Genomic DNA, 57,671 nt, shown 5'->3' with positions numbered 1-57,671 from the left:
AGTTTCAAGTCCAGTTTGTTACCGAGCCATAAGGCGTTTTCCGTGTGATCCTCAAGATCATTTCCTGTTTCAGGGTGTACTAGAATATCCAATCCTTGTCGGTTAATCATAAGCCAAGGAACAATCTTGTTAAATTCCTGTGGTAAGAATGCGACTTGGTACATGGAAGCTTTGTGAGGACCAACTTCTTTATCGTGCCAGCGCCCCAGCTTCACGGCAAACTTCTGAGCAATTTGGTCTCTCAGCCATGTTGCTTTGTCTTTGGATTCCTTGTGATAATAAACATGCGCGTGGTAGCCTTTAATGACAGATATAGGTCTGTTCATGGATTTTTACTCCAAAATATGCGCGCCCTGAGTATCTGTATTATTCAGGTTCACGATTGTTGTGTCTAACTGTTTGTTCAGTCCGCTTAGGATCAGATTTGATTCGACGGGGCAAGAAACCCGAAAGCGGGCCACCTGATTACATAAAATAGTATTATTCAACCTTTTAGATAAGTTTGAAATCCGCAAGTCGGCTTATGCGTGAGATGTTTCTGAAATTATCGGAAAATTTGAACCTTCTTTTGACTAAATTAAAACAATGGTTATGGTTTTAATAATTAGTTGTGGGAGTATTGTATTGATCAATTTTTGATGAACGGGAAATTAGATAAATGGCAAAAATATTTTCAGTCGGGGCGTCAGTTTTAGGGGGGCTGTTTATGCTCCTCATAATGTCTATTCCGGCGCGTGCTGCGATTACAAATGTGTACGGCGGCTCCATTGAATATGGCGACGGTGCGCCATCAGTCCAAACAGGACAGATCATCGGCAACCCGCTTAATGTCTTGGATGATGGAACGAAAAATGATCGTCAGCAGGGGTTTAATGAGGCTCAAGGTGTTTTGCTGACAGAAGACCTGTTGGTTGATGGCGGGGTGATCGCAAAAGGGATGCGGGTTGATAGTCACATGATCTTCCTAAACAGTAGAGGCTTAGAAAAAATATATCATTACGGTGTGCAATGGGAGTTCAGCGGTACCATTCTAGGTGTCATGTCAGATATTGATGGCGATTTAGAAGCGGCTTCGTCCGAATTACTAGGTGCCGAGGATACCACATACGATAATGGCAACACTAATCAATCTGCGCCCTTTCGCAAAAGAGGTATGGAAGCAGATTATGATGGATACAATATCCTAGGACTAGGCAATGTGCTTGAGGTGGATATGTTCGTAACAGAACCGGGTGATTGGATCCGTGTTGTAACTGTGAGTGCTGTTCCTCTGCCTGCGGCTCTGCCCCTCTATGGAGCTGGCATTGCTGTGCTCAGTTTCCTGGGATGGCGTAAACGTAGAGGTTCTGCCTGATATCAAATAATACGTTCAATCGAGGGTGGCCATTGGCCGCCCTTTTTTGATTCTTGCAAAGTCTGTTCAATACCGGCAAGCTTTCAGAAGCCTAGAAAAGGAAAAGGAAGAAAAATGGCTTATGAACAAATACTATATGAAAAATCTGGAAATATTCTAACGATTACGCTGAACCGTCCTGATCGAATGAATGCATTTACGCAGGTTATGCGTGACGAACTGATTGACGCGTTCGATGCTGCGGATGCGGATGATGAGGTTCGGGCAATTATCGTCACTGGAGCGGGAAAAGCCTTTTGTGCAGGAGCTGATTTAGGGGAGGGTAAAAATACTTTCAACTATGAAGCGCGTGGCCTGAAGACAGAAGGTGTCGTGCATCGGGATGGCGGGGGCCAAGTAACGCTTCGAATGTTTCAGTCCAAAAAACCAATTATCGGGGCGATTAATGGGGCTGCGGTTGGTATCGGAATTACGATGACACTGCCGATGGATGTTAGACTTGTGTCTGATCAGGCGAAAATTGGTTTTGTTTTCTCAAAACGGGGAATTGTTCCAGAAGCTTGTAGTAGTTGGTTTTTGCCGCGTCTTGTTGGTATTTCACAAGCAACGGAGTGGGTGTATTCAGGTCGGGTTTTCTCTCCTGAAGAAGCCAAAGAAGGAGGACTTGTCAAAGAGGTGTGCGCCGCTGATGAGTTGTTGGCGCGCGCGCAGGAATTAGCGCAATCATTTGCGGATCAAACGTCTGCTGTTTCAGTTGCGTTGAGCCGACAAATGCTTTGGCGAATGTTAGGGGCGTCTCACCCAATGGAAGCTCATAAGGTTGATAGCCGCGGAATATTTTATATGGGGCAAAGTCCTGACGTTGCTGAGGGTGTTCAATCCTTCTTAGAAAAAAGACCCGCCGAGTTCACGATGCGCCCGTCACAAGACATGCCTCCTTATTATCCGTGGTGGGAAGAACCAAAGTTTGAATAGAATAGCTAAGGGGGCGATGAGCCCCCTTTTTGTTGTCCGATTACATATGTGAAGTGCCTAAACATTTGTTGGACAAGTTGCTCAGCTGCCCTACTTAATTCTTAATTCTGTAAGATATTGTAACAGGTTTGTTTCGGGGAAAGTTCTCGTAAAGTTTTAAAAAATCTTATCAACTAGATTAGCAACAGTTAAGTCTAATTTTCATGCAATTTGCAATATATTGAGAATCAGAAATTACTTTTTCAAAGTAATGGTGAAACAACTTTTTATATTTTTATAGAAATATTTTTTTTAAATATCTAAATTTTTTAAAAATATGTTGTGAAAGTATGACCAATATTTATTTTTACGGTAAATAGTATTTTATTTCTGATTTTATGTTTTGGAAAGATGTATTTTCATAAAATTTTCTATTACAATTTAACTTTATAGTAATTCAAATTTACTGATTTTAATCTTTGTTGGTAACGATTTAAAAAGAATTTTCTCCTAAATTTTTCTCACGATATCGGCGAACAGTGAGTCGTCTTTCATAAGTTCATCATGTACTCAGGAGTAATCCAAAAATGAGCAGTCTAACTACTCAGCAAGAACTCGATCTTCTTAACGCCGCAGCAGCTGACTTTGGATCAGGTGTTGTTAATCTAGGTCGAGACGCCTCAATGTTTGGCATGGACAGCTTCACCCTGAGTGTGACGTTTGACTTGAATAGTCTGGATGGTGGAGAACAACGACTGCTATGGAACCATATGCAGTATGGAATAGTTGTGAAAGACGATACTATATCCGTCGCGTTGCGGGGAACTGATGGCAAACTAAATTATTACTCTGTTCCATCAGCTCTAACAGAAGCTGGTTGGCACGATATTCAAGTTACTTATGACGCTGTTACTAGCGAATTCAATGTATTTCTAGATGGCCATAATATTTACTCGGAAATAACATCCGATGTTGAACTTTCTGATCCGACTTACTGGGATGTAACCGCTGGTGGAACTGTTTGGGGTGGCGGGCTGGATGGTCTGATCGCTGATGTTTCCTTTCATGACGAAGTGTTAGATGTCGATGCTTCATCCTCGACCTATGACCGAATGTATGCATTGGATGATGGAAACTTGTCACCTAAGTTTGATTCAAATGATAATACTAACCAAGATAATGAAGCAGCAACGTATCTAGAATTTTCTGAAAGTGATGCGCTGAACTCCATTTCGGAGAGTTTTGGCTCCGGAGTTGTTTCGCTCGGTCGCGATGCAAATTACTTTAATCTTGAAAACTTTACTTTGAGTATAACGTTTGAACTAAATGATTTGGAAACTAGTAATCAAAGAATTCTATGGAACCATACTCAGTATGGAATTATTGTTGATGGAGACGATTTATCAATCGCATTGCGGCAACAGAATGGCAAACTGAAGTACTTCTCAGTAAGAGATGCAGTAGATGAAGCCGGATGGCATGATGTACAGGTCACCTATTCAGCGGCCACTGGTGATTTGGGAGTTTGGCTTGACGGCAATTTGTTGAGATCATTCAACGATAATTCTATTGAAATATCCGATGCTAAGTATTGGGATTTACTTGCCGGAGGTACTCCCTGGGGAGGGGATCTAAACGGTCAAGTCGCTGACGTTTCTGTTCATAGTGAGGTGCTCGAAGTCGATGGTACCTTGACTGTGTATGACCGTATGTATGAGCTTGATGATGGAACATTGCCAGAAAATGTTAAATTGAATCTTCCTGCAGAGAATACTGCGTCCATTATTTCCGGAGAAGATGCTGCTTCGGTCGTTGAGGATCTGGTGCACGTTGCATCGGGCAAGCTAACGTCAAGCGATATAGATTTTGGTGAAAGTGGGTTCGTGTCAGGTACGGTAGTGGGGGTTTATGGAGCACTCACAATTGATGCGGATGGTAATTGGATCTACAAAATACAAGATGCTCATAAAATACAGTCTCTGGGCCCGGAAGATGTTGTCGTAGAGAAGCTTGTTGTTACCACACCGGATGGTACTACGCATACAGTTTCAATCTCAATCGAAGGTACCAATGATGACGCTGTGATTACGGGTGTCGATACCGGGTTTGTGGCAGAGGAGGGGCCTTTACAAGCATCTGGAAAGCTTGACGTGGACGATGTTGATTTTGGTGACAGTGCTTTTTTTCCGACTGTTGTGCAAGGCACATATGGAGTGTTGAGCATTGACGCTGCGGGGAATTGGGCTTATAACGCATCAGGAAACTCGGTTATTCAAGAACTGGGTGACGGTGATAAAGCCATTGATACACTAGTCGTAATGTCTGTTGATGGCACTAAGCATCAAGTAACCATCACAGTTTTGGGCGCAGATAACAAAGCTTTGGTAAGTGGAGTTGATACGGGCCTCATCGTAGAGGATGGCTTAGTTTTAACTTCTGGCGTTTTGGATGTGGAAGATGCAGATGTTGGGGAGAGTGGATTTGTTGCAGAAACTGTCCAGGGCGACTTCGGCTCCATTTCAATAAATACAAATGGAGACTGGACTTACCATGCAACCAATGATGTCGCACTTCAAAGTTTGCGCGAAGGCGAGACTGTCCACGATACAATAGTTGTCACCACTTTGGGGGGGACGCCTCACAATATTACGATTACACTTGTAGGTACTCAAGATGTTCCGAGAATTGCAGGTGTTGACAGTGGTAGCATCATTGAAGACGTTGACATGATAGCTTCTGGTCAGTTGATTATTGATGACGCGGACTTCAAAGAGAGTGGTTTTACGGCCGGTGTCGTAACAGGTGTTTATGGCTCTTTGGTTTTAGAGGCTGATGGGCGCTGGGCATATCAACCTAAGGCTGATTCGACTGTTCAGGGATTGCGCGGCGGTGAAACCGTCGTAGATACAATCATTGTATATTCAGTTGACGGAACTCCTCATAATATTTCCATTTCTTTAATTGGAACAGATGATGCGCCTAAGATCTCAGGTGTAGATGTTGGGTTTATAGAGGAAGATGGAGACTTGATCGCTTCGGGACGTTTGCTCGCAGAAGATGCAGATGATGGTGAAAGTGGCTTTTTAGAGCAATCTATAACTGGCGATTTTGGAGTGTTGAATATTGATGGGGAAGGTAACTGGAGATATCAGGCGTTTGATAACTCTTCCCTCCAATCTCTTAATGATGGGGACCAGGTTGTCGACACAATATTTGTTCAAACTATTGGTGGACAAACACATACCATTTCTGTGTCGATTTCTGGTAAGGACGAACTAGTTTCTAATAGTGATGGTACACAAGTGGAGCTGCTTGAGGAAGCGGCTGCTGCTTTTGGTGGGGGTGTCAAAAATCTCGGTAAATCGGCTGACTTGTTTGGTATGTCGAGTTTTACCCTCAGCGCTACTTTTGAATTGAATAGTCTTGCGGGCGGTAAACAGTCTGTGATCTGGAACCACATGCAATACGGTGTGAACATCGTAGATGATGACCTCCAAGTAGCTCTTCGGGCTTCAGATGGTGGAATCACATTCTATAAATTTGAAAACGTTTTTGATGAAACTGGTTGGCATGATTTCCAAGTAGTATTTGATCATTCTGAAAGTAGTCTAACTGTGTTGGTTGATGGTGCCGTTGCAGGTGAAGTGAACCAAGCTGATGTGCTTCTTACAGAACCAAGTTATTGGGATGTCACCCTTGGAGGAAATCCTTGGGGTGGGGAACTTGATGGTCAACTTGCTGATGTTTCTATTTTGGATGCTGCGATTATTCCTTCGGGTGAAGGAATTTATAGCAGAATGTATGAAATGGATGAACATGATTCAGCGGTGACAATTAGTATTCCTCAACAAGATGTTGACCCTATAGTCATTCCACCAGCTCAAGAGACAGATGGGGCCACTAGTGGTTCTCAAGAAGATACCAACGTTGAAGGTGTTATTATAGTAAGTTCTGTTGAAGAACTAAATAACTTGCTTAAAGGTGATTTGTCAGGAGTTGTTTTGAAGCTTATGCCTGGCGATTATGTTGGGGTAAAGATTCAAGATTTGATTTCCACGGACGGTGTGCAGATAGAATCTTTCGATCCGAACAATATGGCTCGCTTGTCAGACGTATTTGTTAATCGATCTGAAAATATTAGTTTCTCAAATATTAATTTCCAGACAAATGGAGCGCAAGAGCTGGTAAATAATTGGGGAAGCCATACTATTGGTATCCAAAATTCTTCAAACATCAGTATTTCAGACAGTATTGTTTGCGGTGAACCTGGTATGCGTGATTTGGGCGTGTTTGGTTTGTGGGCAGATAAATCTGACGGATTATTGATTGAAAATACGGAGTTCACTGAGTCAACGCGAGCTGCAGTATTCGATAGTTGCACAGACCTCGATTTGTTCAATAATTATGTTCACAACATTAGGACAGATGGCTTTGATTTTGTTGCTTCAAAAGACATAGAAATTGCCGGAAACACTTTTACTGATTTTCATGCAGATGTTGAGGCTGGAGATCATGCTGATTTTCTTCAATTTTGGACTTCAGAAGGTAAGCCAGGTGTACAGGATGTGAAGATTTATAATAACTTCATGTATCAAGGTGAAGGTGACAGTAACCAAGCAATTTTTATACGAGACATAGGTGCTGCTCGGCATAGTAATTTTGATATTCAAAACAATGTTATTTATCAGTCAGGGTATCATGGAATTACAGCTCTGGGTGTGACGGGGATTAATATTAGTAATAACACGGTACTTACTACTGTTGGGCCCTATCCAGATACTTGGATTTACGTGATGAACTCACCAGGAGCTACGGTTACCAATAACGTAGCGAGTAAATTCTTGTTGGAAGATTCTGATACCAATAGCTTTGGAAACTATGAAGCGCCACAGGCTAGTGAGTTAGGTGAAAATTATGAATATCTATTTGGAGAGCAACTAGGGGCTGACGCTGATCTACTTGAAGCTTTTAGGCTTGCTGATAGTTTTGGAGCCGGTGCCGACGTTGAGGCAATTCTCGCATTCTGGGAGAGAAGTGAAGTAACGATATTTGATGACAATATTGTTGGTTCTGAAGCGGGGGAAATTCTGGTTGGTTTTGCAGGAAACGACACCATATATGGTGGCGGTGGAGATGATACTATTGAAGGTGGTGTTGGTGCAGATGTTTTGTCTGGCGGTGACGGAGCTGATATATTTGTCTTTTCGTCGTTGAGCGATAGTGCTGTAGATGGCCAGGGTAGTGATCAAATTGCTGATTTCTCTTCAGGTGATAGAATTGATATCTCCGCTTTAGTCGGCGATGGATTCCAGTTTATTGGAAGTGAAGATTTCTTTCTCAAGAATTATAGCTCTGCAGAGCAGGTTCTGGAGCTTGAAGAGGCAGCCGGTAAATTTGGGGCGGGAGTTACTAATTTAGGAAGGGGAAGTGAATTGTTTCCGGTTGGAGATGCTACTATCAGTGTGACTTTTGATTTGGAAACTCTTACTGGCGGAAAACAGACCCTGCTTTGGAACCACACACAATATGGAATCAGTGTAGTGGATGATGGATTAGAGGTTTCATTGCGAGATAGCGAAGGGTACCTCAGAAAAATATTAGTTGAAAATGTTTTTGATTCAGCTGGATGGCAGGATATTCAAGTTGTAATTAATGAGTCTTCGAGTTCTGTTGCTTTTTGGGCTAACGGGACGCAAGTATATGAAAATAATGCCGCCGATGTTTCTCTCGGTGAGGCATCTTCTTGGGATGTTTATGCTGGTGGAACTGGTTGGGGATCTCAATTGCATGGAAAAATTGCAGATGTGACAGTGATAAATGAAGTGGTCGACCTCAACGTTGAAGGCAGCATTTATGAGAGAACGGTCTCATTAGATTATTTTGATGAATACTTGGAGATGGACCTTTCAACAGGAATAACTCAGGTTAGATTTGACGTTGATACGCAAACTTTGCTTGCTGATATCAATGGTGATCAGCTCGCTGATATGGAAGTTAAGCTTGTTGGCGTCGATCCTGAAGATCTAAATTCTGATTCATTTATAATTTAGTCCAAAATTCGGCAATTGAATTTTCATTTTATCTTAAACTATATCGTGTCATTTTGTTTAAAATGACACGTACGGCGTATGGTGTGAAATATGAAAATTCTTATAGCGGGTGCTGCGCCCGACACTAGTAATTTGGGCGTGAATGCTTTGCTATTTTCAACGCTTTCTGCTTTAGGAGAGAGAATGCCTTCTGCAGAATTTTTTGTTGCCGATAGTGGGACTGGTATAAGGACATCTGTGTACAGATTGGGCTCCGCGGGTAGAGTACATGTCACCCATGTTGGGTTGCGTTCCGGGCTAAGAATCTTTCATTCAGGTAATTTTCATCTTCTGGAAATTCTGTTGAAGCTTCCGAATATTATTCAAAATAGAAACGAAATATTTCGCTTAATTAAATCGGTAGATGTCGTACTTGATATTTCAGGAGGGGATAGTTTTAGTGATATTTATGGTCAAAAAAGGTTTTATGAAATATCTGTTATTAAGTCCATCGCGCTTAAATTAAAAAAGAAATTGATTTTGCTGCCTCAAACTTTCGGGCCTTATCAACAAGAAAAGAACAGAGATGTTGCAGAACAAATTGTTAAAAATGCCTCAATGTGTTTCGCACGAGATAAACATAGTTTTGATAACCTTGTAGATTTACTCGGCCCGGTGTTTGATAGCAGTTTGCATAAAGAAGGGGTGGATGTGGCGTTTGCATTGCCTGCAAGAGAGCCAGGCGGATTGGAGAAAATTAAAGAAGAAATATGTGAAGGGTCTGCTTCAGGTATTCCAAAAATAGGTATAAATATCAGTGGTTTAGTTTATCAAGATCCACAAGGTGCTACAAAGAAATTTGGGTTCAAGGCTCGTTACAATGAAGTTTTGAAAAATTTTGTAGAATGGGTCTTGAAAGAAACAAACGCACACGTATTCTTAGTTTCTCATGTCTTAGCCCCTGAAGGGCATTATGAATCTGATTGGGGGGCTGCCCGCCAGTTTCTTAAAGACAACAATTTAACTGAATGCTCTAGGATAACAGTATTTCCAAATAATATTACTTGTGAAGAAGTAAAGTGGCTGATAGCTAAAATGAATTGGTTTTGTGGAATGAGAATGCATTCTACTATAGCTAGTTTGTCTATGGGTGTGCCCACTTGTTCAATTGCATACAGTGATAAAACAAAAGGTGTTTTTGCAACTTGTTCTCAGCAAGATTACGTGTTTGACCCTAGATATCAAAACGAAGTTGAGATTTTTGAGGCACTTAAGAGTGCATATTTGGATAGAGAGCAAATTCGCCAGCATCTTGAAAAAAGTATTGTTGAGGTAATAAATAAATCGCGAATGCAATTTGATGAAATTGTAACTGCCTTATCCAGATAAATAATAAACATGGGAAGCTAAGTTTTGGTAGGGGTAACTTCATTACTTGCGGCGTTGTTTTCGCTCTATTCAATATTTGTTCGTCCGGGTTTTGCGCTGGGTGTTGTAATCATTTCAATGCTTGTTTGGCCAGAATATCTTAGGATGCCTGTTGGTGTTGTCCAGATGTCAATACCCCGGGTGATTGCTTTTATTTTAATTGTAAAGCTTCTTTTCAATGGTAGAGGGAAAAAAATCACTCTTAATCGAGTTGATCTCTCAATTTTTATTTGTTGGGTATGGGTGATTGCGGCTAGTTTTATAGGTGGGGCTGATAGTGGAGAAATAAGTCGTCAAATCGGACGTGGATTAGATACAGTACTTATCTACATGGCGACTAGGTTAGCTATTAAAGACACGCGTGATATTGCGGGACTTTTTATTCCTTGTGCATTCCTTGCCTTGTTCATGGGAGTTATGGGAGTTGTCGAAGCGGTGACGTTTTACTCTCCATATCAAAAATTAGAAGTTTACCGGGCATGGGTTTGGTTTGACAAACCGCCGGAGTATCGTTTGGGGTTGTTGCGCGCAAAGGCAAGTACAGAAGTTCATATTTACTTTGGTCTGAGTATGGCTATGTTGACGGGTATCTTATGGTCTGTACGAGGCTATGCAAAATCAAAAAGCTTGTTAATTGTGTCTGTGATATCAGGCGCGTTGGGAACTTTCTCCTCAATGTCCAGTGGACCTTGGATCGCATTTCTTGCTTTCCTGGGATTTAATGCGTTTGCGTTCAAAACGTCACTGATAAAACCACTAATTTGGTTCATAATCTTTGTGTGTATTGGGGTGGAGTTAGCCTCGAATAGACATTTTTATAGTTTGGTCGGGTATATCGCATTGAGTGCTGGAACTGCTTGGTATCGAGTGCGCTTGATGGAAATTGCATTTGATAACTTGGATGAGTTTTGGCTGTATGGTGTCGCTGGAAATTGGCCGCATCATTGGGGAGCACTCTTGGATGGTAGAGGCCACATAGATGTTGTAAATCACTTTCTAATCATGGGGCTCTATGGTGGGATTTTAGCAATGTTTTTATACATATACTCTCACTATGCAGCCATAAAAATGTCCGTCAAATTTTGGAAGCGCTCAAATGTTATATCTGACAGAAAAGCAATTTTCACTCTGGTTTCATTACTGTTGGGTATCGATGTTGCCTCTATGTCTGTTGGATTGTTTGGCCCTCCGTTAATGCTCTCATTTGTTGTTCTGGGCTTAATTGTTAGTGTTTCAACATTTCCATCGCAAGACCTGAAAGCGAAGAGCAAAAAAAATAGAGCCTCTAATCGCCCTTTGAGCTCTTAAAACTATTATGGAAAGTCGGAAATTTATAAAAAGTGGACTTATTCTCTCCGCGGGAAGTCTTATTGGCGCATGCTCTGCGTTTGGTCGAAATGTTTTAATTGCTCGATATTTATCAGTAGAAAATTATGGAATCGCCACAACATTTGCAATAGTAATGACGCTGGTCGAAGCAACTAGTAACATTGCTATTGATAGATTTATTGTTCAATCCAAGTACGGGAACAATTTAGAGACACAAAAGGTATGCCACTTTATTGAATTTATTCGCGGGCTACTGGGTGCCGTCTTCTTATTTCTATCCTCTGGATGGATCGCCGCATTGTTTAATCTTCAAGATTTGGTGTGGGCTTATCAGATGATATCCGTTGTTCCTTTTATTAGAGGTTTGCTTCATCTAGATGTTATTCGATTTCAGAGAGAACAAAATTTTGTTCCAACGGTATTCTTGGAGAATTTGCCACAAGTAATATCCCTGGTAGCTGTGCCAGTTTTTGCATTGTTTCTGGATGACTATATGCTGATGATTGGCGTTATTCTTTCGCAAGTCTTTTCAACGGTAATTATTTCACATCTGTTTGCCATGAGAAATTATCGTTTGGGATGGGGTTACACGGATTTCAGGGCAGCAATGAGGTTTGGATGGCCGCTAATTCTGAATGGAATGCTGCTTTTTGGAGTCCTTCAGGCAGACAGAACTATCGTTGGCTCATTTTATTCAATAGAAGAGCTGGGATGGTTTGGAGCTGCGTTTGCCTTAAGCTTGTTTCCGGCAAGTATTTTGAGCCGAGTAGCGCAAACTTTTTTACTGCCTAAGCTCGCAGCTGTACAAGAAAATGATGGCAGTTTCTCATTCCTATCCGAAGTTTGTATTAGTGCTTGCATTCTTTTGGGGTCGTCTTTGTCAATGGGGCTAATCGTTGGGGGAGGGGCTGTTTTGACACTTTTTTATGGTCCCGAATACGCATTGGCAAATCAAGTGATTGCTTGGCTGGCTTTGATGCAAGGCATTAGGGTGGCAAAGGCTGGAACTGTAATTGTTGCTATTGGTAAAGGAAAAACTAAGATTCCAATGTATGGTAATATGTTGAGAATTCTTATGATTCCATTTGGGGTCTATTTTGCTTGGGTAGGGGCAGACATCGTTGATGTGGTTTTATGTGGTGTTTTAGGTGAATATCTTGCGTTTGCGGGAATGCTGATTTTGATGCGGAGGCATACACCGAGCTTTGGAAAATTATTCTTCCGGTTTAATTTTGTTTTTGGAGCGAACCTAGCACTGACTTTTATGGGGTTGAATGGCTTCTTCCCGGGTGCTGAGCTTCAGCAGATAATTTGGGCATTTCTAGTTACCTTCGCGGTTAATTTAATTTTTTTATTATGTATGCCTGATTTTTTTCGCTGGCTAAAAGAATCGCTTAAGACTTAAGGAAAATGGGGGGAGATATTGAAAAACAATTTAGTGAATAGGGCTGCTTGTCTAGAGAAAAGGTCTAAAAGTCGTTGGTCAGGATTACTTGTCAAGTTATACCGTATCCCTCGGCTTCGGAGTATGATCGTTTCTGCATGTTGTCGTTTAGAAGGCGGGACTATTTTCTCAAAGACACTCAGACAAATATTATCCAAATATCATGGTGTGGTGGTTGGTTTCTATAGCTATGGACCATGTATGAAACCAGGAGAATTGCCAAAAGGTACTGAAGTTGGAGCGTACACTTCAATTGGCGATGGATTGAAAGTGTTCAGAAGAAATCACCCTACAGATACTTTATCGCAGCATCCACTGTTTTATAATGCAGAGCTAGGAATACTTGATGAAGACTCTATAGAAATCAATGAAATGAATCCGCTGAGTATTGGAAATGATGTGTGGATAGGTAGTAGCGTAATCATACTTGCGACGTGTAAGTCAATTGGAGATGGGGCAATAGTCGCTGCCGGATCTATCGTAACAAAAGATGTTGCTCCATATTCTATTGTGGCTGGAATTCCTGCAAAATGTGTTCGCAAAAGATATTCGGAAGATTTAATCCATAAAATTAAACAAAGTTCCTGGTGGGATTCAAGTGTCGTGGAAATCTATCAAAGTGGTGTGAATCCATTTAAACCCCTATCAATAGATGACCTATCCTATTTCATAAATAATAGAAAATTATCGAATTCAAATGGTAAATAAGTTAAATAGGAAACTAAGTGTTTCCGGAATTAGATCTATTGAAGATGTGGTTGAAAAGCATTTGTGCACTGGGTGTGGAGCCTGCGAATATGCGGAGCCTAAACGCTATGAAATGCGGGAGACCCTTGAGCATTGTAATAGACCATTTCTGCGAGATAAACCCGCAGTAGAGACTGGTAGAGGGCTTGCGGCTTGCCCAGGCTTTTTTCTAGAACATGAAGAAACACATAGTAATGAAAACTTGTTGAAAGAGTTATTTCCGGCCTGGGGTCCTGTTATAGCTGTTTACGAAGGGTATTCGCTGGATGAAGAGATCAGATTCAAGAGTTCCAGTGGAGGAGCAGCAACGGCTTTGTCCTTGTTTGCACTTCAAAATAATGAAGTTGAGGGTGTTCTACATGTCGGCCCTGTTGAAAACGCTCCTTATTTAAATGAAACCAAATATAGTACGGATAGAGCCGGCCTCATAAAAAACTCTGGTTCTAGATATGCTCCATCTAGCCCTTGTGATGGGCTTGGTGAATTGGTTGCCAGGCAGAAAAAATCAGTTTTTGTTGGGAAGCCGTGTGATGTTGCTGCTGTTCATAAGCTAAAAAGAACAGATACTAGTTTGGATAGTAAGCTTGAAGTTACAATCAGCTTCTTTTGCGCAGGGACTCCGTCAACAAAGGGTGTTACCAAGTTATTGAATAGGGAAAAGGTTAATCCTCTTAGTTCTTTAAGCTCGTTGAAATATCGCGGATTTGGTTGGCCTGGTTTGTGGGTAGCAGACTTTCGAGATAAAAAGGGTGCTTTAAACTCTGCATCATTGACCTATAAAGAATCATGGGGCTTTCTACAAAAATATAGGCAATGGCGTTGCTATATTTGCCCTGATCATACAGGTGAATTTGCAGATATCTCAGTTGGTGACCCTTGGTATCGTGAGCCAACAGAAGGAGAAATAGGTAAATCCCTTATTGTTGTTAGGACTGAGAAAGGTAAACGGTTCTTGGAAGCGGCTGTAGCAGAGGGTTTTATATATTTAGAAAACTCAGATGCTAGCTTGCTCCCGAGATCTCAGCCTAACTTAATTAAGGCGCGGGGCATGCTGTGGGGCAGATTATTGGCCTTGAGGCTTGCGGGGGCTAGTGTGCCAAAGTATAAAGGCTTCGGAATGGCAAGGTATTGGCTTAGAGAATTGACTTTTAGAGAGAGGTTGAGCTCTATTCTTGGAACCATTAAGCGAGTCTATGCTAAGGGGTTACGGAAACGTTTGCGGATTGAGCAATTGTGAATTTTGTACCCATCGAATCTTATCCAATGTCACAATCTGTCATTTGAAAAACGGAAGTTAATTCTTCAAGTTGTATTTCATTTTTGTAATTTTCGCTAAATAAATAGCAAATTGGCAGATTACGATGAGTAATATACCCAAATTTAAGAAAAGAGAAAAAACGATTATTTTCTGACGCTACTGATTTTATATAAATTCCGTCAAAGTTTTCATAGAATTTTTTAGCGATGAATTTTAAATATTTAAAACAATGTCCCGAATGATCAATTTTGCCGTTGTAGAAATACTCAGAGACCAAGATCAGGTTGAGGTATTGCAGGGGATAGTTGACTAATGCAAAATGGTAAGTTCCTTTTTCGCCATTGTGCTTAAAAAAGCGACGTGATTTGCTCTCTAAAGAAGATTTTGAGGTGCTCAATCGGTTCAACAAGTAGTGTTCGGAAGAACAATTCAGCCTAGTAAAATCTTTCGTTTCATTTACGTATTCAGTTAAGGATATTTCTTGGGTTGAAAGTCTGTTTTCATTATCTCGCTTCTTTTTAAGAAAAATGATTTCGCTAGGTTTCCGATCAGTTAGTTTTCTGATTATCAGTCTTAAGAGCTTCGGAAATATTAAAAGTTTGCTATTCGGAAAATCTGTGAAAGCGAATCCTAATTTTCGGTATCCCGGACCGGATCTATCGTTAGGCGTACCATATATCAACGCAATGTCTCTGTTTTCAAAGGCGATTTCAACTGCCTTTTTAACTAGTTTTGTAAATAAGCCTTTCCTTTGATGGTTAGGCGAAGTGTTTGTTCCGCCAATTTCGTATGCTAAAATCTCTTTGTTTCCTGAGCAGACTGATCTGCCGGTGAGAAAGCAAGTTGCAGCAATTTCATTGTCAGTATGAGCAAATATTGCATACCCTCCAGAAGTGTTATTAGGAAACCAGAAATCTTCTCCCACTGGCTCCTTAAAAAAGGCAGGTGATTGGCTATTTGTCATTCGGGTTAAGAAGTCATTGTACTCTTGTACTTCTTTGTAAGTAAAATATGAAATATCATACATTGTCTTAAGCCATTTATTGATGTGCAGGATGGTTTTTCTAGTGTAACAGAATTATATTACCAGAACATTTAGTAGTTATTAATTCTAATGTTTGAGGCGATGGGAGTGCTAAGTTAAGCTGGCACTAGAGCGTGGTTCTATTCAATAGTAAGGTATCAAATGATTTGGATACTCACATTAGTTGGTTTGACGGGGTTTACTTTATTATTGTGGATTGGGGTTCCTCAAGTTGCTAAGTTAATTGCGATTAAACGGTTGGGGAACATTTGTCGTGAACATGGATTTTTGTGTTTAACCTATGATGATGGGCCTTCAGAGGCGCTAACAATCAAGTTATTAAAAGTTTTAGAAGAAAAAAATGCCAAAGCGACTTTCTATCTGCTGGGTGAAAAAATTGAACGTGATAATATAATACTTGGGATGATAGCAAGTTCCGGGCACGAGGTCGGAACCCATTCATTTCAACATTTGAATGCTTGGACTAACTTGCCTCAAAAAGTTTTTAATGATTTAAGGCGTGGAATAGATACTATTTTGGGTGAGGGGTTAGAGTTGAGGTTGATACGCCCACCGTATGGCAAAATTAACTTGCTTACCCTTATTTATATTTGGAGCAAGAAATTAAAAATTGGATGGTGGACACATGACTCTACGGACACTTGGGAAAATCCAGTTCCAGTGGAAGCGATCGTTACTAGTCTAGCTTCTAATAATGGAGGGGTTGTATTAATGCATGATTTTGACCGAGTTCATAATAATGAGATGAATGAATATGTGATATCTTTGACAAAAAAGTTGATTGAGCTATCTGAGCGGAACAATCTTAAAATTGTTACTCAAAGTGAAATACTCGGTAAAATGGAATGGTAAAAATTTTCGCTGTATCTTCAGCTGGAGGGCATTGGATTCAATTGCGGAGAATGCGGCCTGCTTGGGATGAAAATTGTGATGTTAGTTACATTACTACAAAGCGTGAGTATGAAGAAGAGACGAAGATGGAAGGCAATAATGCACAATTTTATTGCCTAATATCTGCTAATCGTTGGCAAAAGTTCCGCTTAATTCTTCAGCTAGTTAGTATTACATATTTAATTATTCTAAAGAGGCCTGATGTTATAATCTCTACGGGGGCTGCGTTGGGATATTTTGCTATACGAATAGGTAAATTGTTAGGTGCAAGAACAATCTGGGTCGATAGCATTGCTAATGCAGATGAGCTCTCCTTATCAGGTCAGAAAGTTGCCAAATATGCTGATTTATGGTTAACGCAATGGGAGCATTTGGCTGGGGACAAGGGCCAAGGCCCAGTCTTTAAGGGAGCGGTAATTTGATATTTGTAACAGTAGGTCATGAAATGGGATTTAATCGATTGATCCAAGCTGTGGATGAATTTGCTGCGAAGAACAGCCATGAAGATATTTTTGCTCAAATTGGTCAAATCACAAGCTCTACTTATGTCCCTAAGAACATAAAATATGAAGAGTTTATTAGTCCATCTACTTACAACGAATTGTTCCATTCCTCAAAACTGATCGTTTCTCATGCTGGGATGGGATCCATCATTACTGCGTTGCAGCTTCAGAAGCCTATAGTTGTAATGCCAAGATATGGACGACTGAAGGAGACAAGGAATGATCATCAGATAGCTACTGCCAACAGGTTTCAGGGGAGGCGTGGCCTCTATGTGGCGACAGATGAGACTGACTTGGCTATTATTATAAACAAAGCTCTTGGGCAACTAGGTAGTGTAAAACAGGATCCTGCACTACAGTATGCGAATAAAGAACTAATAAGGGCGCTGAAGAATTTCATATTTGAAAGTTATAGATAATTAGTTGTCTAAGAAATTTTGTGCCCATAGTTCAATAGTGAGCATTTGATATATCTTAGCAGAGTTATCTTCCCAACCCGCATTGTGTGACTTGATAATTTTATCAACCTCGTTTGAATTGAACCAGCCGCGGGAATTGATTCTATCTTTAGAGAGTAGATCATTCACCATTTCCGATAATTCGTTTGATAGCCATCTGCGAGTAGGTAAGGCAAAATTTGACTTAGGACGGTAAATTATTTCTTTTGGTAAATAGCGTTCGGCCATCTTCTTCAAAATAGATTTAGACGAATTATTCTGAAACTTATAGCTGCTATTAATTTGCATCGCCGCTTCTACAAAGTTCTTGTCAATAAACGGCACACGGACTTCCATTGAATTGGCCATTGAGCTTCTATCAGTATATGTCAAATTCAAGCCAGACATGAAAAGCTTTATATCGGTTTGGCACAAGTTGTTAATGAAATCTGCTTGGTAAAGAGAGTCCATAACCTCATTATGAAATATTGAGAGGGATTCCAACTGTTCTTTTTTGAAATTGGGCATAAGAACCGCCAACTCAGATGCAGTGTATTGACTATAACTTCTTAAGTATGCGTCGTTGTTTGGTAATTCGGCAAATGTTAAGAATTTTTTAGCCCATCGACTTGATCTGATTCCGTGTGAACCCAATTTCACAGGAGCGGCACTGACGATTGGTTTAATGATTGCTCTTAAGGCTTTTGGAAGATCCTTGTATTTTTGAGCATAAGCTAGAGCTTTTTGTCTTCTGTACCCGAAAAAAATTTCATCTGAACCCATTCCAGACAGCAGAACTTTTAGTCCTTCATCATGTGCGGTTTTACAAATAAGATGTGAGTTTAGAGCTGCAGGGTCACCGATTGGCTCATCGAGATTATATACCACCTGAGGCAATAATGAAACAATATCAGGGTCTGCGACAATGGATTCGTGATTGAAGCCCATTTTTTCTGCTAACAACTCGGCATAGTACTGGTCGTCAGCCATCTTTTCTATTTTTTTGTCTTTTTCAGACATCCCAATAGTGAAAGTTCTTAGATACCCTGTTTTTTGCGCTGCGGCGACACTGATGAGGGAGGAATCCAATCCACCGCTCAAAAAACTCCCGACTTCAACATCTGCTACTAGATGTCTCTCAATGCTTTTCTCAAATTCAGTAGCTAAATATTCAATGGCATCTGGCTCGTTAAGCTCTTTAATGTTGTGGTTCGTTTTGTCTTCTAGCTGCCAATATGCAGTAATATTAACCATTCCAGTTTGATTAATGGTTGCATAGTGACCAGGCATTAATCTGTGAACTTCCTCAAAAATACAATAAGCATCTGGTAGCCACAAAAGCTGCATTGAAGCTGCTAGAGCTTGATTGCTGAGATTGAAATTTTGACCAACGAGTTTCTTTAGTGTCTTTAATTCTGAGGAAAACGCGAACCTCTCGTTATTTCTAGTAAAATAAAGAGGTTTTATTCCAAAGTGATCTCGTGCAAGAAAAAGGGTTTTGCTGTCACTATCGTAAATCGCTACCGCAAACATACCAATTAGGAATGAAAGACAATTTATCCCGTAAATGGCGAATAGTTCTAGTATTACTTCAGTATCTGAGTTGGTTTTAAAAGATGTTCCGTGATCTTTCTGAAGTTGTGATTTTAATTCTTTATAGTTATATATTTCCCCGTTGAATGCAATTACTAAATTTCGTTTCAACATGGGTTGGTTTGAGCGGTCGTCCAGATCGATTATTGAAAGCCTTTGGTGTGAAATGCTAAGAAAGTCGTTTGACCAAATCCCGTTGGCGTCAGGGCCTCGTGATTTTTGGATTTCATTTGCAGCTGTCGCTAACTCTCTATGATTGTCGTAGTTTAAAAAACCAGAGATGCCACACATATTTATTTCCAATACTCAATAGGGTTGATAAAAGTTTTGCCACTTATTAGAAACTTTAGCATCAGCTTTGCTCTATAAAAGCGACACCATACTAAAGTTGGTATGGCTTTGAGACGATTAATTTTTTTGGGTATTCTGTTGCTGAGTAGAGCTTTTGGGATATGTAGAAAGCCGGATGCTGCTGTTGCTATAGTCAATATTGTCCACTTAAAGTAAAAGTATTGTTTAGTTCTGACTTGATTGTAATTCATGGCTGTTTGCCGGCCCCATTTTTCTTTCAACTCTTGAAGAGTTGTTCTGGCTGGATGATGAACAATACAATATGCATTAAAATGAAAACTTGCTCCATGAGACAGTGCTCTCTTGCACCAATCAGTGTCTTCCGCAATTCCTGATCGGAAGGGGCCAATAGTTTCAAACAGGCTACGACTAGTCCAAAGATTGCCCGTGGCTCCATCTCCGTTTCGAGCACATTTCTCTTGATCCATTAAAAATATTTGCTCAAAAGCCTCAATACTGGATGGAGAGTTATTATTTCTAGCATCAATAATAACTTCACCAAGAACTACAGCCGTATCTCCAAGCCTTTTAATAAATTCTAAGCCGATTGATACAAAATTTTTGTCTAACCAGCAGTCACAATCAGTAAAGGCTAGGTACTTTCCAATAGCAATTGATACGCCTTTATTTCTGGCGGGCCCTGCACCTCGTTCTGTTTCTTTTACAATTTTTATGTCAAATTTGAATGGGGTCGTATCCAATTTGAAATGCGGGGAGTTGTTATCACAAACAATAACTTCAAAATCCTCAAAATACGAATCAGACAAGTGGCCAATCGATTCTAAACAATTTAATAGGCCCTCCAGATCATTATAGTGGGGAATAATTATGCTTAGTAACTTTTTCATATCGTCTTGTAGTTGTTATTTCTTTAGATTCATAATTCAAGCGCCAATGTACCTTCTCTTGACTGGCCGATTTGTTACTTTTAAGTTCCTATATTTATTAGAATAAGTATTATCTTTTACTATTTCATTAAGATTTATTTGAAAGTTTCGATGCATAAAATATGAATAAGGTCTAGTATTTTTGAATTTTCACTCTAGTCCACATTAATTTACTCGGCAATAATACTTTATTTCGGCGTTGTATTAATAATTTTGTATCTGAACTAATTATAAAAAACTTTAAAAAGTTTAAAAAAATAAGAATGAAGAAGTTTAGTTGAATTTGTAAATCTTAATAGTGTGTTTAGAACTTTTATTATAGGAATGCGGTTGGTAGGGGTCGATGATAACTTATATCCATGTTAAACTCATAGGTTGAGTTGCGCGCATTTTTAAGTCGAAAATATTGAGGCGGGGAATTAATGAAAATAGTAAAACTCAGACGGGCATTGTCCAGATTCTTTGTTACCGTAACATTCAGTGGGATTTTACTAGGGTTTGCAGCATGCGACTCTCCTGAGGAAAAGGCACAAGCCTATTATCAAAATGCGATACAACTTTTCGAAGAAGAGAACTTTGAAAAAGCAGATCTTGAGTTCCGTAATGCTTTGCAATTAGACCCGAACATTGCCGATGCTTGGTATTATCTGGCTCTTTTAGAAGAAAAGAGCGGTAAAATTCGCCAATATGCTGGTGATTTGATGAAGGCAGTGGAAATTGATCCCAATCATGTTGGGGCTCAAATTCGGCTCGGGAAGATTATGTTGTTCTCTGGCCGTCCAGAAGAAGCTCGCGAAAAATCAGAGCTGGTTCTTCGCTTGGCTCCAGAAAATGCCGACGTTTGGGCGTTAAAAGCTTCTGTGCACTTACAGGCGCAACAACCCACAGAGGCACTGGAGGCTGCTAAGAAAGCATTGCAGCTGGAAGCTGGGCATGTAGAGGGTAGCTTGGTTGTCGCAGTTCAGCAGATTGGCGATAAAGAATTTGCGAGTGCATTAGCAACAATCGAAGATAGTCAGAAGGTTCATCCTGAAAGTGTTCCACTTCTTCTAACGAAGATGCGGGTTTATCAGTTGCAAAAAAACAGTGATGGTATTGAAAAGACTTTTCGGGAGTTGATAAGGGTTGACCCTGACAATCGGCAGTTCAGAACAAACCTAACACGCTTTTATCTTGCGCAAGGAAACAAAGACAAAGCTGAGGCCGAAATACGGTCAATTGCTGAAGCTAACCCTGAAGACACAAATGCTAAGCTAGATGTGGTTCGGTATCTTCAGTCTGTTTCAGGTATTGAAGTTGCAAAAGCTGAATTGAGAAAGATTATTCAGGAAGAGCCAAATGAGTATATCTATCAACTTGCTCTCTCAGAAATGCAACTTGTCGAAGGTGAAATAGAAGCTGCGAAAGCGACGTTGCAGGGTGTGATAAGCGCTGCTGGAACTGAAGAACAGGGCCTTACTGCCCGCATGAAAATGGCTGAGCTTCTCCTTCGCGAAGGAAATGGTGACGAAGTTGCCCGTCTGATTGAGGAGACATTGACAGCTGATAGCCTGAACTTGCAGGCTTTGACTATGCGCGCTGCGATGTCATTGGATCAAGGAAAAGTTGAAGAAGCGATTACGGATCTTCGTTCCGCGTTGAAAGACCAACCTGAAGATGCGCGTGCAACATTGCTTTTGGCCCGGGCGCATGAAATGAATGGTGCTGTGGAATTGGCTGATGATCGCTTTAATGCGGCCCTCAAAATGGCTAAAGGAGGCTCTCAAGCGACATTGCAATATGCGCAATTCCAGGTTCGTCGGGAAAATTACGAACGTGCTACTGAAATTCTGCAGAATGGTTTAAGCAGGGCGCCAAAGGATCGAAATCTCCTTACAACACTGGCGCAGGTTTATTTGCTGCAAAAGAATTGGGAGGGTGCTCGTAGCGTTGCTAAGCAAATTGAAGCTATTGATAAAGACAGTGTGGTTTCATCACAAATTCTTGGGCGTTCTTATGCAGGGCAAAATGATCTGGAGAAAAGTCTTGAGGCCTTCCAGCAAGCTCATGAGAGTGTGCCGCAAGGTGTAAATACTATGGTCGCTATGACGCGACTTTATATGGCTCAAGGCAAGCCCGACGAGGCGATTGAGTTCTTACAGGGTGTTGTGAAAGGTACCCCTGACAACTATGCAGCAAGGTTGCTGCTAGCGCAGGTATATCTTACGCAGGATCGTGAAGAAGATGCTTTGAAGATTTACGCTAATGTGATCAAGGAGAAACCAGACTATCCATCTGCGTACTACACACTGTTTACCTATAATATGCGTAAAAAAGACTTTGAAGGTGCTCAGGCAGCTTTGGATCAAGGGTTAGGCGCCTTACCAAACAGTTATATGCTGCAGATGGCCCAGGCAGGGTTATATGAAACGCAGCAAAAGTTTAAAGATGCGATCGGGGTCTATCAGAAAATTTTGGAACGGAATCCAAACGTTGATATCGTCGCCAATAATCTGGCGAGTTTGATGTCAACTGTGTATGACGATGAAGCAAATTTGAGAAAAGCTTATACATACGCAAAACGGTTCCGGAGCTCCACGGTTCCTCACTTTCAGGATACGCTCGGTTGGATTCATTATAAATTGGGTGAGTATGAAATTGCTGTGGATTTGTTAGAAAAAGCAGTTGAAAAAATGCCTCAGTTTGGAACTCTAAGATATCATCTTGGAATGGCTTATCTGGCTCAGAAGAACACCACAGACGCTAAAACTGAGTTTGAAGCAGCAGTAGAGGCCGGCTCTAAACAGTCTTATGCTGAACTGGAAGACGCTAAAAAGCAACTTGAGACCCTTAAAAAACCTTAATTAGGGCTTGAGTAGTCGTTATTTGTTAAGGGATCACCTATATTGTATCAGGTGGTCCCTTCTTTATGGGCATAAGCAAATGGTTGGTTCAAATGTATGAAGAGTTTTACGGGCTGCATCACAAGCCTTTTTCTATACAACCGGATCCAGATTTTATCTACTGGGGCCGGACCCATTCTCTTGCTTATGCAATGCTTGAATATGGTGTCATGAACCATGCCGGTTTTACAGTCATTACGGGCGAAATTGGTTGCGGGAAGACGACCTTAATTCGGCATCTCCTGAACAGGCTCGAAGAAGATTATACGGTTGGTCTTGTCTCCAATATTCAAGGAGGAAATCTTCTGGAATGGGTTTTGTCGGCCTTTGATCAACCCTACGATAATCCGTCCCAAGTGGCTTTGCATGATCAGCTGCAAGCGTTTTTGATAGATCAATATTCCCAAGGTCGCCGGACAATTTTGATTGTTGATGAAGCTCAAAATTTGGGACCCAAATTACTTGAGCAGCTCAGACTGTTGTCGAACATCAATGCAGATAATGATCAGCTCTTGCAATTAATTTTGGTGGGGCAGCCACAGCTCAAGGATTTGCTTCAGTCGCCTGAATTGACGCAATTTGCGCAGCGCGTAGCTTCTGATTTTCATCTGGTTTCTTTGTCTAAAGATGATGTGAAGGAGTATATCCGCCACCGATTAGAAATCGCCGGCCGGCACGAAGATTTGTTTACAGATCTGGCCTGCGAGCGTGTCTTTGAAGCGAGTCGGGGTGTCCCTCGTATCATCAATATTCTATGTGATACCTGTTTGGTGTATGGGTTTGCTCAAATGGCGGATCGAATTGATAGCGCTATTGTTGATGAGGTTATTCAGGATAAGAAAGACCACGGTGTCTTCAAATTGGGTGAAGAGAATGACTTAACACCTATGCCTCAAACCCAAAGTACCAAAGCCAGCGTCGAGAAGCTTGATGAGGACGATGAACCAGCCTTGATTATTCGAGATAAAGAGTTGGCTCGTTTGCTTTTGGAGAAACTGCAAAGCTAGCCATTTGGAGATTTTATGTTTCGAATTTTACTCGTACTTACTAGCTGTTTTTCTTTGTATCAATTGCATCCTGAGGCGTTCGCGAAAGAATATTTTATAAATCCAGAACCGGGCCTTGAGAATAATAGTCAAGTAAGCAATAAGCATACCTTTCAAACGATTAGGGCATTACTGAGGTCGGGCAAGTTGTCTGCAGGAGATACAGTAATTCTTTACCCAGGTTACTACGGAAGTTTGGAATTGAAAAATCTCAATATGTCTTCTGAAACAGTATTCAAATCACTAATAAAACATAAGGCGATTTTTTCTCAAGTATACATAAATCGATCATCGCACATTACACTAAGTGGAATTATGATTAATTCTGATGGCATTGATTATTTTAAAAATATGAATTTGCTCATGATTGAAAAAAAATCTTCTAATATCTCAATCGAAAACTCTCTAATTCAGTCAGCTGAAGATACAACGGGCTGGAGTAAGAACCAGTGGAATCAAAATCTTAAGTCGGGAATTTTTTCGTTTGCAGAGAATGTGAACTTTGAACTAAATCATATTAGGAATGTTAACTTTGGAATTTCTACGTTAGGCAAATACTCACGAGTGTATGGAAACACCATTGAAGACTTCGCTGGTGATGGTATGCGTGGATTGGGGGATAATTCTGTCTTTGAGAAAAATATCGTAAAGAACTGTCACTCAGTGAATGACAATCATGATGATGGCTTCCAATCATGGAGTACTAATGAAAAAGGGCGACCTGGCGCGGGGGCTGTTAGGAATGTGAAGCTCTTTAAAAATTTAATAATTGCTAATACTTCTGATGAAAACAGGCCTTATTGTACTATGCAGGGAATCGGGCTTTTTGGTAAGACATTTATAGACTGGGAAATCAAAAATAATGTTATTGTTGTAGACCATTGGCATGGCATTACTGTTCAGGGAGGTAAAAATGTTAGGATTTTGAATAATACCGTTTTTGATCCAAATGGCCTCAAGCCTGGCCCCGCTTGGATCAGGTTAACAAACTCCGTTGAGCTATCACCTCCATACGGTAATCTAGTGGCAAATAATTTGTCGACAGCATATAACATCCCTGAGAAGACTATTTTGAGAACGTCAAACCAGTTATTGAGAAATCCAAACATCTTATTCATGGACCCTAAAAATAATGATTTTCGTTTGAAGTCTGGAAGTCGCGCAATCGACGCGGGGATGGATGGTTTAGGTGTGACGGAAGATTTTGATGGAAATCCGCGACCGTCTGGTATGAAAACGGATGTTGGTGCGTTCGAATTTCAAGAATAGTTTTAGAAGGTCTTGCGGATAGATATAGTGAAGGCATTTTCCACTATATCGCCAGTGGTATCATTATCCTTGGAGAGAAGATCATAAGACGCGGTTCCGGTTAAGCCATTTCCAAACTCATAAGAGTAGCTTGTACCAAAATTATAGCTTGTCTCTTCAGAGGCTACCGTTTCACCGTCGATTATATCAGAAACCCTGGCGTTGAGGTTCAAGCGAGCGCGTTTAGTCAACTGACGAGAAAAGCGACCATTCACACCCAAAATAGCCTCACTGCCATCCGTTGCTAATATTTCTCGTTCTATAAAATTACCTGCTAGGCGGTAGGCACTTTTCCCGCGAGAGCCATTCCAAGCAAATTGGAATGTTTTTGATTTTGTTACATCATCAATGTATCGCGTGCTGTTGAAATTTGGGCGAATAAGATCTCCTTGTTCGTCCAGAATGTCGGTGCTGGCTAGGCTATTGTCCGCAGAATTCACAGAAACCGTATAGGTCGCTGTAAAACTATCCTGACTTGTTGGTCGGTATTCGACATTCATGTCATAGACAACATCGTCAAACCGATGACCAACCTGAAAGCTTGCATCGGTTCTTGAATTTGGATGAAAGCGGACGCCAGCCCCGCCAAAAACACCTTCTAAATCGTCTTCGTCACTGATCGAGTTGATATCAAAGGCGTCGTAGCCGATAGTACCGAGAATGGAGAACATCCGGTTGATTGGTATTTCGCCGTTCACCGTTACAGAACCGTGTTCGAATTCATCGCCCACATCAGATTCGGAGAATTGGTATCGGTTGTTCACGCTCCAACGGAAAGTGTCAAAACGAACTCCACTCGCGAGATTAAGTTGAAATTCGTTGGTTTTTTGGTTTGAGGGGTCCGTCGAACTCTCTCCTACGTTCGGCTTGAAAAACCGAGTTTCGGTGTAGCCGTATTTCGCAGTTGTAATGACCCAATCTTGATAGTTGTAAATATAGTAGGGGCTTATACTGGCATTCAATACTTGCGTGCGATCATCGGATTGAGTTCTGTCTGTCGCTGTTGTTGGGCCAGTGGCACCCAGTGTTTCTTCAGTAAAAGTGACCCGGCCATCCAGGAATAGATGGTCGTCCAGGATTTCCAGTGTCCCGTTACCAACGACATTTTGCCGGTAGCCATCTAGTTCATGATACTTGGCGTAGTAGTCTTGAGAAACAGAATATGAAAAGTCGAAGTCGCTCCGATTTGACGTGCGCGATGTATTAAAGCCCAAATCGATACTGGTGATGAAATCGCTTTTCTCGTCCGAAGTTGAGCTGAACACATTGTCTGTAAATTGCTCGCTAACGCCCACATATGGGGTGAATTCCCAGATTTCTTCCGCGATCGCAGCAGGTGCGACAAGGCAGGAACACGCCAAAGCGGAAGCAGCAAAAGAAAGGATGCTGCGCTTCCGCTTTTTCAGTTGATATGTCCAAGTATATTCGAACGGCAATGCACTATTCCACTACTAGAGAATGGTTCAAATCGAATTTAAGCCAGACCTAGAACCAGCTTTCAGGAATAATGATTATATCACCAGGCACTAGAGGAACATTGGCTGAAACGTCTCCATCCAGCAACAAATCCCCGAGCCGGACACGATATGTTTTCTTCTCACCGTTTTCATACCGAACTATGATGGATCGGTTGCCCGCTGCAAATTCAGTGATTCCGCCAACTGCAATCATCGCATCAAGAACAGTCATCTTGTCATTAAATGAAATGGCCATCGGCTGAACAGCTTGTCCGACGATACGAACTTGCTGGCTGTAAGGCCCTGCGAATTTGGTGACTGATACGGTTACAACTGGGTCCACAATATATTCTGTCAATTTTGCAGAGATATCTTTTGCCAGTTGTGTCGCTGTTTTTTCAGCGGCCTGAATGTCGCCAATCAAAGGTGTCGAAACCTTTCCATCTGGGCGAACTGGAACAGTCACAGAAAGATCAGGGTTTTGCCAGACAAATACACTCAGCTCATCATGAGCACCAATGATGTATTCTGGAGCATTTTTAAGAGATGTTGGAGCTTCCCCCGAAATATCTGGATTCGATGCACACGCCGCCAGTGTTGTCATTAGGCCTACAACTGCAAGACGCGTCCAAAAGCCAAGTACAGATAATATTTTCACATAAGCCTCCCGCCGGCTGGCATGCCAACATTTTTGAGCCGTATTAAATCTATGTTCACTATCGTTGGACTATAACCGTATTTCAAGCATCAATAAAAGTAGTGGTTTGCTTTTTTTGACCAATAATTGGCGAATTCGTGGTGATTTCGCAACGTTTGCCACAGTTATGCCATTTCTATTTGAAAATAGAGGCATAGATTCAGTTCTTGGTCTTAAAATTCAAATACAAATCAGGTAGTGCGGTGAGACGGCTGTGAAGGAAAAAGGAATAGTCCTCCTGAAAGAGACACTGGCAAAGTGTCGTCGGGTATTTATTGTCATAGCCATTTTTGGGTTGTGCATAAATTTGCTGATGCTTACGGCCCCCCTTTACATGATGCAGGTATTTGATCGGGTTATTTCCAGTCAGAATACCGACACCTTGATAATGCTAATGCTGATCGCCATTGGTGCACTTTTAACGATGGCAGCTCTTGAAGCTGTCAGAACTTATGTAATGGTGCGCCTAAGTGGTTGGCTAGATCGTCGTCTAGGGGGCGTTGCTCTCACCGCAAGCATATACGCGACCCTAAAACAGGGTGAGGATGCTAACGTTCAGGGGCTGCGGGATTTGGCAACCTTCAGGTCATTTTTAACAGGTGCAGGGATATTCCCCATACTTGATGCACCTTTTGCACCATTGTTCATGCTGTTAATGTTTTTACTGCATCCAATATTGGGTGGGATAGCCTTAGCAGGGGCGGGGATGCTGTTCTCCCTCGCACTTTTGAACGAAATTATCACGCGTCGATCTTTGGCACAGGCAAGCCACAGCAGTATTGAGGCAATGGGGCAGGCGGAAGCCGCCTCACGAAATGCTGATGTCATCGAAGCTATGGGAATGCTGCCTAATCTTCTGGCTAAATGGAACACGACCAATTCTAAGGCTCTGGAGATGCAGGCGAGAGCGAGTGATTTGGGTGGATTGGTTACATCCGCATCTAAGTTTCTCCGAATGGTTTTGCAAATTGGCGTGTCGAGTGCAGGTGCCTGGCTGGTTATACAGGGGGAAATGACAGCAGGTTCAATGATTGCTGGCTCTATGATAATGGGCAGAGCGCTTGCCCCAGTTGAGCAAGCAATTGGAACCTGGAAAGGTTTTGTCGGGGCCCGCTCGGCTTACGCAAGACTAAAGGCTAAAATCAGCAATACGGAACTTGATCCAAAGACAATGCCGCTTCCCAGACCTAAGGGAAATATCGATGTTGAAAATGTAAGTTATGTTCATCCTGGTCATTCCGAGCCGGTACTTCGCAACGTCAGTTTCAAAATCAAGGCAGGTGAAATCGTTGGACTTATTGGACCGACAGCTGCGGGAAAATCGACCCTTGCCAGAATAATTGTTGGAAATCTGAGTCCCCGAACTGGTCAGGCTCGTCTCGATAATATGGACGTTTCAGAATGGCCTGCGCGTGACCGTGGCCAGTATGTTGGGTATCTTCCGCAAGATGTTGAATTGTTTGCCGGGACGATTAAAGAAAATATTTCCCGTATGGCCGAAGGTGATCCAGATTCTGTTGTGGAAGCTGCAAAGAAAGCAGGCGTTCACGAAATGATTCTGCGTATGGAAAAGGGGTATGAAACAGAAATTGGCGACGGCGGAATGGCTCTTTCTGGTGGTCAACGGCAACGAATAGCGCTTGCCCGTGCCATATATGGAAACCCTTGCTTGCTGGTATTGGACGAGCCAAACGCTAATCTGGATAGTGAAGGTGAAACAGCTTTGATGGAGGCAATGGATGCATTGTCAGGAGAGGGAATGACCATCATTGTTGTTGCGCATCGGCCAAATGTTTTGCGTTATGCGGATAAAATCGTCGTTCTTCGAAATGGAATGGTAGATGATTTTGGGTATCGGGATGAAATTCTCGAAAAATTACAGGGCCCTAAGCATCTTGGTGTCGCTGGTCCAGGTCGATTTACGGCCGAGGAAGCAGACGCAAATCTGGAGCTTGAAGGCAGTGAAAAGAAAACAAGTCAAGTTGCAAGGTTACCTGCTGCATCAGCTGCAAATTCTGCCGATGCGGCTAAGAAGGCTGCTGCTTCCAGAATGTCTCGTCTTCAATCAATTAAGCAACGAAATGCAGATCGAGCTCGTAAAAGAGCTTCGCAAAACGGTGCAGCATCGCCGAGAAACCCTAATGTGCAATCAATTGCACAAACTGCCGGTAAAGAAGAAGTGACCGCAGTCGAGATAAGCCCGGAAGTAAAGACTGAAATTTTATCTCTAGCCGGACGGGAGCTCAGTGAAGCAGAAGTTGAAGAGATTTTTCAGCTCTATGCCGCCGGAGATAAAGCAAATATGCTGCGCAAGCTAAAAGGTGTGGGCACCTAAAGTTGTCATTAGAGTAGGAACACCAAAGACATGAGTGGGCAACAAACTGCATCGGATGCGATTGGAATTTCCAAGCCTGTATGGGTTGGCATTTTTATTGTGTTGGCCTTTTTTGGTGGATTTGGGGGATGGGCGGCTCTCGCACCCCTCGGAAGTGCTGCAATTGCAAGCGGTGTGGTTAGTGTCGAAGGCAGCCGGAAGACAATTCAGCACTTGGAAGGCGGTATCGTTAGCAAAATTTTGGTGAAAGACGGTCAAGTTGTTGAAGAGGGTGAAACCCTTGTGGAGCTGGACCAGACACAAGCGCAGGCGTCACTGCAACTCGTTTACGGAAGGAAAATGGTTTCTTTGGCGGAAAAAGCGCGCTTCGAAGCAGAAAGAGATAATGTTTCGGCTATCGCATTTCCGGAGTGGTTGCTATCACGCCAGGATGATCCAAATGTAGTCAAGGCGATGGAGAGCCAGCAGAATATTTTCCAGGCTCGCCGATTGGCTAGAGAGGGCCAAATCACAATTTTGAGACAAAAAATTGCGCAAATGACCGAGGAAATTCGGGGCCTTGAAAATCAGATAGCGTCAACAAATCAACAGATAAAACTTATTGGCTTGGAGCTGAAGGATGTTGAGACCTTAGTTCGTAAGAAACTTGCGAAAATGACCCGCTTGCGAGCTTTACAGCGACAGGCTGCCGAGCTGACCGGTGCGAGAAGCCAAAGTGTCGCTCGAATAGCACAGACAAAGCAGGCTATCGGTGAGATTGAACTTCAAATTAATGAACTGCAAAATGCAGTGTTAAACGAAGCTGTTGAAGGATTGAAAACCGTTCAGGCGCAACTTTTTGATCTTGAAGAACAGGAGAAATCGTCTCTTGATATCTTGCGTCGCACAGACATTAAAGCCCCTACAAAAGGCGTCATTGTGAACATGGCCGTTCATACAGCCGGGGGTGTCATTAGCAGTGGTGAAGCCTTAATGGAAATTGTTCCGGTGAACCAGAAGTTGATCGTCGAAGCAAAAGTCAATCCGACCGATATTGATGTCGTAAATATCGGCGCGAAAGCCCGAATTACTTTTCCCGCCTTTAGCCAGCGAGAAGTCTCACCTGCAGAGGGGACAGTTGTTAATGTTTCCGCTGACAGCCTGACAAATGATCGTACGGGTGAGACATACTACCAAACACAGGTCCAAATCGATAACCTGGAGGTTGCAAATCTGCAAATTGATCAGTTGCGTCCAGGGATGCAGGCTGACGTAATGATTTCAACTGGAGAACGGACCGCCCTCCAGTATATCATGAAACCAATTTTATCGAGCTTTAGACGGGCGATGACAGAGCAGTAGGCGGCAAGGGGGATGTGCTAATGGAATATCAAGTCGTATATGCAGTTATCTGCAATGCTAAGAAAACCGACTTTGCTGATTGGGCTCTGACGAGTATGCATGCGTTGAGGCACTTAAAACATAAATATCGGATTTTTCTTTGTGTAGATTGCAAAACAATTGAAGCCTTGCGTTCAATAAATCATCAAATTTTGGATATTCCAAACGTCATATTATCAATTGCCTCATTTAATGGAACGGAAAGGGAGAGGAGCAGGTGGTTAAAAGCAAACTTGCGGTTAATGGTCGAAGGAGACTTTGTATATTTGGATAGCGATACACTTCCGATAAATGATTTGTCAGAACTTTATGAGCATAAGTTTGAATTTGCCGCTGTAAACATTATCGATTCCTCACCTGAAACTGAGGGCTGGTTGGAAAAAAGTATTTGTGATTTAGAGTGGGTACTCTCTCCTACTGAATATTTTAACGCAGGGGTATTTTTTATAAGGGATACAAAAACCACTCGTGCTTTTTCTCAGCTTTGGTGCGAGAAGTGGCTAAAATGGAGGACTTACGATAAATCAGGAGTAAATGCTGATCAACCTTCTTTTAATTCTGCGTTATATGAAAGTGGGGTTTCTACATTATCTATTAGCAATCGGTTCAATCTCTTTATGAAACATCCAAATGTTAGAACCGATGATCCTGTTATATTCCATTTTCCGCAGAGTTTTCGTCCCATGAAAAGATCTTCTTTATTATCAATTCTAGCAAAAGAATTAAAAGAAACCGACGAGTTCAACCTATCCTTATTTAAAAATGCACAGATAACAGGTGATCCTTGGGTTTCGTCTTTCCTTGTAGTCTGGGTAGAGTATTTACTGAGTGGGTTTAATAACAAATTCATGCAAACGTTTCGTAAGATTGTGGACCAGAGAAATAGGAAAAATTATGTTAGATAAGTTCATTCGTTAGGAATAAATTTTGGAAGAATCTCAAACAGTTCACCTGCAAAATCAGCAAGACGCTGATCCGCAACAACTTCAGACATTTCGGTCCCTACCGGCATCGATAGGCGAATTAAAGCTCCGTCTGTGCGGTTTGACTTTAAGCCGCCAAGCAACAAGTTGAATTTTGCCATATATTCGTTGGCGATGTATTTGCCTCGTTGCTGGAACCAGTAGTAAACAAGTAGTTTTTGTTCACCTTTGCCAATCATGACCCGATTTACAGGTACTGAAATTCCGTTGTTATTGAGGGAAATCGTTGTCAGATCAGTAATTTTCCAACCACCTGAAGGTATGCATACTCGTGGCGAATGAGGTGTGCGGCCAGCAGATTGCTGTTCATAATAACCAGCAAACAACGTAATTGGAGGTAATCCTTCAGCTCGGTAGTGGCCAAGATAATAGTCGCTCATTTGGAGGATCTCCTGCTCAATCCTAGGCAATTGATCTTCTTCCGCAATCATTCCGTCAATCAAGAGAGGGAAGCTGGCAAAGGAGTCTCTTTCAGGAATAACAGGATCAATGGAGCGAAGCGCGAATGATAGAGGCACAAGACATACACACAGGGCGATTACAGCATAAACAGGTGTTTGAGATCGTGTTTGATAGATTGTTTCCGATCCAGGCTCAATTTTCAGAACCCCGTTACCTATTGTTGCTTTCTCCTTCTTGGTGAGTGTCAGCCAACACACTGCCAAAGTCAGGGCAAAGGAGATAAGGAAGAAAACCCAACCTTCAAATAGGTGAAAAAAGCCTTCTGAGACACCCATATCCGTGAATTCAACAAACGCACCCGTTAAGAAAATCCGGACGCTGTTCATAAAAATAGAAACAGCTGCTGCCAAAATCAGAAAGAGTATGCGTTTCCAGAGTTTGATGTCAAAGAGCATCCCTGAAAGAGCGCCAAGGCCGATCATCGGGTATAGGTATCTCAAACCGCTGCATGCTTCGGCGACTTCAAGCTTCATTTTGCCAAGGTCAATGATATTACCATCTTGAAAGACGGTAATTCCGATCGAGCGCAGCCAGAAAACACTGACATCCGATGAAAAAAGTTGCAACCCGTATGAGAGATTGGAGTTTAAAAAGCTTGGAGGGGGGACAACGAAAGGTAAAAGTATCAGCGAAGGAAAAACAAAACGGGCGTAAGCGAACCCACCAAAAGTTAGGAAAAGTCCAAAAATAATAGCAAATGTACTGAGGTGACGGACATTCTCAATCCCAGCCTTGATTGCCAGAGAATATACCACAATTGAAAAGGCTGTGATTGCTACACCGATAAATCGACCCTTATTATCAGGGCGTTTCAATAACTCGCGTCTTTTCCAGAGAAGATATAGCGAAACAGCGAGCATCAAAGGGCCGTGACTGAATTCTTCAGAATTCATCCAGGCGTCCCAAAGAAGATGGGCATCTGGGAAATAGAAGACTAAGACCAGGATTAAACTGACAGGAAGCAAGTATTTTGACCAATCTGGTTGTTGCTGGCCGGTAGTATCAGTCATTTGTGTCACTTATCGTCCCCCAATAAAGTGATGTTCATGTTTTCCCATTAATCTCGAAGATATATGGGGGAATCCTAAAAATTCAATCAAACCTAGTAATAATAATGAGTTTGACGTTCGTTCGCCTTATTTAGAACGACGCCCAATAGATTGTTGGACTGTATTTGACGGCGAGCTTCTTTCACCTCAACAGGTTTTGTTTCACCGCTGGCCACAACGAGCAAGACACAATCTACCTGCGGTAAGAAGGCAATGGTGTCATCGCCTGCCATAAGTGGTGGTAAATCAAAAATTACAATTCTGTTTTGATATCGGTTGCGAAGTTCCTGTACCAGAGCCTTAGCTTTCTTGGACATCAAAGTCTCGGCAGAATTTTTTACAGGTGTGTTATTCGGTAAGACGACCAGCCGCGGGAAGCTTGGGTTAATCAAAACGTCCTGGACTTCTGCATCATTGTTAAAGACGTCGAAAAGGCTTTTTTCAGGATGAATGCCCAAATATCTCGAAATTCGAGGGCGACGCAAGTCGAAATCTGCTACAAGCGCGGTTTTATCTGTCTGTTTCGCTATACTCAAGGCCAAATTAAGTGATACTACTGTTTTGCCGCATTCTGGTGATGGGCTAGTAATACCCAGAGTCTTCCAACCGTTTTCTTCCATTTTGCTCAAGACTTGCGTTCTGAGGACATCAAAGGCTACAGCGTCCGGATCCTCACTGTCAAAGGTGATGATCCGATTGGCCTCTAGATGCTTGGTGTTGAGCTCAATAACTTGAGTTTGGCTATAGGAAATGTCTTCTTGATCGGCCTCATGAGCTTTGTTGACAGGACGAACAGCCTTTCTTACTCCCAAATCTGGGGAGCGGCCTTGAGTTTCTCGTGCCTTGGAAATGGCATCTTTAATCCGTTCCACATCGGCCTCCTAAAATGGCAAAATATTTAGGCGTTCGACCATCGCCCATATTCTGTAAAACAGTAAATCTAGTGGTTTATAAAAGAAATGGATCATCGCAGCACCAGCCGTCATAACTAGGGCTGGTGCTAAAAGGATGGCACCGAGTTTATAACGTTTTTTCTGAATATCTCGCTGTGTCTTGATGTAGGGAATTGTGACGAGCGGTGGACTCTTTAGAAGCTTTTCCAGTTCTTTTGCGGTTCTTACCCGCCGATCTACTAATTCTATCAGAACTGCAGTACCAATGCCCGCTGAAAACGCAAGAAATACTCCAATTCCTATAAATTTTGGGCGGTTTGGCCAAACGGGCTCCGTAGGGACAATAGGTGGCTCTAACAGAACGAAACGTTCAGCCTTTTTCTCTTCCTCAAGGTTTTGAGCCAGCTTGGCCTTGCCTTGTTTCGCTTCAAGTTCTGCATATTTTTCAAGTATTTCATTGTAATTTCTGTTGAAGACAACCAATTGCCTTTCAACTTCAGGAGTTTTGAGGATCAATTCCTCGGTATTCGCTGCTTTTTCACGTAATTTACTCAGGTTTTCATTGGCAGCTGCAATAGCTTTAGAATTAGAGTCTAATCGAATTTGGATTCGATCCAAAAGCCTTTGCTTGGAGGGACTGAAGGATTTTATGGAATCCTTTTCCTCGGTGTTTGTTGCTAATTCTTCCCGCAATTGAGCTTCTAGAGCTTCGACTTTTCTTCGAAGGCCTTTAACCGTTGGGTGTTTATCAGTGAGCTGAGATAAGGAATTTGTTAGTTGGTCTTTTGCTTTTTCAAGCTCCAACTGTGTCGTGTTTTCGGGAGTTTCAGAAACACCTGACTGGGAAAAATTGCCTGACTCAGCTGAAGATAGCTCGAGTTCGAGATACTTTCTTTCTTCTATTAAGTTTTCAATTTGGAGCTGAAGAGACTTAATTTCTGCCTCGGTCCTTTCTAGCGTTCCCATTCTAATATTTAGATGTTCTGGCAGGCTATTGCTATGTTTTCGTTTGTAATCAGATATCGCAGCTTCCGCTTTGTTGAGCTCTACTTTGAGCTTTTCAGCCTCCTGTTCAAGGAATTGAGTTGTTTCTGTCGCTCTTTCTGTCCGTGTTTTTACATTTTCACTTAAAAATAGAGTTACAAACTCGTTCGCTACTTTTGCAGAAATATTAGGGTCTTCATGCTGAAAACCAACCTTAAAGGCAATTGTTGCAGTGTTTCTTATACTTGACCCTACCTGAGAAGTAATTACGTCTAGAAGTATACGCTCCTGCATCTGTTCTACTAGCTGGGTTACTGATAATCTTTTGCGATCTTCAGCAAAAACGTCATACTTATCTATAATCTTGACAAGATTACTCCGTGTCATGACACGTTGTCGAATTGTCGTAATCCGCTGATTAGGGTCTGATGTCACGGTCGATTGAACAAGTTCTACAGGGATTTGTTGGCTTTCAACGAGAACGGTGCCAAGGGATTCATAACGTTGCGGGATCAAGTAAACGACGACAACTGCTAATATTGCACCCAGCATTGCAGGTATCAAAAAGAAAAAGAAACGCCGTTTCGCGATCGACAAAATCTGCGAAAAATCGAAGGAGCTTTCCTCTTCTTCCATATTGTAATATTCAGTTGTCATATCAGGCTCTTGTTTTCACTATTCCAGCTACGCAGATTGACCGCTCTTTTTGTCAAAGTTTGGACGTAAAATATTCAATTTTGGTGAATTCCATAGCTCTAATCCCCCACTACACCCTTCTTTACACAGAAAAGTGTAAATAAATAGTGCATTACTCGCTTGAAAGGTGAAAGGCATTAGTTTTTTCGTCCGTTTTTTTAATAGGCGTTCTTGTTGATGAAGCCAACAAAGGCCGTCATGATCAGAATTTGAATGTCAAAAAGGATCGACCAATTTTCACAATAATACACGTCATGTTTAACACGGGCCTCCATCTTATCTAGCGTATCAGTTTCGCCCCTCAAGCCTTTAACCTGGGCCCACCCTGTGATGCCGGGTTTGACTTTGTGCCGACCGAAATATCCTTCGATCAAGGAAGAATATTCTTCGTTGTGATCCACAGCGTGAGGGCGTGGGCCTACTAATGACATAGATCCAAGAAACACATTAAATAATTGCGGAAGTTCATCGAGACTGGTTCTGCGGATAAATTTGCCAACTTTTGTTATTCGGGGATCGTCTCTCGTAGCTTGTTTTGTGACTTTTTCCGGTACGTCACCATGATACATTGATCGGAACTTGAAGATTTCAAATTCCTGATTGTTATACCCATAACGTTTTTGCTTGAACAAAATAGGGCCACGGCTTTCAAGGCGGATAGCTAAAGCTAGGCAAATGAAGACCGGAGAGAATAATAGGATCAAGAGTGCACTCAGAATTTTATCCTCAAGCCACTTTAACATCACACCCCATCCGGAGAGTGGAGAGTCGATCACCTCGATCATTGGGATAGATCCAAAATGCTTCGGCGAGGGCTTATTAGGAAACCTAAAACCGACAAGGTCTGAGACTAAATGCACATGGGCCGGAAGCTCACGAAGTTGCTGTACAATCTCTGCCTGGCGTTCGTCCGCATGCCAGGGAAGGGCGACAACAATATCGTCGACATGTCGCTTCCGTGTATATTGTTTCAGGGCCTCAATATTTCCTAAGAAAGCGCATTTTAATTTTGAGGTATCAATCCGGGACGCGCGGTCATCAAAAAGACCAACAACGTTATTCAGAGGATATTTTTGACCGTGACTCAGTTCTTCAATCAAATGATTGGCCTGAGGTCCTGCGCCGACGATTGCAATGTTTCGCGAGATAAGTCTTTTTCTCGCAAGATAGATCATCAGGATATATCCGATAATTCTGGCTGAAACGATAAATCCAAAACACAGAGCAAAGAAACTGTAAATCCAGATTCTGGAAAATTCATCCGAGATATGCAGAGAGAACGCGAGGGCTAACAACAGAAGAAAAGTGATCACGCAAGCGCCGCCGATCCTGGAAATCACCCCAATCGGTGCCATTATTGCTGAAAATTCATAAATCCCTGCATATCGGCCAACAAAAAAGTAGGAACTGAAGATAAAGAAGATCGCAAACAGGTAGATTTCACGAATATAGAGCGGACTTCCCAAAATCAGGGCATATGCCGAATATCCCGCCGCAACAATAAGAAGCGTATCGATAAAGCTAAATAAACCAGAGAGGACCTTTGACGAAAGTGGATAACTTTTGCCCCCCTCTAATGTCAGTTTCTGCTCCTGAATAGCACTCAACTTATTCATCCAAGTCAGTCTTTCTGATCAATATGCAACTTAGTATATAGGTTTTTATTCGAATTACGCTTACTTATTACAAAAGAACCAAATCCAAAGCCGCTCCATTTATAGGGAACTTGGTCATTGGATTTTATTAAAATAAGAAAAAGACTTATAGAAATGGTTAACGGCGTTGCATCGGAGTGTCAGTTGTTAAAAAGTAAAAGGGAATTTGCGCATCACCTTCTCAAGCTATTATGGGTCGTGATTGCAACTGTTATTACCATTGGATCTCTTATACCTGTTGATACCTTGCCGGAAACTGCAGTGGCGATAAGCGATAAAATTCAGCATGCTTTTGCCTATTTCTGCTTGGGTATAATCGGTGTCTTGGCTTGGCGGAGCTTTAAATACAGGTTGTTAGTTGTGACTATCTCATTTTTGATTGGGATTGGAATCGAGTATGTACAGCCTTTAACGGGGAGACATTTTGAATATGCGGATATGCTCGCAAATACAAGTGGACTTGTAACGGCGATAGTTTTGGGCAGCATTTGGCACTATCGGAAAAAAACAACCAATAGTATAAATTAATTGAAATAAATAAACTATAAATTATATCCAGGTTTTCTGAAGTTTGGAGGTCTGGAAATGATATCGTCAAAAACATTGGTCTTTTGGGCGCTGTTTCTAATCATTTTGATTGGGGGAGGAGCGACACTTACAACTCTTATTTGGCAGTTTAAGAATGGCTTTGCTGAGCGTCTTCAACATGATATGGCGAAAACTTCATTGATGAAGACCTCTGTGGGAGAGGTTGATGTTTTCTTCTGGTCTGGTTTGGCAAATATTTCTGAAATCACATTTTCAGATCGTGATAAAACGGTTAAGCCGCTACTAGCAGTTCGAAATCTTCAAATCTCCTTCGACCCCCTCTCATTGGCTTTTAGCCCATTAATAATCGAAACGATTAAAAGCTCAGATACTCAAATCGTGGCAAATATAACGGGTGATGGCTCCCGTCTATTAACTTGGAACAAAAGTCTGAAAGACTCTTTTCATCCAGAAGAATTCAAAAATTCTGGTCAATACAGAATTTCAACTCTTGACCTCGGAAGCGGCGTTATGGCAATTGGGCCAAATAATTTAAACGCTTCTCCGATCAGAACAATTCCCTTTCCCAAAAGCTATATTGATATGAAGGCTGAGGGTCTAACGGAGCTGAGTTCTGAAAATCAAGTGAGGCGTATTCTAATCGAAATAACAGATCAGGCATTGAATGCGACTAGTTATTCCCTGATAAAATAGGATGGTAATTTGATTAGGATATGCAGTTAGCCTTGCTCTACTTGGTGAAGATGACTAAATGTAGAGACATCCAAAAAACAGGCAGAGTGAAAACATGCAATCCTTGGTCGTTCTAGTCAGTACTGTAATTGAAATATATGTGTGGCTGCTCATTGCAAATGCGATTATGAGCTGGCTTATTGCATTCAACGTGATTAACACTCAAAATCAGTTTGTATCAACTGTTGGGCAATTTCTCTATCGGATAACGGAACCGCTGCTAAGGCCGCTTAGGCAGATCATTCCTTCAATTGGTGGTTTGGATGTGACGCCGATTGTGCTGATCTTATTACTCTACTTTATTCGAAACCTGATGTGGGAATTTTTGGTGGCATACTAATGGAGCCTCCTTTTGAAGAAAGAGCCGAAGGAATTCGGCTCTTTTTGCGTTTGCAGCCAAACGCCTCTGCCAACCGAATAGATGGCCTTTATCAGGGCAGTGATCGAAATCGATTAAAACTATGCGTGACAGCTCAGCCCGAAAAAGGAAAGGCGAATAAAGCTGCAATAAAGCTTCTGTCTAAATTTCTTTCTTGTTCACCGAGCAGTTTGGAAGTAATTCAGGGGCAAACAGACCGAAATAAGACAGTTTTTGTCGGTGGAGAGGTTTCGTCTTCCCTGCTTAAGCTGCAAGTCTGGTTTTCTGAGCAAAGAGACAAGGTGAACAACTGATGGTAGCCGAGCGAATTGACGGAAAAGCCTATGCCCAAACTGTCCGGGAGCGTGTTGCAGGGCAGGTTGCCTTTCTGAAATCCAAATATGACATTACCCCCGGGCTTGCTGTGGTTCTAGTGGGGGAAGATCCCGCCAGTCAGGTCTACGTGAGAAATAAAAACAAAGTCACAGTAGAAGCGGGCATGAAGTCCGAGGAAATTCGGCTGGAGAAAGACGCAACGCAAGCTGAAGTTTTGGCTGTTGTCGACCGGCTGAATAATGATCCCACCATTCATGGTATTCTGGTGCAACTCCCGCTCCCGCCACAAGTTGATGAGATGGCTGTGATTAATGCCATTGATCCTGCAAAAGACGTGGACGGGTTCCATGTGATTAATTCCGGTCGCCAGGCTGTGGGGCTGGATGCAATGGTGCCTTGTACGCCACTCGGCTGCATTACACTTTTGAAAGAGCGTATCGGAGATTTATCTGGCCTCAATGCGGTGGTTGTCGGGCGTTCCAATATTGTGGGCAAGCCCATGGCCAGTTTATTACTGGCAGAAAACTGCACAGTAACAATTGCACATTCCAAAACCAAAGACCTTCCTGGCCTTTGCCGTACTGCTGATATTTTGGTCGCGGCAGTTGGGCGTCCAGAAATGATCCGTGGCGATTGGGTGAAAGACGGCGCAACTGTTATTGATGTTGGGATTAACCGGATCGAAACCGAGGGCGGGAAAAGCCGATTGGTTGGTGATGTCTGCTATCCAGAAGCTGAACAAAAAGCAGGTGCAATCACGCCAGTTCCTGGAGGCGTCGGCCCCATGACAATAGCATTTCTGCTGGTTAATACCGTAACAGCCTGTTGCCGAAGCAATAATATCGAAATTCCTGAGATCGAATAACTATATACTCTTAATGAGAAGTATAAACAGAACACATTTAGCCTTCCTAAAAACTGTTGTTGTTGGAGTTCTGACAGGAGTGGTTGCAGGGATAGTATTGTTGGCCATTCCAGGAGCTGGTTTGTTGTTGCTCGTAGGTGTGCTTGGCCTTCAATGGGATTTGAGCTGGATGCCAGAAGTCTCCACCATGATGGCAATCGGTGGCGTATGTGGTGGCGCGTTCTCTGCTTTTCTCTTCATCAAAGACCGACACGTCCCTTATGTGGAAGAGGTCCAGGATTTCGAAATAGATGAGGATCCGCCGGGGCCAAGGCATTAAAAAAGGCGCCCTTTGAGGCGCCTTTCGTATTCTCCTGAGATTGCTTGAATCAACCGCCTTTTTGACGGTGCAGCAAACGAAGCCGCAAGGCATTAAGTTTGATAAAGCCTTCTGCATCCCGTTGGTCGTAAACTGTATCTTCTTCAAAAGTGACATGTTCCATCGAGTAGAGAGAGAATTTACTCTTCCGTCCGACGACACTGACGCGACCTTTAAACAGTTTAAGGCGGACAACGCCGCAAACTTTTTCCTGGCTCTTGTCAATCAATGCCTGGAGCATTTCCCTTTCAGGTGAGAACCAGAGGCCATTGTAAATCAGCTCAGCATAGCGAGGCATAATGTCATCTTTTAGATGCATCGCGCCGCGATCAAGAGTGATTTGCTCAATCCCGCGATGCGCTTCCAACATGATAGTACCGCCTGGGGTTTCATAAATGCCCCTGGATTTCATGCCAACAAAACGCCCTTCTACCAAGTCAAGGCGGCCAATTCCGTTGTCTCCAGCAAGTTTGTTTAGGGCCGTCAGCATTTCTGCCGGGCTCAGTTTCTTACCGTCCAGAGCAATCGGATCGCCCTTCTCATATTCGATCTCAATATATGTGGGTGTGTCCGGAGCATCTTCAGGCGCAACCGTGCGAGAATAAACATATTCACCCGCTTCTTCCCAAGGGTCTTCCAAAGCCTTACCTTCAGCTGAAATGTGCAAAAGGTTGGCGTCTACAGAAAATGGTGCTTCACCGCGCTTGTCCTTAGGGATCGGGATCTGGTTTTTCTCAGCAAAGTCGATCAATTTGGTCCGGGAGTTCAGGTCCCATTCCCGCCAAGGGGCAATCACTTTGATATCTGGATCAAGTGCGTAATAGCCCAGTTCGAAGCGAACCTGGTCATTACCTTTGCCTGTCGCTCCGTGGGCGACCGCATCTGCACCAACTTCATGAGCGATTTCAATTTGTCGCTTGGAAATTAGTGGGCGGGCGATTGACGTGCCGAGTAAGTATTGCCCCTCATAAACCGCATTTGCGCGGAACATTGGAAACACGAAATCGCGGACAAATTCTTCTCTCAGGTCATCAATGTAGATTTCTTTGATCCCCAGCAGTTCCGCTTTCTGGCGGGCTGGCTCAAGTTCTTCACCCTGACCAAGATCAGCGGTAAAGGTCACAACCTCACAGTTGTAAGTTGTCTGGAGCCATTTGAGGATGACAGACGTATCCAGGCCACCTGAATAGGCCAGTACGACTTTTTTAATGTCTTTAGACATGACGATAACCCTTAATGAGAAACAATGTCCGAATAATTGAAGCGCGCAAAATAGGGGAAAAGCGAATGGCCTGCAAGGGAAAGCAACTGCATCCCTTGCAGCATTCTGAATTAGCTGTTGACGGCTTGTCGTCGGGCTGAGGCCCGCTCTTTTGTGCTCGCCGTTTTTAACTGACCACAGGCAGCCATGATATCCTGACCACGTGGAACGCGCACAGGTGAGGAGTAGCCAGCATCATTGACGATTTTGGCAAATCGATGGATCGCATTGTTGCTGGAGCATTTGTAGTTGCTACCGGGCCATGGGTTGAACGGAATTAGATTGACCTTGGCTGGAATGTCTTTCAACAGGCGAACCAGTTCACGGGCATCCGCAGGGCTGTCGTTAATCCCATCCAGCATCACATATTCGAATGTAATCCGGCGGGCATTATTACTGGCGGGATAGTCCTTACAAGCCTGAAGAAGTTCTTTGATCGGATAACGCTTATTGATTGGAACCAGAATATCTCGAACATCATTGCTAACCGCATGAAGCGAGATCGCTAGATTAACACCCAGCTCTTCACCACATTGATAGATCTTAGGAACAACGCCAGATGTCGATAGGGTAATCCGCCGCTTGGAAAGCGAAATGCCTTCCCCATCCATAATGATCTGCAGGGCTTTCGACACATTGTCATAATTCAGCAGGGGTTCACCCATACCCATCATAACGATGTTTGAAATCATCCGGTTACCCTTTGGGCTCGGCCATTCATTAATCGTGTCCCGTGCGACCAACATCTGGGAGATAATTTCACCAGCGGTTAAGTTCCGCACAAGTTTCATAGTGCCTGTATGGCAAAAGCTGCATGTCAGGGTGCAACCTACCTGGCTTGAGACACAAAGTGCGCCCCGATCCTCCTCTGGAATATGAACCGATTCGACTTCCTGTCCATCAGGAAACTTGACAAGCCACTTACGGGTGCCGTCTGTGGATTGCTGTAGGCTTGTAATTTCAGGCCGCTCAACCGTGAAGTTTTCTGGTAGTAGTGCCCGCATATCCTTAGAGATGGATGTCATATCCTCAAACGAACTGGCACCCCGATAATAAAGCCAATGAAACAGCTGCCGGCTGCGCATTTTTGCCTGTTTTTCAGGGGTTCCCGTTTCAAAAAGGGCATCCGCCATTTCTTTGCGGGTCATCCCTACAAGGCTTTTGCGGATAGCCAATAGCTCCGGCTGCCGGTCGACAGCTTCCACATCTGGGATTAGGTGTTCCATGGGTCACTTATACTTCTATAGTAGGAGCGCAAAACCTTACCGGTGCGCTCCGAAAAATTCGTCCGGCCTTGCCGGTCTCTAGCTGCAGCTTTTTCTAATCTGCTTATGTGCCGCTGTAAAGCCTTGTAATGAATATGTGTCCGTGGTGTCCGTACCACGTGACGATGTTCCTTTGACCGTCATGCGGGAACCACCGCGCATGGCTTTGATCAGCTTGTCATCACTTTCGCCTTCTGGAACCCACGCGACGTCATCATCTGTAGCCAACTTAAACTTTCGTTTGTCGATTATGACATCAACAGTCGATTTATCTTTGTACGGGTAACCTGTTACGTGGCTGACTTCTTCTTTGGAGCGTGACTTGGGCCGGTAGGTAACCATCATATAAATATCACCGCGACTGACATTTGTGGGCAGCGACTTCAGTGGACGTGACAACATATAACAAACCTTCTGACCGGCTTCGACCCAGGTATAAGCGCTCCAGTCCTTGAATGTCCCAAGCGCACGTGGGTCATTACTAGCTGCTAAAGTATTTGAGGCGGCGAAACTCAGTGTCCCAAATAGGACTAATCCCAGTGCTTTCATTCTGTAGTTATTTAACATGATCTCAGTCTGTCTGCTCTTGGTTACGGTGCTCGTCTATGTCCATCAAAGGGTCCCGGATATGCTACCCTAAACCCTTTGCCTTCTTCAAGGTACGGTTCTTTGGTTTTCCCTGCACGTGATCAGGAAGCGGAACTGCTTTGCCAAGTTCGCTCGTTGGACGTTTGGCATAGCGGCCATGGGAAATGACACGATCATACATAACCACGGCCCCCGCTGTTGCAACATTCAAACAGAAACTTGTCGGAATTTTGATGAAATAATCACATTTTTCCTGAAGTGCGGGTGAGAGTGAACCTCTCTCTCGCCCAAGGACATAGGCGGCGCTAATTGGATGGTAGAAGCTGGGAAGTTCCACTGCTTCATCCAAGAGCTCGACGCCGACAAGTTTACACATTTTGGGGAGTTGCAGGTCGTCAATGGTTTCAAAATCATACCAGGGGATATTTTTGGGAGCGACGCTGGTATCTGAGCGCGCTTGGCGAACAGAATATTCAGCACCAATTGTGAAAACAAAACTTGCGCCGAACGCATGTGCGGTCCTGAAAAGGTTGCCAGCGTTCATTGGTTTGCTGACACCTTCAATCCCAATTCCAAAATAGCCTCTGCTTGACATAAATAGGGTTACTCCATGGCAGATCATCGGATATGGTTGAGAGAGTTAGTAAAATTTATCCGCTAGGACAATCCCCATGTTAAAGCAAAATCCAAAAAACACGAACAGCGAGCCGATCACAGTTGAGGTATGGCGCGGCAAGATGGTGGAAAGCTTGCATCACGTCAACGCTGTGGTGACGGATAGTGATGGTGCCATTCTGCATTCATGGGGAAATGTGGAAAGCCCAGTATATCTCCGCTCAGCAATCAAGCCAGTGCAAGCTTTGCCGCTGGTCGAAACGGGGGCTGCGGATGCGTTTTCCGTATCTGAGCAGGAGTTATCCCTTGCATGCGCGTCCCATACTGGGGAAGACATTCATGTCAGTGCAGTCACAAAATGGTTAGAGCGTTTAGGTCTATCTATCGAGGAACTGGAATGCGGGGCGCATTGGCCGACCTACCCGCCTGCAGAGAGAGCTCTGGCTGCAAAAGGTTTGATGCCAACAACCGCGCATAATAATTGCTCTGGAAAACATACCGGGTTTTTGGCGACTGCTTTACATCTAGGAGAGGATCACAAGGGATATATTCGTCTGGATCATCCTGTTCAGCAACGAATTGTGAAAGTGTTGGAGGAGTTTACCGGACTCGATCTGGAAAAAGCTGAAGTTGGCATTGATGGCTGCTCTATTCCGACAATTGCAATTCCCCTTTTAAACTCTGCGATGGCGATAGCGCGATTTGCGGACCCAAACCGGTTTTCAGGCGATCGTGTTGCGGCTTGCAAACGGATTCAGAGTGCTATTGCAAAAGCACCTGAAATGATTGCCGGATCTGATCGGTTGTGCACCGCACTAAACCGATCCGCAAAAGGATCTGTTATCGCAAAGGTCGGGGCAGAAGGCGTTTATCTCGCTGCTTTGCCCGACCAAGGACTGGGTATAGCACTTAAGACTTTGGATGGCACAAAGCGCGGGGCTGAAGTTGCACTCGGCGGAATTCTTGAGCTCTTAGGTGTCATGTCAGAGGATATGCGGCGTGAAACTGCAGATTTCACGGCACCTGTAATCACCAACTGGAACAAGATGAATGTGGGGCATATGTCGGTTATCGACAATTAATGCAAATCACCTAATTGACCCGACGCGTAAAACTGACTTAACTTGTGCAGCGCAAAAAATCAGAATAACCCCTTAAACGGGCGAGGAATGGGAAGAAAATGAAAGCATTAGTCTGTAAAGAATTTGGTAGTCCTGACATCTTGGTCATGGAAGATATTGCAGAGCCTGAAGTCTCCAAAGGCATGGTCAAAATACAAGTTCATTCAGTTGGCCTGAACTTTCCGGACACTTTGATGATCGCAGGGAAGTACCAGTTTAAACCGCCTTTCCCGTTCTCTCCAGGAATGGAAAGCGCTGGAATTGTTACTGAGGTTGGCGAGGGTGTCACAAAAATCAAGGTTGGTGATCGTGTGATGTCTAACCATGGTCATGGTGGCTTTGCCGAATATGTGGTCGCTCCGGAGGACGGAACTTACGTTATTCCTGACAATATGGCCTTTGATAAGGCGGCCGGTTTTCCTGTGACTTATGGTACGACGTATCATGCTCTAGTTGATCGAGGGAATTTGAAGAAGGGTGAAGTTCTTCTAGTTCATGGCGCGGCTGGTGGTGTTGGCCTGAATGCCGTTGAGCTGGGTAAAGCCCTCGGCGCCACAGTGATCGGGACTGTCGGCTCAGATGAAAAGTTTGACATCGTCAAGGAATATGGCGCCGATCATGTGATCAATTATTCCAAGGAGAGCATCAAGGACCGGGTCAAGGAACTGACCGGTGGTAAGGGTGCTGACGTGATTTATGATCCCGTTGGGGGCGACGCTTTCGACCAGTCTATGCGCTGCATCAACTGGGAAGGCCGTTTGCTTGTCATCGGTTTTGCGTCTGGCCGAATTGCTGAATTACCAACGAACCTAGCGTTGCTGAAAGGCTGTTCAGTTGTTGGGGTGTTCTGGGGCGAGTTTGCGCGTCGTAATCCTGAAAAAAACCGAGCTAACTTCCAGGCTATGCTGGATATGGTGGAACGTGGTGAATTAAAGCCGCATGTTTCCATGCATTTCCCATTGGAGCAGGGAGCAGATGCAATGAAGGCGCTTCTATCCCGTAAATCTACCGGGAAAGTGATCATTACGGTCAAGGAATAGGTAGATCTGTGGCTAAAGGACGGAAAGGGAGAGACCAAGCGGTCAAAAACCAGTATGAGGACTTTCCCTATCCACCTCGCGATCCTGAAGATGAGCGAAAACGTTTAATCTTCGGTAGTCCCAGTAATCTGGAAGAGGTTAATCACTACCTTTTTGGCGGAAAAAGAGATTTTTCCAAACCCTTCAGAGCGCTTGTTGCGGGTGGGGGAACCGGCGATGCTGCGATCATGCTGGCGCAACAGCTAGCCGATCACGGAAATGCTGGAACAGTAACCTACCTGGACCTCTCAACAGCTAGTCGCAAGGTGGTTGAAGCCCGTGCAAAAGTGAGGGGGCTTCAAAATATGGAGTTTCATACAGGTTCCCTTCTTGAGCTTCCGTCAATGGGGTTTGAGCCCTTTGACTACATAGATTGCTGCGGGGTTCTTCATCATTTGGAAGACCCGGAAGAAGGTTTAAAGGCTTTAGAGGCTGTATTGACCGACGAAGGTGGTATGGGTCTGATGGTTTATGCCACGCTGGGGCGGACAGGCGTTTATCATGTCCAGGACGCCTTGAAGATGTTGACCCGCGATCTTCCTCAAAAGAAACAGGTTCCTTTGGCCAAAACCTTTGTAGAGCAGTTGCCATCGACAAACTGGCTTGTTCGGAATCCTTTTGTTGGAGACCATAAACTGGGAGAAGACGCAGCTTTTTTTGACCTGCTTCTGCATCCCAGAGATCGCAGCTATACGGTTCCTGAAGTCTATGACTTTGTTCAATCTGCAGGTCTTCAGCTAATCACGTTCATTGAGCCCGTAAAATATGATCCGGTTACTTATCTAAAAGACAAAGACCTGATCAAGCGAGCCCGAGAGCTTAAGCCAGAAGAGCGAGCGGCATTGGCGGAAAATATGAGTGGGACCCAGAAAATTCACCTTTTCTATGTCCTGAAAGACTCAGCCCGTCCCAATGTTGCAAGCATAGAACCTGGAATGATTCCCGTCCTGAAAAGAGGGAACCCTCCAGAGGCTTTAGCCGCTGCATTTAAGGGAAAAAACAAATTTCCGATTACCTTCGATGGGGAACAAATTGAGTTTTCCTTACCGGAGAAGAGTGCCGAGATCGTTGCATTGATTGATGGTGTTCGGACGCTTTCAGATATTCAGTCTGAATTGAATTTGAATTGGGAAAAGTTTCGAAGTCTTTTCGCTCCCTTTTTCAAATTGTTAAACGGGTGGAACATTCTTTGGCTGAAGTCTTCGAGGCTCAACTCTGATTGACATTTTGTCAGTGTGCAGTTGCGAAAAAAGGACATTTCCAATCCTGATTAATATGGTTATGATCTGCCCCGAACTCACATGTGCAGTGACCAGTTCGCGGTCCGCAGACTGGCCGATGGGCTAGGAAAACGAAACTGTACACAGAAATAGGGTAAGGTAGGAGTCATCACTAATGGCAAATAAGTTATATGAAAATGCCGCAAGTGCGCTGGACGGCCTTCTGTTTGATGGGATGACCATCGCAGCCGGTGGTTTTGGCCTTTGTGGTATCCCGGAAAATTTGATCACTGCTATTCGGGATTCTGGTGTTAAGGATCTCACCGTTTACTCCAATAACGCTGGTGTCGATGATTTCGGGCTGGGCTTGTTGCTGCAAACCAAGCAAGTGAAGAAGATGGTCTCTTCCTATGTTGGTGAAAATGCAGAATTTATGCGCCAATATCTGTCCGGAGAACTAGAGCTTGAATTCAATCCACAAGGAACGCTTGCTGAACGGATGCGTGCTGGTGGTGCCGGTATTCCTGGGTTTTATACAAAAACAGGGGTTGGTACACTGATTGCCGAAGGCAAAGAAGAAAAGGTCTTTGATGGGGAAACCTATATCCTTGAACGGGGTATTGTTGCAGACCTTGCTATTGTAAAGGCATGGAAAGGTGACGATCACGGAAACCTTGTTTATCGGAAAACTGCCCGCAACTTTAATCCGATGGCAGCAACATGCGGAAAAGTGACTGTTGCTGAAGTTGAAGAGATTGTTCCTCTCGGGTCTTTGGATCCAGACAATATTCACACGCCGAGCGTATTCGTGCAGCGGATCCTTAAAGGAGAGCACGAAAAACGGATTGAACAGCGGACTATTCGGGAAGCCTGAAAGGAGATAAATGATGCCTTGGGATCGTAATCAAATGGCTGCCCGCGCAGCACAGGAACTGGAAGACGGAACCTACGTAAATCTGGGAATTGGTATTCCCACACTTGTGTCCAACTATATCCCTGATGGGGTTGATGTAACCTTGCAATCAGAAAATGGCATGCTTGGCATGGGACCTTTTCCAACAGAGGATGAGATTGACGCTGACCTCATTAATGCAGGGAAGCAGACTATTACTGAGCTGAATCGTACCAGTTATTTTAACTCCGCTGATAGCTTTGCCATGATACGTGGTGGACATATTGCGCTTTCAATTTTGGGTGCGATGGAAGTCTCCGAAAAAGGAGATCTGGCAAACTGGATGATTCCAGGAAAGCTCGTCAAGGGAATGGGCGGTGCAATGGACTTGGTTGCCGGCGTGAAGCGCGTCGTGATTATCATGGACCATGCCAATAAAGCAGGTGAAAGCAAGCTTTTGAAAGAATGTACACTGCCACTAACTGGTAAAGCAGTGGTAGACAGGATTATCACTAATCTAGGTGTGTTCGATGTGGTAGAAGGCGGCTTGAAAGTCGTAGAACTGGCACCGGATGTGACCATGGACGAGGTTCTGGCAAAAACAGAAGCCAATATTGTTCAGTAACTGAACGGTATCAAAATCTAACAGAAAACATTTAAAGCCCGGTTTCATGACCGGGCTTTTTATTATTATTGGGTCAGTCCTAAATCTGCATCGGAGGCAAACTGGAACTTGTTCTGGGGTGGCCAGGGACGATGTTTCCAGTCTGGCTTAAAGTTAAAGCTTGATACCGATCTGCCTTCAGGTAGTGCTCCGTTCCCAAACCCGCGGGCGTAGTCATAATAAAGTTTCACGATTTCTTCTTTGCAAACTTGTTGAGCGGCTGGGTGTTCCAGGCAGGCTGAATGCCATTTTTTAACGCGTGCAAAATCGTCTGTTTCAGGGATGTGGAAATCTTCATAATATTCAAGAAACCAGAACCGCATGAACATAGGTGTATATACTGTCTCGGCCAAGCCAAAGTCATCAAACAGATAGGTGCCATCAGGGTTGTACTTCATCAGAAATTTGTTGAAATCAGCGTAGTGACCTAACAGTTTTTCTCTTAGCGCTGCCCGTTCGTTATCGTCCTGGTTCATCACAAATAGGTACCCAGTTGTTGTAAAGGCGCCTTCATTCGCAATCATTAGATTTTCGATTGCATGCTTATAGGGGGACGCTCTCCTGATCTGCTTGGACCCAAGGACTTCATCCAGATATGTTAAGAGAACAAGGCTTTCTTTTAATATCTCTCCATCTGGTGTTTCCAGTACTGGTAATGCGGTGGTTCCATCTGTCTTAGCCAGCAATTCCGGATCTCTGGGTTTAGTGATGTCCACTACCTTGAATTCCAATGCATCTTCCATTCCCTTCAGCGCCAATAAAATCTCAAGCCGTTGGGAGAAAGGGCAAACTGGTATGTGATAAATCGTTGCGCGTTTATTCATTCTGACGAGGCTCCCAAAATCTTTTGCTGTTTCTTATTTCTGAGGTGGTTAGCTTATATTCTGAACGTATTAGGGAAATGAAATCTAGGCAAGAAGAGACGGCAATTTTGGTAAGAGCTAATTGGAGAGGGCGGAGGGTTCAAACTTTGCAAATTCATTGACGGTATCAATTATGTATTTGCTTTTTGGCCCCTGATTACAGATTACGCCAAGTTTCTGCACATATAGCGGGGTTTCATGGGCGTTTAAGAAATCTTTGAACTCACCATAATCCCGAACAAGGGATTGGTACTCTTCCCAAACCATGATCATCGCATCGATCCGCCCTCTTTTTAATTGATTGGCAAGACGATAATTGTCGTGATTAACCACATAATTGTAGTTTCCTTCGGGGAGGATATTTTGCATGCCATCTTTATCGTAAGGAATTCCGATTAATAAATCTTCGAAGCCCTTCAAATTATCAACAATTGGCTTTGAGTTAGAGAAAACAACCCATCTTACGGTAGCCAAAGGTTTGCTACCCACAATTTTCTTTTCTTCCACGTTCACATCTACCGAACCTGGTGTTACGCATTGAACTTTATTGATGTAAAATAATCGGTAAGCTCGCGGAGCGTTCATGGGCTGAAAAGTTAGGTCTGTCTGTGTCTCAATATAGTTTTTTAGGGCTTTAAAAACGCCTCCGACGGCCCCGTTGTAGGATCCGATTTGTTTCCCATGAATGCCAGTGACATCCGCCATCACAATATCAGCTGCCTTTACCTGATAGCTGCAGAGGTATAGGGTAATAATTGTCAAAATCTTTATTGGCATACTGTCTCTGGTTTTTTGTTCTCATATGAAAATATAGTCCAAAAACTTATAAAAAAGAAAAAAATGAGATTTTATGAATATAGTACCTCGAAAAAACGCAGGGCTGCTCTGCAAACATAACTATTTAAATCCATGAGCAAGCGTACTATCCTGAGGCTATGATATCGATGCGTTCTTCGATCCGTCCCTTTACAAATGCCCCTGCCGCAATTCAAGCCGCTATTCTCATGGTGATTGGGTGCTTCTTCCTCGCAGGGTTGGGCGGATTTATAAAATATTTGTCTGACACCGGGATGCATGTGCTGGAAATTGTTTTCTTGCGCAATTTGGCCGGCTTAGTTGTGTTGATCCCCTGGTTTATGAAAAATGGCGTCAGTGCCATGAAGACGAAAAGGCCGGGTCTTTATGCTGTTCGAAGCATATTTGGGTTCGTTTCAATGGTCTCCTGGTTTGCTGCTGTGACCATTATTCCTCTGGCTGAAGCCGTTGCTTTGAATTTTACGGCGCCAATTTTTGGGACTATCTTAGCAATTGTCGTGTTGCATGAAGTTGTCCGCATCAGGCGGTGGGCAGCAATCGCGGTTGGCTTTATTGGTGCAATGATCATTCTGCGTCCAGGTGCAATTGAGCCAAGCGCAGGAACATATCTCGCCCTCTTTGCAGCTGTGACGATGGCCTGCTCCATTACATGTGTGAAAATGCTGGCCCGGACTGAAAGCACACCTGCCATGGTCGCCTGGGTGCAGCTAATTATTTTACCAATGTCACTTGTCCCGGCTTTGTTTGTTTGGCAGATGCCAACTTTGGAAGACTTGATCATTGTCGCTGCTATGGGGTTGTGTGGGACTTTTGGACATTTGTTTATGACCCGGGCTTATGCCGTCGCTGATGCGACTTTTGTAATGCCATTTGATTTCTCTCGTCTTGTTTTTTCAGCGATTATTGGCTTTATTTTCTTTGCGCAGGAGCCGGACGTCTATGTCTGGATCGGGGCTGCAGTTATCTTCGCCTCTTCGGTGTATATCGCCATGCGGGAAGCCAAGAAAGGCCAGTCAGAACCGCAAAGCAAGAATGCGGCTGTCGGATGAGAAAGTTTCCAGGGGCCGGATCATAATGGGTAAATCTGCGGCGCTAAGATTGGGGGAGCTGAACTCCAAGATGTCAATCCTGCCGGGAAATGTCCGAGGAGCACTCTGGATGCTTTTTGGCAGCCTTCTTTTTTCGGTTATGAGCCTTGGGGTCAAGTATGCCGGGCAACATATGGACAGTTTCCAGATTGGTTTTTTCAGAGCTTTTTTCGGCCTTATCGCTGTACTGCCTTTTGTGTTCTATAACGGTATTCTGAGTGTTCGGACATCTCGTCTCGGTCTACATTTTGTTCGGACACTGGTGGGGATAACGGCGATGCTGTCCGCTTATTATGCGATCACGCATATGCCGCTTGCAGATGCGGTCGCTCTCTCTTTCACGCGTCCTTTGTTTTTGATTATTCTTGCCGTTCTCCTGCTTGGGGAGGTCGTACGTTGGCGGCGCTGGACGGCAACCTTTGTCGGGTTTATTGGCGTTGTGATCATGATGCAAGCCAATGCAGATGTGGGGTTCGCCTCTGCCGTTGGCTTGTTTAGTGCTTTTATGGTGGCTTTTGTTTCGGTCTTTTTGAAAAAATTGTCCCAAACCGAAGGCTCTATCACCATTATGTTTTACTTTGGTTTGTTCGGGACATTTCTGACGGCTATTCCAGCCAGTCAGGTCTGGATCACCCCCAGCTGGGAAGATATTCTGGTTCTTCTGGGCGCATCCGCGTTTGGAGCTGGTGGGAATTTCTGCATGATCCGCGCACTGAGAGTAGGTGAGGCAACAGCCGTCTCTCCGTTTGACTATATGCGCCTCATCTTTTCAGGCATATTCGCTTATTTCCTGTTTGCCGAGGTTCCCACCCTGACAATGGTTGCGGGTGCACTGATCATTGTTGCTTCCACCCTCTACATCTTTCAAAGAGAAGCCAAAGCTCGGAAACGCGAAGCAAAGATTTCTGGCTAGATCATCCATTCTTGTCTTCGTTGCCAAACTTTTTCCCACACGGATTTTTTTTCATTATGCTTAGGGCTGCGGAGTAACGACAAGACCTTGTGCGCTAACATTCGGGAAAAGGGCCACATCGCCAACAAAGTTTTTCCAACAGGTTTAGAGAGTGAAGAAAAATGTTTATCTATTAAGCACATTTTGGCTTTGATAAGCTTAACTAGCTTGTCTGCAGGAACAGTTTCTGAAGCTCCACCATGATGAATAATAACTGCATCCGAAGTTACCATAGGTTTTGCACCAGCTTTGGCCGCTCTCAGACAAAAATCCGCTTCTTCTCCGTACATAAAGAAATCTGGATGAAAGCCGTTCAGCTTATCCCAAAAGTCTTTTTCGATTAAGAAGAAACAACCAGAAACAATATCCACCTGTCTAACTCCATCGCGATCCCAACCCCCAATGCCTTCTGAGTTGAATAGAGTTGATTTGCGAAACAATGAGCTAAGACCGAATGCTTGGCTAATTAGGCTCCATAGAGATTGTTTTGACCAACAAGAAGATGGGTTAAGGTCCTTGTTTTCAAACACTGTTTTCCCGCCCCAAATTAGAGCTTTCGGGTGTTGATTTCTGAATGACAACAACTTGTCAATTGCTGAGTCTAGGACTTCTGTATCTGGATTCAGTAGCAGTATTAAATTACCATTTGCTTCCTTGATCGCTGCATTGTTAGCTGCAGCAAACCCAATATTTTTCTTTCCTTGAATTAGTTTGACTTTATCGCCATACACCTTAGCAATCTGATCTGCTGAATTGTCACTGGAATCATTGTCATAAACAATGACCTCATATTTTGTATCATGCGTTTGTTGAAAGACTGTTTTGATGCACTTTAAAGTCATGGTGCATGTGTTGTAACTTACTATTATTATGGATAATTCGATCAAATCGCCATTTTCTTGAATGTTGCCCGGCATTTTAGAATTTAACCTTATGGTTATAGTAATCTAGTCAAGCTAATTTACTAAATACTACTGTTTATAAAATGATTAATTGATTTTTTCCTGTTAGTGCTCAATCTCTCTGTAAAAAATTTATATTTATTTAAATTATAGGAAAGTCATTGTGAATTTAGTATTGCCGCATGATGTGCGATGTGATCTTCCATGAAAGTTGCCATCAGGTAGTAGCTGTGGTCATAGCCCGGCTGGATCCGTAAATTTACCTGCTGGCCCGCGTCTTTGCAGGCCTCAACAAAGCGCTCTGGTTTTAGCTGGTCTTTGTAGAAGGGATCGGCATCTCCCTGATCAATCAAGATGTTTCCGTTAAATCGTTTTCCTGCTTTGATCAGTTCCGTTGCATCATACTGGCTCCAGGTGGAAGTGTCGGCACCTAAATAGCCCTTAAAAATCTTCTGGCCCCACGGAACTTGTGTAGGCGCGACAATCGGGGCAAAGGCTGAGACTGACTTGTACCGCTCAGGGTTTTTGAGGGCGATCGTCAACGCTCCATGGCCGCCCATCGAATGACCTGTAATACCCGCTATATCGGTATGAATATTGAAATTTTGAGCAATGAATTCTGGCAGTTCTTCAACACAATAGGCATACATCCTGTAGCCATTTTTCCAGGGATCTTCAGTTGCGTTCAGGTAAAATCCAGCCCCTGTCCCAAAGTCATAATCATCGTCTTCACCAGCATAGCCTAATCCGCGTGGGCTGGTATCGGGGCAAACGATGGCGATCGAGTGTAACTCCGCATACTTCTGGAAACCGGCTTTTGTAGTTGCATTTTCCTGCGTACAGGTTAGTCCCGACAGATAATACAGAACCGGTACCTTTTGGGATTTAGCAGCGCTTGGGAGAAACACACTGAATTCCATATCGCAGCCAGTTTCTCTTGATGGGTGCTTGTAGACACCTTGAGTGCCACCAAAGGCTTTTTGCTCACTGACGATGGTGAGTGTCATAAGTCCAGCTCCAAACCGATATTAGTAAACAACGACAGATCGGATACTTTCGCCTGCATGCATCAAGTCAAAACCCTTGTTGATGTCTTCCAGCGGCATCGTATGCGTGATGAGATCATCAATATTGATGTTGCCATCCATGTACCAGTCTACAATTTTCGGTACATCGGTTCTGCCTTTGGCCCCTCCGAAAGCGGTTCCGCGCCAAACACGCCCGGTAACCAATTGAAAAGGACGAGTTGAAATCTCTTCACCGGCTCCAGCAACACCAATGATGGTGCTTTCCCCCCATCCTTTATGGCAGCATTCCAAGGCCTGCCGCATGGTTGTTGTGTTGCCTATACACTCGAAAGAATGATCGGCACCGCCATCGGTTATATCAACCAAATAAGGAACGAGGTCACCTTCCACTTCTTTTGGATTGACAAAGTGGGTCATGCCAAATTTTTCCGCCAATTCTTTGCGGGCCGGGTTCAAATCTACACCGATAATTTTATCAGCTCCTACAAGGCGTGCGCCCTGAATGACATTGAGACCGATGCCTCCAAGACCAAAAACAATGACATTGTCGCCAGGGCGGACTTTAGCCGTGTTAATAACGGCGCCAACGCCGGTTGTGACGCCACAGCCGATGTAACAAACCTTATCAAAGGGGGCGTCCTCTCGGATCTTAGCGAGGGCTATTTCCGGTAAGACAGTGTAATTGGAGAAGGTTGAGCAGCCCATATAGTGGTAGATTTTTTCCCCGTTTAGAGAAAAGCGGGACGTACCATCTGGCATCAGCCCCTGACCTTGTGTTTCCCGAATTGCCTGGCACAGATTGGTTCTACCAGATGTACAGTAGCTGCACTGACGGCACTCCGGTGTATAAAGAGGAATAACATGGTCCCCAACCTTAAGAGATGTGACACCCGGTCCAACTTCAACAACAACCCCAGCACCCTCATGGCCTAAAATCGCAGGAAAAATGCCTTCCGGATCAGCGCCGGAGCGCGTGAATTCATCGGTGTGACAAATGCCGGTCGCTTTCACCTCAACAAGAACCTCACCAGCGCGGGGGCCTTCCAGTTGAACGGTTTCGATCTGAAGCGGCTCTCCCGCCTTAAACGCAACTGCTGCTTTGGTATCCATTCAGGCCTCCCATTTTTTAAGAATTAGAAGGGGATCATAGCCTTCTGATTTCCCTAAGTGAAGTGACGATCTTAACTGGCGCTAGAATTGTTTTGTTCTTTTTCCAGAAATTTTCGGGCGCGATCACGATGACGGTCTGTGACATGTTTTTGAACTGTCGAGATAGCTGCCATTAAAACGCTTGCGTCATCTGTAAAGCCCAGACCGGCAATGAAATCCGGAATGACATCTGCAGGCATGATAAAATAGGCAAGCGCTCCGAACAGGATCGCTTTCACAAACGCTGGGCTGTCCCCATCCATGGCGCAATAAAAGGCAGCTGTCACATCCTCAGCGAAAGGGATCTTTCCTATATTCGCCCGCAATTTTTGCCCAAACTCGCGCATGACAAGCTTTTTATCTTTATCCAGCTTGTCCTGATCAAAGGCATAGAGATCATCTTCTTCAGTCATGGTCCTTATATGCCTCCTTATGCCTGCATTTACAACTTCTGAAGCTTTCCTTTTCTGAAATCTGCGTGTATTCAATGACACCAGTATTGCTGATGAAGGAATAAAGCAGGAGATAATAAGAATGGATATCAACGGTAAAGCTGCGATCGTCACCGGAGGAGCGTCAGGTTTGGGCGCGGCCACATCAAGAGCGCTGGCAGCTGCGGGAGCGAAAGTCGCGATCCTGGACATGAACGAGGATCTCGCGAAGGAAGTGGCGTCTGAAATTGGTGGAACCGCAGTTCCAGTCAATGTGGCTGATGATGCCTCTGTTGAGGCAGCGTTTGAGGCAGCGACGGCCGCTCATGGTGTGGCTCGTATTTTAGTCAACTGCGCTGGTATTGGCCCAGCAGCTAAAACAGCTTCAAGCAAAGGAATGCATCCGCTTGATCGGTTTGAACAGGTTATCAATGTTAATCTGATCGGCACATTCAACTGTAT

51 protein-coding genes (2 of these 51 cut by a window edge) are annotated in these 57,671 nt (G+C 43.5%); 31 read left to right on the top strand and 20 right to left on the bottom strand.

Annotated features, from left to right (window positions below):
- On the bottom strand, nucleotides 1-326 hold the 5' portion of the coding sequence (locus tag HH301_RS00805; protein WP_169566136.1) for a DOPA 4,5-dioxygenase family protein. 13 nt of this gene lie to the left of the window's left edge; only the first 326 of its 339 coding nucleotides appear in the window; the start codon lies at nucleotides 324-326; the stop codon falls past the left edge of the window.
- A gap of 332 nt (nucleotides 327-658) precedes the next feature.
- On the opposite strand from HH301_RS00805, the gene HH301_RS00800 reads away from it, so the two are divergent.
- The 8 genes from HH301_RS00800 to HH301_RS00765 all read left to right on the top strand — a co-directional run bounded on the left by HH301_RS00800 (nucleotide 659) and on the right by HH301_RS00765 (nucleotide 14,522).
- Nucleotides 659-1,354 carry a hypothetical protein gene (locus HH301_RS00800; protein WP_169566135.1) on the top strand — a complete coding sequence of 232 codons (696 nt, stop codon included), beginning with the start codon at nucleotides 659-661 and terminating at the stop codon, nucleotides 1,352-1,354.
- A gap of 114 nt (nucleotides 1,355-1,468) precedes the next feature.
- Nucleotides 1,469-2,329 carry a crotonase/enoyl-CoA hydratase family protein gene (locus HH301_RS00795; protein WP_169566134.1) on the top strand — a complete coding sequence of 287 codons (861 nt, stop codon included), beginning with the start codon at nucleotides 1,469-1,471 and terminating at the stop codon, nucleotides 2,327-2,329.
- A 566-nt stretch (nucleotides 2,330-2,895) separates the two neighbouring features.
- Complete coding sequence (locus tag HH301_RS17710; protein ID WP_169566133.1) at nucleotides 2,896-8,358, top strand: VCBS domain-containing protein; 5,463 nt, start codon at nucleotides 2,896-2,898, stop codon at nucleotides 8,356-8,358.
- 90 nt (nucleotides 8,359-8,448) lie between these two features.
- Entirely contained in the window at nucleotides 8,449-9,726 is a 1,278-nt protein-coding gene (locus tag HH301_RS00785) for a polysaccharide pyruvyl transferase family protein (protein WP_169566132.1), read from the top strand.
- A gap of 24 nt (nucleotides 9,727-9,750) precedes the next feature.
- Nucleotides 9,751-11,073, top strand: a complete 1,323-nt coding sequence (locus HH301_RS00780) for a hypothetical protein (RefSeq protein ID WP_169566131.1) — start codon at nucleotides 9,751-9,753, stop codon at nucleotides 11,071-11,073.
- Between the two features lie 7 nt (nucleotides 11,074-11,080).
- Nucleotides 11,081-12,499, top strand: a complete 1,419-nt coding sequence (locus HH301_RS00775) for an oligosaccharide flippase family protein (protein ID WP_169566130.1) — start codon at nucleotides 11,081-11,083, stop codon at nucleotides 12,497-12,499.
- A gap of 123 nt (nucleotides 12,500-12,622) precedes the next feature.
- On the top strand, nucleotides 12,623-13,246 hold the full coding sequence (locus HH301_RS00770; protein WP_169566129.1) for a CatB-related O-acetyltransferase: 624 nt from the start codon (nucleotides 12,623-12,625) through the stop codon (nucleotides 13,244-13,246).
- Entirely contained in the window at nucleotides 13,236-14,522 is a 1,287-nt protein-coding gene (locus tag HH301_RS00765; protein WP_169566128.1) for a Coenzyme F420 hydrogenase/dehydrogenase, beta subunit C-terminal domain, read from the top strand. Before HH301_RS00770 ends, HH301_RS00765 begins: the two co-directional genes overlap by 11 nt.
- 19 nt (nucleotides 14,523-14,541) lie before the next feature.
- Here the strand turns inward: HH301_RS00765 and HH301_RS00760 are convergent, their stop codons facing one another.
- Nucleotides 14,542-15,570 carry a GNAT family N-acetyltransferase gene (locus tag HH301_RS00760; protein WP_169566127.1) on the bottom strand — a complete coding sequence of 343 codons (1,029 nt, stop codon included), beginning with the start codon at nucleotides 15,568-15,570 and terminating at the stop codon, nucleotides 14,542-14,544.
- 159 nt (nucleotides 15,571-15,729) lie between these two features.
- On the opposite strand from HH301_RS00760, the gene HH301_RS00755 reads away from it, so the two are divergent.
- From HH301_RS00755 to HH301_RS00745, 3 genes are read left to right on the top strand one after another with little or no spacing between them, the layout of a single operon-like run.
- Entirely contained in the window at nucleotides 15,730-16,440 is a 711-nt protein-coding gene (locus tag HH301_RS00755) for a polysaccharide deacetylase family protein (protein ID WP_169566126.1), read from the top strand.
- Nucleotides 16,434-16,901: a glycosyltransferase family protein gene (locus HH301_RS00750; RefSeq protein ID WP_169566125.1), complete on the top strand. Its 468-nt coding sequence runs from the start codon at nucleotides 16,434-16,436 to the stop codon at nucleotides 16,899-16,901. The genes HH301_RS00755 and HH301_RS00750 overlap by 7 nt, the downstream gene beginning before the upstream one ends.
- Nucleotides 16,898-17,401, top strand: coding sequence for a glycosyltransferase (locus tag HH301_RS00745; RefSeq protein WP_169566124.1), 504 nt, complete (start codon nucleotides 16,898-16,900; stop codon nucleotides 17,399-17,401). Before HH301_RS00750 ends, HH301_RS00745 begins: the two co-directional genes overlap by 4 nt.
- On the opposite strand, the gene asnB is transcribed toward HH301_RS00745, so the two are convergent.
- A complete protein-coding gene (gene asnB, locus HH301_RS00740) occupies nucleotides 17,402-19,303 on the bottom strand; it encodes an asparagine synthase (glutamine-hydrolyzing) (protein WP_169566123.1) in 1,902 nt (633 codons plus the stop codon).
- A gap of 2 nt (nucleotides 19,304-19,305) precedes the next feature.
- Nucleotides 19,306-20,211 carry a glycosyltransferase family 2 protein gene (locus HH301_RS00735; protein ID WP_169566122.1) on the bottom strand — a complete coding sequence of 302 codons (906 nt, stop codon included), beginning with the start codon at nucleotides 20,209-20,211 and terminating at the stop codon, nucleotides 19,306-19,308.
- 461 nt (nucleotides 20,212-20,672) lie between these two features.
- On the opposite strand from HH301_RS00735, the gene HH301_RS00730 reads away from it, so the two are divergent.
- From HH301_RS00730 to HH301_RS00720, 3 genes are all read left to right on the top strand, one after another.
- Complete coding sequence (locus tag HH301_RS00730; RefSeq protein WP_169566121.1) at nucleotides 20,673-23,093, top strand: tetratricopeptide repeat protein; 2,421 nt, start codon at nucleotides 20,673-20,675, stop codon at nucleotides 23,091-23,093.
- A 65-nt stretch (nucleotides 23,094-23,158) separates the two neighbouring features.
- A complete protein-coding gene (locus HH301_RS00725) occupies nucleotides 23,159-24,139 on the top strand; it encodes an ExeA family protein (RefSeq protein ID WP_206378109.1) in 981 nt (326 codons plus the stop codon).
- A 15-nt stretch (nucleotides 24,140-24,154) separates the two neighbouring features.
- On the top strand, nucleotides 24,155-25,447 hold the full coding sequence (locus HH301_RS00720) for a choice-of-anchor Q domain-containing protein (protein ID WP_169566120.1): 1,293 nt from the start codon (nucleotides 24,155-24,157) through the stop codon (nucleotides 25,445-25,447).
- A gap of 2 nt (nucleotides 25,448-25,449) precedes the next feature.
- On the opposite strand, the gene HH301_RS00715 is transcribed toward HH301_RS00720, so the two are convergent.
- A complete protein-coding gene (locus tag HH301_RS00715; protein WP_169566119.1) occupies nucleotides 25,450-26,922 on the bottom strand; it encodes a TIGR03016 family PEP-CTERM system-associated outer membrane protein in 1,473 nt (490 codons plus the stop codon).
- A 49-nt stretch (nucleotides 26,923-26,971) separates the two neighbouring features.
- Nucleotides 26,972-27,547 carry an XrtA/PEP-CTERM system exopolysaccharide export protein gene (locus HH301_RS00710; protein WP_169569445.1) on the bottom strand — a complete coding sequence of 192 codons (576 nt, stop codon included), beginning with the start codon at nucleotides 27,545-27,547 and terminating at the stop codon, nucleotides 26,972-26,974.
- Nucleotides 27,548-27,854: 307 nt separating this feature from the next.
- Here HH301_RS00710 and HH301_RS00705 point away from each other — a divergent pair, with 307 nt between their 5' ends.
- The 3 genes from HH301_RS00705 to HH301_RS00695 are packed head-to-tail and all read left to right on the top strand — an operon-like array spanning nucleotide 27,855 to nucleotide 32,260.
- Nucleotides 27,855-29,975, top strand: a complete 2,121-nt coding sequence (locus HH301_RS00705; RefSeq protein WP_169566118.1) for a type I secretion system permease/ATPase — start codon at nucleotides 27,855-27,857, stop codon at nucleotides 29,973-29,975.
- A gap of 30 nt (nucleotides 29,976-30,005) precedes the next feature.
- A complete protein-coding gene (locus tag HH301_RS00700; RefSeq protein WP_169566117.1) occupies nucleotides 30,006-31,316 on the top strand; it encodes an HlyD family type I secretion periplasmic adaptor subunit in 1,311 nt (436 codons plus the stop codon).
- Between the two features lie 20 nt (nucleotides 31,317-31,336).
- Entirely contained in the window at nucleotides 31,337-32,260 is a 924-nt protein-coding gene (locus HH301_RS00695) for a glycosyltransferase (RefSeq protein ID WP_169566116.1), read from the top strand.
- 2 nt (nucleotides 32,261-32,262) lie between these two features.
- Here HH301_RS00695 and xrtD read toward each other — a convergent pair whose 3' ends face one another.
- The 4 genes from xrtD to HH301_RS00675 all read right to left on the bottom strand — a co-directional run bounded on the left by xrtD (nucleotide 32,263) and on the right by HH301_RS00675 (nucleotide 38,038).
- Nucleotides 32,263-33,810 carry a VPLPA-CTERM-specific exosortase XrtD gene (xrtD, locus tag HH301_RS00690; RefSeq protein WP_169566115.1) on the bottom strand — a complete coding sequence of 516 codons (1,548 nt, stop codon included), beginning with the start codon at nucleotides 33,808-33,810 and terminating at the stop codon, nucleotides 32,263-32,265.
- Between the two features lie 92 nt (nucleotides 33,811-33,902).
- Nucleotides 33,903-34,721 carry an AAA family ATPase gene (locus tag HH301_RS00685; RefSeq protein WP_206378107.1) on the bottom strand — a complete coding sequence of 273 codons (819 nt, stop codon included), beginning with the start codon at nucleotides 34,719-34,721 and terminating at the stop codon, nucleotides 33,903-33,905.
- A 9-nt stretch (nucleotides 34,722-34,730) separates the two neighbouring features.
- A complete protein-coding gene (locus HH301_RS00680) occupies nucleotides 34,731-36,383 on the bottom strand; it encodes a GumC family protein (protein ID WP_169566114.1) in 1,653 nt (550 codons plus the stop codon).
- 197 nt (nucleotides 36,384-36,580) lie between these two features.
- Nucleotides 36,581-38,038 (bottom strand): undecaprenyl-phosphate glucose phosphotransferase, encoded by a 1,458-nt coding sequence (locus HH301_RS00675; RefSeq protein ID WP_169566113.1) that lies wholly within the window; start codon nucleotides 38,036-38,038, stop codon nucleotides 36,581-36,583.
- 117 nt (nucleotides 38,039-38,155) lie between these two features.
- Between HH301_RS00675 and HH301_RS00670 the strand changes: the two genes are divergently transcribed.
- The 6 genes from HH301_RS00670 (at nucleotide 38,156) to HH301_RS00645 (ending at nucleotide 41,236) form a co-directional block, all read left to right on the top strand.
- The gene (locus tag HH301_RS00670; protein WP_169566112.1) at nucleotides 38,156-38,605 is read left to right on the top strand and encodes a VanZ family protein; all 450 of its coding nucleotides are present in this window, start codon (nucleotides 38,156-38,158) and stop codon (nucleotides 38,603-38,605) included.
- Between the two features lie 57 nt (nucleotides 38,606-38,662).
- A complete protein-coding gene (locus tag HH301_RS00665) occupies nucleotides 38,663-39,319 on the top strand; it encodes a hypothetical protein (RefSeq protein ID WP_169566111.1) in 657 nt (218 codons plus the stop codon).
- A gap of 94 nt (nucleotides 39,320-39,413) precedes the next feature.
- Nucleotides 39,414-39,698: a YggT family protein gene (locus tag HH301_RS00660; protein ID WP_169566110.1), complete on the top strand. Its 285-nt coding sequence runs from the start codon at nucleotides 39,414-39,416 to the stop codon at nucleotides 39,696-39,698.
- Nucleotides 39,698-40,030, top strand: a complete 333-nt coding sequence (locus HH301_RS00655) for a DUF167 domain-containing protein (RefSeq protein ID WP_169566109.1) — start codon at nucleotides 39,698-39,700, stop codon at nucleotides 40,028-40,030. Before HH301_RS00660 ends, HH301_RS00655 begins: the two co-directional genes overlap by 1 nt.
- A complete protein-coding gene (folD, locus tag HH301_RS00650; protein WP_169566108.1) occupies nucleotides 40,030-40,917 on the top strand; it encodes a bifunctional methylenetetrahydrofolate dehydrogenase/methenyltetrahydrofolate cyclohydrolase FolD in 888 nt (295 codons plus the stop codon). Before HH301_RS00655 ends, folD begins: the two co-directional genes overlap by 1 nt.
- A gap of 13 nt (nucleotides 40,918-40,930) precedes the next feature.
- Nucleotides 40,931-41,236, top strand: coding sequence for a hypothetical protein (locus HH301_RS00645; protein WP_206378106.1), 306 nt, complete (start codon nucleotides 40,931-40,933; stop codon nucleotides 41,234-41,236).
- A 49-nt stretch (nucleotides 41,237-41,285) separates the two neighbouring features.
- Here the strand turns inward: HH301_RS00645 and HH301_RS00640 are convergent, their stop codons facing one another.
- The 4 genes from HH301_RS00640 to HH301_RS00625 all read right to left on the bottom strand — a co-directional run bounded on the left by HH301_RS00640 (nucleotide 41,286) and on the right by HH301_RS00625 (nucleotide 44,984).
- Nucleotides 41,286-42,497 carry an argininosuccinate synthase gene (locus HH301_RS00640; RefSeq protein ID WP_169566106.1) on the bottom strand — a complete coding sequence of 404 codons (1,212 nt, stop codon included), beginning with the start codon at nucleotides 42,495-42,497 and terminating at the stop codon, nucleotides 41,286-41,288.
- 110 nt (nucleotides 42,498-42,607) lie between these two features.
- A complete protein-coding gene (rlmN, locus tag HH301_RS00635; protein ID WP_169566105.1) occupies nucleotides 42,608-43,762 on the bottom strand; it encodes a dual-specificity RNA methyltransferase RlmN in 1,155 nt (384 codons plus the stop codon).
- Nucleotides 43,763-43,840: 78 nt separating this feature from the next.
- The gene (locus HH301_RS00630; protein ID WP_169566104.1) at nucleotides 43,841-44,368 is read right to left on the bottom strand and encodes an invasion associated locus B family protein; all 528 of its coding nucleotides are present in this window, start codon (nucleotides 44,366-44,368) and stop codon (nucleotides 43,841-43,843) included.
- A 64-nt stretch (nucleotides 44,369-44,432) separates the two neighbouring features.
- Nucleotides 44,433-44,984 (bottom strand): RNA methyltransferase, encoded by a 552-nt coding sequence (locus HH301_RS00625; RefSeq protein WP_169566103.1) that lies wholly within the window; start codon nucleotides 44,982-44,984, stop codon nucleotides 44,433-44,435.
- Nucleotides 44,985-45,060: 76 nt separating this feature from the next.
- Here HH301_RS00625 and HH301_RS00620 point away from each other — a divergent pair, with 76 nt between their 5' ends.
- The 5 genes from HH301_RS00620 (at nucleotide 45,061) to HH301_RS00600 (ending at nucleotide 49,941) form a co-directional block, all read left to right on the top strand.
- Nucleotides 45,061-46,086 (top strand): asparaginase, encoded by a 1,026-nt coding sequence (locus tag HH301_RS00620; protein ID WP_169566102.1) that lies wholly within the window; start codon nucleotides 45,061-45,063, stop codon nucleotides 46,084-46,086.
- A 98-nt stretch (nucleotides 46,087-46,184) separates the two neighbouring features.
- Complete coding sequence (locus HH301_RS00615; protein WP_169566101.1) at nucleotides 46,185-47,165, top strand: NADPH:quinone oxidoreductase family protein; 981 nt, start codon at nucleotides 46,185-46,187, stop codon at nucleotides 47,163-47,165.
- An 8-nt stretch (nucleotides 47,166-47,173) separates the two neighbouring features.
- Nucleotides 47,174-48,427: a methyltransferase gene (locus HH301_RS00610; RefSeq protein WP_169566100.1), complete on the top strand. Its 1,254-nt coding sequence runs from the start codon at nucleotides 47,174-47,176 to the stop codon at nucleotides 48,425-48,427.
- Nucleotides 48,428-48,599: 172 nt separating this feature from the next.
- A complete protein-coding gene (locus tag HH301_RS00605) occupies nucleotides 48,600-49,298 on the top strand; it encodes a CoA transferase subunit A (RefSeq protein ID WP_169566099.1) in 699 nt (232 codons plus the stop codon).
- 13 nt (nucleotides 49,299-49,311) lie between these two features.
- Nucleotides 49,312-49,941, top strand: a complete 630-nt coding sequence (locus HH301_RS00600) for a CoA transferase subunit B (protein ID WP_169566098.1) — start codon at nucleotides 49,312-49,314, stop codon at nucleotides 49,939-49,941.
- Between the two features lie 65 nt (nucleotides 49,942-50,006).
- Here the strand turns inward: HH301_RS00600 and HH301_RS00595 are convergent, their stop codons facing one another.
- Nucleotides 50,007-50,804 carry a glutathione S-transferase family protein gene (locus HH301_RS00595; RefSeq protein ID WP_169566097.1) on the bottom strand — a complete coding sequence of 266 codons (798 nt, stop codon included), beginning with the start codon at nucleotides 50,802-50,804 and terminating at the stop codon, nucleotides 50,007-50,009.
- Nucleotides 50,805-50,921: 117 nt separating this feature from the next.
- On the bottom strand, nucleotides 50,922-51,620 hold the full coding sequence (locus tag HH301_RS00590) for a hypothetical protein (protein WP_169566096.1): 699 nt from the start codon (nucleotides 51,618-51,620) through the stop codon (nucleotides 50,922-50,924).
- Between the two features lie 167 nt (nucleotides 51,621-51,787).
- Here HH301_RS00590 and HH301_RS00585 point away from each other — a divergent pair, with 167 nt between their 5' ends.
- Complete coding sequence (locus tag HH301_RS00585) at nucleotides 51,788-52,708, top strand: DMT family transporter (protein ID WP_169566095.1); 921 nt, start codon at nucleotides 51,788-51,790, stop codon at nucleotides 52,706-52,708.
- A 25-nt stretch (nucleotides 52,709-52,733) separates the two neighbouring features.
- The gene (locus HH301_RS00580; RefSeq protein WP_169566094.1) at nucleotides 52,734-53,660 is read left to right on the top strand and encodes a DMT family transporter; all 927 of its coding nucleotides are present in this window, start codon (nucleotides 52,734-52,736) and stop codon (nucleotides 53,658-53,660) included.
- Here the strand turns inward: HH301_RS00580 and HH301_RS00575 are convergent.
- The 4 genes from HH301_RS00575 to HH301_RS00560 all read right to left on the bottom strand — a co-directional run bounded on the left by HH301_RS00575 (nucleotide 53,657) and on the right by HH301_RS00560 (nucleotide 57,191).
- Complete coding sequence (locus HH301_RS00575) at nucleotides 53,657-54,616, bottom strand: glycosyltransferase family 2 protein (protein WP_206378105.1); 960 nt, start codon at nucleotides 54,614-54,616, stop codon at nucleotides 53,657-53,659. The two genes, HH301_RS00580 and HH301_RS00575, sit on opposite strands and share 4 nt — an antisense overlap.
- A 143-nt stretch (nucleotides 54,617-54,759) precedes the next feature.
- Nucleotides 54,760-55,608, bottom strand: a complete 849-nt coding sequence (gene fghA, locus HH301_RS00570) for an S-formylglutathione hydrolase (protein WP_169566093.1) — start codon at nucleotides 55,606-55,608, stop codon at nucleotides 54,760-54,762.
- 21 nt (nucleotides 55,609-55,629) lie between these two features.
- The gene (locus HH301_RS00565) at nucleotides 55,630-56,739 is read right to left on the bottom strand and encodes an S-(hydroxymethyl)glutathione dehydrogenase/class III alcohol dehydrogenase (RefSeq protein WP_169566092.1); all 1,110 of its coding nucleotides are present in this window, start codon (nucleotides 56,737-56,739) and stop codon (nucleotides 55,630-55,632) included.
- A 71-nt stretch (nucleotides 56,740-56,810) separates the two neighbouring features.
- Nucleotides 56,811-57,191 carry a YkvA family protein gene (locus tag HH301_RS00560; protein WP_169566091.1) on the bottom strand — a complete coding sequence of 127 codons (381 nt, stop codon included), beginning with the start codon at nucleotides 57,189-57,191 and terminating at the stop codon, nucleotides 56,811-56,813.
- Between the two features lie 121 nt (nucleotides 57,192-57,312).
- On the opposite strand from HH301_RS00560, the gene HH301_RS00555 reads away from it, so the two are divergent.
- Nucleotides 57,313-57,671, top strand: the beginning of a protein-coding gene (locus HH301_RS00555) for an SDR family NAD(P)-dependent oxidoreductase (RefSeq protein ID WP_169566090.1). Its footprint extends 403 nt past the window's final position; 359 of the gene's 762 nt are visible here — the first part of the coding sequence; the start codon lies at nucleotides 57,313-57,315; the stop codon falls past the right edge of the window.

Origin of the sequence: Sneathiella limimaris (genome assembly GCF_012932565.1) — a bacterium.
Taxonomy (GTDB): domain Bacteria; phylum Pseudomonadota; class Alphaproteobacteria; order Sneathiellales; family Sneathiellaceae; genus Sneathiella; species Sneathiella limimaris.
The sequence above is the reverse complement of the archived record's forward strand: the minus strand, read 5'-3'. Positions and strand labels throughout refer to the sequence as shown.

Bases quoted from the DNA above. Each gene is read 5' to 3' on its own strand.
- HH301_RS00595 (WP_169566097.1), bottom strand. From the start codon at position 50,804: ATGAATAAACGCGCAACGATTTATCACATACCAGTTTGCCCTTTCTCC.
- HH301_RS00675 (WP_169566113.1), bottom strand. From the start codon at position 38,038: ATGAATAAGTTGAGTGCTATTCAGGAGCAGAAACTGACATTAGAGGGG.
- xrtD (WP_169566115.1), bottom strand. From the start codon at position 33,810: ATGACTGATACTACCGGCCAGCAACAACCAGATTGGTCAAAATACTTG.
- HH301_RS00605 (WP_169566099.1), top strand. From the start codon at position 48,600: ATGGCAAATAAGTTATATGAAAATGCCGCAAGTGCGCTGGACGGCCTT.
- rlmN (WP_169566105.1), bottom strand. From the start codon at position 43,762: ATGGAACACCTAATCCCAGATGTGGAAGCTGTCGACCGGCAGCCGGAG.
- HH301_RS00640 (WP_169566106.1), bottom strand. From the start codon at position 42,497: ATGTCTAAAGACATTAAAAAAGTCGTACTGGCCTATTCAGGTGGCCTG.
- HH301_RS00630 (WP_169566104.1), bottom strand. From the start codon at position 44,368: ATGTTAAATAACTACAGAATGAAAGCACTGGGATTAGTCCTATTTGGG.
- HH301_RS00590 (WP_169566096.1), bottom strand. From the start codon at position 51,620: ATGCCAATAAAGATTTTGACAATTATTACCCTATACCTCTGCAGCTAT.
- HH301_RS00585 (WP_169566095.1), top strand. From the start codon at position 51,788: ATGCGTTCTTCGATCCGTCCCTTTACAAATGCCCCTGCCGCAATTCAA.
- HH301_RS00560 (WP_169566091.1), bottom strand. From the start codon at position 57,191: ATGACTGAAGAAGATGATCTCTATGCCTTTGATCAGGACAAGCTGGAT.
- HH301_RS00735 (WP_169566122.1), bottom strand. From the start codon at position 20,211: ATGAAAAAGTTACTAAGCATAATTATTCCCCACTATAATGATCTGGAG.
- HH301_RS00785 (WP_169566132.1), top strand. From the start codon at position 8,449: ATGAAAATTCTTATAGCGGGTGCTGCGCCCGACACTAGTAATTTGGGC.
- HH301_RS00575 (WP_206378105.1), bottom strand. From the start codon at position 54,616: ATGCCGGGCAACATTCAAGAAAATGGCGATTTGATCGAATTATCCATA.
- HH301_RS00800 (WP_169566135.1), top strand. From the start codon at position 659: ATGGCAAAAATATTTTCAGTCGGGGCGTCAGTTTTAGGGGGGCTGTTT.
- fghA (WP_169566093.1), bottom strand. From the start codon at position 55,608: ATGACACTCACCATCGTCAGTGAGCAAAAAGCCTTTGGTGGCACTCAA.
- HH301_RS00770 (WP_169566129.1), top strand. From the start codon at position 12,623: ATGATCGTTTCTGCATGTTGTCGTTTAGAAGGCGGGACTATTTTCTCA.
- HH301_RS00725 (WP_206378109.1), top strand. From the start codon at position 23,159: ATGGGCATAAGCAAATGGTTGGTTCAAATGTATGAAGAGTTTTACGGG.
- HH301_RS00695 (WP_169566116.1), top strand. From the start codon at position 31,337: ATGGAATATCAAGTCGTATATGCAGTTATCTGCAATGCTAAGAAAACC.
- HH301_RS00775 (WP_169566130.1), top strand. From the start codon at position 11,081: ATGGAAAGTCGGAAATTTATAAAAAGTGGACTTATTCTCTCCGCGGGA.
- HH301_RS00655 (WP_169566109.1), top strand. From the start codon at position 39,698: ATGGAGCCTCCTTTTGAAGAAAGAGCCGAAGGAATTCGGCTCTTTTTG.
- HH301_RS00645 (WP_206378106.1), top strand. From the start codon at position 40,931: ATGAGAAGTATAAACAGAACACATTTAGCCTTCCTAAAAACTGTTGTT.
- HH301_RS00710 (WP_169569445.1), bottom strand. From the start codon at position 27,547: ATGACAACACTGGCGGCGTGTGCATCGAATCCAGATATTTCGGGGGAA.
- HH301_RS00750 (WP_169566125.1), top strand. From the start codon at position 16,434: ATGGTAAAAATTTTCGCTGTATCTTCAGCTGGAGGGCATTGGATTCAA.
- HH301_RS00755 (WP_169566126.1), top strand. From the start codon at position 15,730: ATGATTTGGATACTCACATTAGTTGGTTTGACGGGGTTTACTTTATTA.
- HH301_RS00615 (WP_169566101.1), top strand. From the start codon at position 46,185: ATGAAAGCATTAGTCTGTAAAGAATTTGGTAGTCCTGACATCTTGGTC.
- HH301_RS00700 (WP_169566117.1), top strand. From the start codon at position 30,006: ATGAGTGGGCAACAAACTGCATCGGATGCGATTGGAATTTCCAAGCCT.
- HH301_RS00580 (WP_169566094.1), top strand. From the start codon at position 52,734: ATGGGTAAATCTGCGGCGCTAAGATTGGGGGAGCTGAACTCCAAGATG.
- HH301_RS00620 (WP_169566102.1), top strand. From the start codon at position 45,061: ATGTTAAAGCAAAATCCAAAAAACACGAACAGCGAGCCGATCACAGTT.
- HH301_RS00565 (WP_169566092.1), bottom strand. From the start codon at position 56,739: ATGGATACCAAAGCAGCAGTTGCGTTTAAGGCGGGAGAGCCGCTTCAG.
- folD (WP_169566108.1), top strand. From the start codon at position 40,030: ATGGTAGCCGAGCGAATTGACGGAAAAGCCTATGCCCAAACTGTCCGG.
- HH301_RS00680 (WP_169566114.1), bottom strand. From the start codon at position 36,383: ATGACAACTGAATATTACAATATGGAAGAAGAGGAAAGCTCCTTCGAT.
- HH301_RS00625 (WP_169566103.1), bottom strand. From the start codon at position 44,984: ATGTCAAGCAGAGGCTATTTTGGAATTGGGATTGAAGGTGTCAGCAAA.
- HH301_RS00600 (WP_169566098.1), top strand. From the start codon at position 49,312: ATGCCTTGGGATCGTAATCAAATGGCTGCCCGCGCAGCACAGGAACTG.
- asnB (WP_169566123.1), bottom strand. From the start codon at position 19,303: ATGTGTGGCATCTCTGGTTTTTTAAACTACGACAATCATAGAGAGTTA.
- HH301_RS00665 (WP_169566111.1), top strand. From the start codon at position 38,663: ATGATATCGTCAAAAACATTGGTCTTTTGGGCGCTGTTTCTAATCATT.
- HH301_RS00795 (WP_169566134.1), top strand. From the start codon at position 1,469: ATGGCTTATGAACAAATACTATATGAAAAATCTGGAAATATTCTAACG.
- HH301_RS17710 (WP_169566133.1), top strand. From the start codon at position 2,896: ATGAGCAGTCTAACTACTCAGCAAGAACTCGATCTTCTTAACGCCGCA.
- HH301_RS00720 (WP_169566120.1), top strand. From the start codon at position 24,155: ATGTTTCGAATTTTACTCGTACTTACTAGCTGTTTTTCTTTGTATCAA.
- HH301_RS00660 (WP_169566110.1), top strand. From the start codon at position 39,414: ATGCAATCCTTGGTCGTTCTAGTCAGTACTGTAATTGAAATATATGTG.
- HH301_RS00760 (WP_169566127.1), bottom strand. From the start codon at position 15,570: ATGTATGATATTTCATATTTTACTTACAAAGAAGTACAAGAGTACAAT.
- HH301_RS00765 (WP_169566128.1), top strand. From the start codon at position 13,236: ATGGTAAATAAGTTAAATAGGAAACTAAGTGTTTCCGGAATTAGATCT.
- HH301_RS00730 (WP_169566121.1), top strand. From the start codon at position 20,673: ATGAAAATAGTAAAACTCAGACGGGCATTGTCCAGATTCTTTGTTACC.